Source organism: Clostridium estertheticum (assembly GCF_011065935.2).
In the GTDB taxonomy this organism is placed as follows: Bacteria; Bacillota; Clostridia; order Clostridiales; family Clostridiaceae; genus Clostridium_AD; species Clostridium_AD estertheticum_A.
In genome coordinates, this window is record NZ_JAAMNH020000001.1 from 1 (window position 1) to 57671 (window position 57671).

The 57671-nt window shown below is 32.4% G+C and carries 47 protein-coding genes, 9 tRNA genes, 3 rRNA genes, 1 other RNA gene, 2 pseudogenes and 1 riboswitch (1 of these 63 running past the window's edge); of the genes and pseudogenes, 52 read left to right on the forward strand and 10 right to left on the reverse strand.

The genetic code is table 11. The features are described 5' to 3' along the window. The 26 genes and pseudogenes from dnaA to G9F72_RS00130 form a co-directional block, all read left to right on the forward strand. Positions 1 to 1029, forward strand: a 1029-nt coding sequence (dnaA, locus tag G9F72_RS00005; protein ID WP_224617358.1) for a chromosomal replication initiator protein DnaA, incomplete at its 5' end; no start/stop codon positions are given. 270 nt (positions 1030 to 1299) lie between these two features. Beyond that, positions 1300 to 2409 carry a DNA polymerase III subunit beta gene (gene dnaN / locus G9F72_RS00010; RefSeq protein ID WP_164957319.1) on the forward strand — a complete coding sequence of 370 codons (1110 nt, stop codon included), beginning with the start codon at positions 1300 to 1302 and terminating at the stop codon, positions 2407 to 2409. A gap of 44 nt (positions 2410 to 2453) precedes the next feature. Next, positions 2454 to 2660 carry an RNA-binding S4 domain-containing protein gene (locus G9F72_RS00015; protein WP_164957320.1) on the forward strand — a complete coding sequence of 69 codons (207 nt, stop codon included), beginning with the start codon at positions 2454 to 2456 and terminating at the stop codon, positions 2658 to 2660. A gap of 198 nt (positions 2661 to 2858) precedes the next feature. Beyond that, complete coding sequence (gene recF, locus G9F72_RS00020; protein WP_164957321.1) at positions 2859 to 3950, forward strand: DNA replication/repair protein RecF; 1092 nt, start codon at positions 2859 to 2861, stop codon at positions 3948 to 3950. A 31-nt stretch (positions 3951 to 3981) separates the two neighbouring features. After that, positions 3982 to 4245, forward strand: coding sequence for an extracellular matrix regulator RemB (gene remB, locus G9F72_RS00025; protein ID WP_164957322.1), 264 nt, complete (start codon positions 3982 to 3984; stop codon positions 4243 to 4245). 20 nt (positions 4246 to 4265) lie between these two features. After that, a complete protein-coding gene (gene gyrB / locus G9F72_RS00030; RefSeq protein ID WP_164957323.1) occupies positions 4266 to 6170 on the forward strand; it encodes a DNA topoisomerase (ATP-hydrolyzing) subunit B in 1905 nt (634 codons plus the stop codon). An 89-nt stretch (positions 6171 to 6259) separates the two neighbouring features. Further along, complete coding sequence (gene gyrA, locus G9F72_RS00035; protein WP_164957324.1) at positions 6260 to 8854, forward strand: DNA gyrase subunit A; 2595 nt, start codon at positions 6260 to 6262, stop codon at positions 8852 to 8854. Positions 8855 to 9376: 522 nt separating this feature from the next. Next, positions 9377 to 10892, forward strand: a 16S ribosomal RNA gene (locus G9F72_RS00040). A gap of 287 nt (positions 10893 to 11179) precedes the next feature. Then, positions 11180 to 14104, forward strand: a 23S ribosomal RNA gene (locus G9F72_RS00045). Between the two features lie 118 nt (positions 14105 to 14222). Next, positions 14223 to 14339: ribosomal RNA gene (gene rrf, locus G9F72_RS00050) — 5S ribosomal RNA — on the forward strand. Together the 16S, 23S and 5S rRNA genes with 2 tRNA genes alongside form the textbook arrangement of a ribosomal RNA operon. A gap of 8 nt (positions 14340 to 14347) precedes the next feature. After that, positions 14348 to 14424, forward strand: a tRNA-Ile gene (locus tag G9F72_RS00055). Between the two features lie 3 nt (positions 14425 to 14427). Further along, positions 14428 to 14503, forward strand: a tRNA-Ala gene (locus G9F72_RS00060). 141 nt (positions 14504 to 14644) lie between these two features. Next, positions 14645 to 15139: an HDIG domain-containing metalloprotein gene (locus G9F72_RS00065; protein WP_164959916.1), complete on the forward strand. Its 495-nt coding sequence runs from the start codon at positions 14645 to 14647 to the stop codon at positions 15137 to 15139. 115 nt (positions 15140 to 15254) lie between these two features. After that, entirely contained in the window at positions 15255 to 15770 is a 516-nt protein-coding gene (locus G9F72_RS00070; RefSeq protein WP_164959917.1) for a transcription repressor NadR, read from the forward strand. A gap of 65 nt (positions 15771 to 15835) precedes the next feature. After that, entirely contained in the window at positions 15836 to 16999 is a 1164-nt protein-coding gene (locus G9F72_RS00075) for a DUF362 domain-containing protein (protein WP_164959918.1), read from the forward strand. A gap of 5 nt (positions 17000 to 17004) precedes the next feature. Next, the gene (locus tag G9F72_RS00080; protein ID WP_164959951.1) at positions 17005 to 19716 is read left to right on the forward strand and encodes a UPF0182 family protein; all 2712 of its coding nucleotides are present in this window, start codon (positions 17005 to 17007) and stop codon (positions 19714 to 19716) included. A gap of 271 nt (positions 19717 to 19987) precedes the next feature. Beyond that, positions 19988 to 22207, forward strand: a complete 2220-nt coding sequence (locus G9F72_RS00085) for a hybrid sensor histidine kinase/response regulator (RefSeq protein WP_164959919.1) — start codon at positions 19988 to 19990, stop codon at positions 22205 to 22207. 91 nt (positions 22208 to 22298) lie between these two features. Continuing rightward, a complete protein-coding gene (locus tag G9F72_RS00090; protein WP_164959920.1) occupies positions 22299 to 23696 on the forward strand; it encodes an NAD(P)/FAD-dependent oxidoreductase in 1398 nt (465 codons plus the stop codon). A 22-nt stretch (positions 23697 to 23718) separates the two neighbouring features. Further along, positions 23719 to 23988 (forward strand): annotated as a pseudogene (locus G9F72_RS00095) (DUF1667 domain-containing protein); the annotation flags it as partial. Between the two features lie 139 nt (positions 23989 to 24127). Continuing rightward, complete coding sequence (gene serS, locus G9F72_RS00100) at positions 24128 to 25411, forward strand: serine--tRNA ligase (RefSeq protein ID WP_164959922.1); 1284 nt, start codon at positions 24128 to 24130, stop codon at positions 25409 to 25411. Between the two features lie 258 nt (positions 25412 to 25669). Continuing rightward, a tRNA-Ser gene (locus G9F72_RS00105) sits at positions 25670 to 25760 on the forward strand. A gap of 43 nt (positions 25761 to 25803) precedes the next feature. Beyond that, positions 25804 to 25894: transfer RNA gene (locus G9F72_RS00110), tRNA-Ser, on the forward strand. Positions 25895 to 26037: 143 nt separating this feature from the next. Continuing rightward, positions 26038 to 26128: transfer RNA gene (locus tag G9F72_RS00115), tRNA-Ser, on the forward strand. 47 nt (positions 26129 to 26175) lie between these two features. Further along, positions 26176 to 26266, forward strand: a tRNA-Ser gene (locus G9F72_RS00120). A 164-nt stretch (positions 26267 to 26430) separates the two neighbouring features. Beyond that, entirely contained in the window at positions 26431 to 26961 is a 531-nt protein-coding gene (locus G9F72_RS00125) for a GNAT family N-acetyltransferase (protein ID WP_164959923.1), read from the forward strand. Positions 26962 to 27013: 52 nt separating this feature from the next. Beyond that, positions 27014 to 27090 (forward strand) — tRNA-Arg (locus G9F72_RS00130). A gap of 141 nt (positions 27091 to 27231) precedes the next feature. On the opposite strand, the gene G9F72_RS00135 is transcribed toward G9F72_RS00130, so the two are convergent. Beyond that, positions 27232 to 28278 (reverse strand): tyrosine-type recombinase/integrase, encoded by a 1047-nt coding sequence (locus G9F72_RS00135; RefSeq protein WP_224675904.1) that lies wholly within the window; start codon positions 28276 to 28278, stop codon positions 27232 to 27234. A 270-nt stretch (positions 28279 to 28548) separates the two neighbouring features. On the opposite strand from G9F72_RS00135, the gene G9F72_RS26860 reads away from it, so the two are divergent. Then, positions 28549 to 28674, forward strand: a complete 126-nt coding sequence (locus tag G9F72_RS26860) for a hypothetical protein (RefSeq protein WP_263486628.1) — start codon at positions 28549 to 28551, stop codon at positions 28672 to 28674. Positions 28675 to 28847: 173 nt separating this feature from the next. On the opposite strand, the gene G9F72_RS00140 is transcribed toward G9F72_RS26860, so the two are convergent. Further along, positions 28848 to 29360: a ferritin family protein gene (locus G9F72_RS00140; protein WP_164959924.1), complete on the reverse strand. Its 513-nt coding sequence runs from the start codon at positions 29358 to 29360 to the stop codon at positions 28848 to 28850. Positions 29361 to 29482: 122 nt separating this feature from the next. Between G9F72_RS00140 and G9F72_RS00145 the strand changes: the two genes are divergently transcribed. The 5 genes from G9F72_RS00145 (at position 29483) to rfbD (ending at position 33659) form a co-directional block, all read left to right on the forward strand. Continuing rightward, positions 29483 to 29794 carry a hypothetical protein gene (locus G9F72_RS00145; protein ID WP_164959925.1) on the forward strand — a complete coding sequence of 104 codons (312 nt, stop codon included), beginning with the start codon at positions 29483 to 29485 and terminating at the stop codon, positions 29792 to 29794. Positions 29795 to 30257: 463 nt separating this feature from the next. Further along, positions 30258 to 31715, forward strand: a complete 1458-nt coding sequence (locus G9F72_RS00150; protein WP_224675905.1) for an ATP-binding protein — start codon at positions 30258 to 30260, stop codon at positions 31713 to 31715. A gap of 296 nt (positions 31716 to 32011) precedes the next feature. Beyond that, positions 32012 to 32347 carry a recombinase family protein gene (locus tag G9F72_RS00155; RefSeq protein ID WP_224675906.1) on the forward strand — a complete coding sequence of 112 codons (336 nt, stop codon included), beginning with the start codon at positions 32012 to 32014 and terminating at the stop codon, positions 32345 to 32347. 19 nt (positions 32348 to 32366) lie between these two features. Further along, entirely contained in the window at positions 32367 to 32627 is a 261-nt protein-coding gene (locus G9F72_RS00160; protein ID WP_224675907.1) for a DUF4428 domain-containing protein, read from the forward strand. 198 nt (positions 32628 to 32825) lie between these two features. Next, positions 32826 to 33659: a dTDP-4-dehydrorhamnose reductase gene (gene rfbD / locus G9F72_RS00165; RefSeq protein WP_164959926.1), complete on the forward strand. Its 834-nt coding sequence runs from the start codon at positions 32826 to 32828 to the stop codon at positions 33657 to 33659. 152 nt (positions 33660 to 33811) lie between these two features. On the opposite strand, the gene G9F72_RS00170 is transcribed toward rfbD, so the two are convergent. Continuing rightward, positions 33812 to 34093, reverse strand: coding sequence for a hypothetical protein (locus tag G9F72_RS00170; RefSeq protein WP_164959927.1), 282 nt, complete (start codon positions 34091 to 34093; stop codon positions 33812 to 33814). Between the two features lie 214 nt (positions 34094 to 34307). Here G9F72_RS00170 and G9F72_RS00175 point away from each other — a divergent pair, with 214 nt between their 5' ends. Next, positions 34308 to 34454 (forward strand): hypothetical protein, encoded by a 147-nt coding sequence (locus tag G9F72_RS00175; RefSeq protein ID WP_224675908.1) that lies wholly within the window; start codon positions 34308 to 34310, stop codon positions 34452 to 34454. 213 nt (positions 34455 to 34667) lie between these two features. Here G9F72_RS00175 and G9F72_RS00180 read toward each other — a convergent pair whose 3' ends face one another. Continuing rightward, positions 34668 to 35945 (reverse strand): FAD-dependent oxidoreductase, encoded by a 1278-nt coding sequence (locus G9F72_RS00180; protein WP_164959928.1) that lies wholly within the window; start codon positions 35943 to 35945, stop codon positions 34668 to 34670. Between the two features lie 268 nt (positions 35946 to 36213). After that, a complete protein-coding gene (locus tag G9F72_RS00185) occupies positions 36214 to 36387 on the reverse strand; it encodes a hypothetical protein (protein WP_164959929.1) in 174 nt (57 codons plus the stop codon). 160 nt (positions 36388 to 36547) lie between these two features. On the opposite strand from G9F72_RS00185, the gene G9F72_RS00190 reads away from it, so the two are divergent. Further along, positions 36548 to 36961 carry a phosphatase PAP2 family protein gene (locus G9F72_RS00190; RefSeq protein WP_164959930.1) on the forward strand — a complete coding sequence of 138 codons (414 nt, stop codon included), beginning with the start codon at positions 36548 to 36550 and terminating at the stop codon, positions 36959 to 36961. 141 nt (positions 36962 to 37102) lie between these two features. On the opposite strand, the gene thiC is transcribed toward G9F72_RS00190, so the two are convergent. Further along, positions 37103 to 38416, reverse strand: a complete 1314-nt coding sequence (gene thiC / locus G9F72_RS00195; protein ID WP_164959931.1) for a phosphomethylpyrimidine synthase ThiC — start codon at positions 38414 to 38416, stop codon at positions 37103 to 37105. Positions 38417 to 38486: 70 nt separating this feature from the next. Then, positions 38487 to 38595: riboswitch (TPP riboswitch) on the reverse strand. A gap of 156 nt (positions 38596 to 38751) precedes the next feature. Between thiC and pdxS the strand changes: the two genes are divergently transcribed. From pdxS to G9F72_RS00210, 3 genes are all read left to right on the forward strand, one after another. After that, complete coding sequence (pdxS, locus tag G9F72_RS00200) at positions 38752 to 39621, forward strand: pyridoxal 5'-phosphate synthase lyase subunit PdxS (RefSeq protein WP_164959932.1); 870 nt, start codon at positions 38752 to 38754, stop codon at positions 39619 to 39621. A 4-nt stretch (positions 39622 to 39625) separates the two neighbouring features. After that, a complete protein-coding gene (gene pdxT / locus G9F72_RS00205; RefSeq protein ID WP_164959933.1) occupies positions 39626 to 40192 on the forward strand; it encodes a pyridoxal 5'-phosphate synthase glutaminase subunit PdxT in 567 nt (188 codons plus the stop codon). A gap of 235 nt (positions 40193 to 40427) precedes the next feature. Beyond that, positions 40428 to 42695 carry a methyl-accepting chemotaxis protein gene (locus G9F72_RS00210; protein ID WP_164959934.1) on the forward strand — a complete coding sequence of 756 codons (2268 nt, stop codon included), beginning with the start codon at positions 40428 to 40430 and terminating at the stop codon, positions 42693 to 42695. A 20-nt stretch (positions 42696 to 42715) separates the two neighbouring features. Here G9F72_RS00210 and G9F72_RS00215 read toward each other — a convergent pair whose 3' ends face one another. The 4 genes from G9F72_RS00215 to G9F72_RS00230 form a co-directional block, all read right to left on the reverse strand. Continuing rightward, on the reverse strand, positions 42716 to 43600 hold the full coding sequence (locus G9F72_RS00215) for a phosphatidylserine decarboxylase (RefSeq protein ID WP_164959935.1): 885 nt from the start codon (positions 43598 to 43600) through the stop codon (positions 42716 to 42718). A gap of 21 nt (positions 43601 to 43621) precedes the next feature. Beyond that, the gene (locus tag G9F72_RS00220) at positions 43622 to 45223 is read right to left on the reverse strand and encodes an ABC1 kinase family protein (protein ID WP_164959936.1); all 1602 of its coding nucleotides are present in this window, start codon (positions 45221 to 45223) and stop codon (positions 43622 to 43624) included. A 101-nt stretch (positions 45224 to 45324) separates the two neighbouring features. Further along, positions 45325 to 45639, reverse strand: a complete 315-nt coding sequence (locus tag G9F72_RS00225) for a phasin family protein (RefSeq protein ID WP_164959937.1) — start codon at positions 45637 to 45639, stop codon at positions 45325 to 45327. Positions 45640 to 45754: 115 nt separating this feature from the next. Further along, positions 45755 to 47143, reverse strand: coding sequence for a pyruvate carboxylase subunit B (locus tag G9F72_RS00230; RefSeq protein WP_164959938.1), 1389 nt, complete (start codon positions 47141 to 47143; stop codon positions 45755 to 45757). Positions 47144 to 47352: 209 nt separating this feature from the next. Between G9F72_RS00230 and G9F72_RS00235 the strand changes: the two genes are divergently transcribed. The 15 genes and pseudogenes from G9F72_RS00235 to G9F72_RS00305 form a co-directional block, all read left to right on the forward strand. Beyond that, positions 47353 to 47429 (forward strand) — tRNA-Arg (locus tag G9F72_RS00235). Between the two features lie 215 nt (positions 47430 to 47644). Continuing rightward, positions 47645 to 48085: a nucleoside deaminase gene (locus tag G9F72_RS00240; RefSeq protein WP_164959939.1), complete on the forward strand. Its 441-nt coding sequence runs from the start codon at positions 47645 to 47647 to the stop codon at positions 48083 to 48085. 20 nt (positions 48086 to 48105) lie between these two features. Beyond that, positions 48106 to 48321, forward strand: coding sequence for a (2Fe-2S)-binding protein (locus G9F72_RS00245; protein ID WP_164959940.1), 216 nt, complete (start codon positions 48106 to 48108; stop codon positions 48319 to 48321). 280 nt (positions 48322 to 48601) lie between these two features. Then, positions 48602 to 49363: a DeoR/GlpR family DNA-binding transcription regulator gene (locus G9F72_RS00250; protein ID WP_164959941.1), complete on the forward strand. Its 762-nt coding sequence runs from the start codon at positions 48602 to 48604 to the stop codon at positions 49361 to 49363. A 14-nt stretch (positions 49364 to 49377) separates the two neighbouring features. After that, complete coding sequence (gene pfkB / locus G9F72_RS00255; RefSeq protein ID WP_164959942.1) at positions 49378 to 50316, forward strand: 1-phosphofructokinase; 939 nt, start codon at positions 49378 to 49380, stop codon at positions 50314 to 50316. A gap of 176 nt (positions 50317 to 50492) precedes the next feature. Then, a complete protein-coding gene (locus tag G9F72_RS00260) occupies positions 50493 to 50759 on the forward strand; it encodes an HPr family phosphocarrier protein (protein ID WP_164959943.1) in 267 nt (88 codons plus the stop codon). A gap of 104 nt (positions 50760 to 50863) precedes the next feature. Then, positions 50864 to 52576, forward strand: a complete 1713-nt coding sequence (gene ptsP, locus G9F72_RS00265; protein ID WP_164959944.1) for a phosphoenolpyruvate--protein phosphotransferase — start codon at positions 50864 to 50866, stop codon at positions 52574 to 52576. Positions 52577 to 52762: 186 nt separating this feature from the next. Then, positions 52763 to 52888: pseudogene (locus tag G9F72_RS00270) on the forward strand (iron hydrogenase small subunit); the annotation flags it as partial. A gap of 154 nt (positions 52889 to 53042) precedes the next feature. Beyond that, a complete protein-coding gene (lgt, locus tag G9F72_RS00275; RefSeq protein ID WP_164959945.1) occupies positions 53043 to 53807 on the forward strand; it encodes a prolipoprotein diacylglyceryl transferase in 765 nt (254 codons plus the stop codon). A 123-nt stretch (positions 53808 to 53930) separates the two neighbouring features. Beyond that, positions 53931 to 54020, forward strand: a tRNA-Ser gene (locus G9F72_RS00280). A 10-nt stretch (positions 54021 to 54030) separates the two neighbouring features. Continuing rightward, positions 54031 to 54296, forward strand: an RNA gene (gene ffs, locus G9F72_RS00285) — signal recognition particle sRNA large type. A gap of 313 nt (positions 54297 to 54609) precedes the next feature. Next, the gene (dnaX, locus tag G9F72_RS00290; protein ID WP_164959946.1) at positions 54610 to 56226 is read left to right on the forward strand and encodes a DNA polymerase III subunit gamma/tau; all 1617 of its coding nucleotides are present in this window, start codon (positions 54610 to 54612) and stop codon (positions 56224 to 56226) included. Between the two features lie 246 nt (positions 56227 to 56472). After that, on the forward strand, positions 56473 to 56811 hold the full coding sequence (locus tag G9F72_RS00295; RefSeq protein ID WP_164959947.1) for a YbaB/EbfC family nucleoid-associated protein: 339 nt from the start codon (positions 56473 to 56475) through the stop codon (positions 56809 to 56811). Positions 56812 to 56853: 42 nt separating this feature from the next. After that, positions 56854 to 57450 carry a recombination mediator RecR gene (gene recR, locus G9F72_RS00300; protein ID WP_164959948.1) on the forward strand — a complete coding sequence of 199 codons (597 nt, stop codon included), beginning with the start codon at positions 56854 to 56856 and terminating at the stop codon, positions 57448 to 57450. Positions 57451 to 57511: 61 nt separating this feature from the next. After that, positions 57512 to 57671: the 5' portion of a DUF2508 family protein gene (locus G9F72_RS00305; RefSeq protein WP_164959949.1), read on the forward strand. 119 nt of this gene lie beyond the right edge of the window; only the first 160 of its 279 coding nucleotides appear in the window; the start codon lies at positions 57512 to 57514; the stop codon falls past the right edge of the window.

The window sequence follows — 57671 nt, forward strand, 5'->3', positions numbered from 1 at the left end:
ATGTCTGCAACCCTAAACCCAAAGTATACATTTGATTCTTTTGTAATTGGTAATAGTAATAGGTTTGCTCATGCTGCGTCACTTGCTGTAGCTGAATCACCTGCGAAAGCCTATAACCCCCTATTTATTTATGGTGGAGTTGGTCTTGGAAAAACACATTTAATGCATGCTATTGGTCATTATATATTATCAAACAACCCAAAATCTAAGGTTGTTTACGTTTCTTCGGAAAAATTTACAAATGAACTTATTAATTCTATTAAGGATGACAAAAACGTAGAATTTAGAAACAAGTATAGAAATGTAGATGTACTTCTAATTGATGATATTCAATTTATTGCAGGTAAAGAACGTACACAGGAAGAATTTTTCCATACATTTAATGATCTTCATGAAGCAAATAAACAAATTATTTTATCTAGTGATAGACCTCCAAAGGAGATCCCAACTCTAGAAGATAGATTGCGTTCTAGATTTGAATGGGGACTTATAGCTGATATACAGCCACCAGATTTTGAAACCAGAATTGCTATTTTAAAGAAGAAAGCAGATGTAGAAAATTTAAATATTCCAAATGAAGTAATGGTTTATATTGCCACTAAAATAAAATCTAACATACGAGAATTAGAAGGTGCTCTTATTAGAATAGTAGCTTTTTCCTCTCTAACTAATAAAGAGATTGGAATAGATTTGGCGTCAGAAGCACTTAAAGATATTATTTCTAGTAGAAATTCAAAACAGGTAACTATCGAACTAATACAAGATATAGTTTCTAGCTATTTTAATTTAAAAGTTGAGGATTTCAAATCTTCAAGGCGTACAAGAAACATAACCTTCCCAAGACAAATCGCAATGTATTTGTGCAGAAAGCTTACAGATATGTCACTGCCTAAAATAGGTGAAGAATTTGGCGGTCGCGACCATACAACTGTAATTCACGCCTGTGAGAAAATATCCAAAGGCCTTAAAGAAGATGAAAATCTGCAAGATAACGTAGCAGAATTAACTAAAAAGATAAGTCAAAAATAGTATAATACTTTACTAACAGGTGTTAATACTATTTATATATAATGCTGTGTATAAAATAATACATAAAACACAGCTGTGGGTATTGTGGATAACTATGATTTTTTTTTGCATACTTATCCACAAACAGTTTTACCTAGCTTTGTTCAGGTCAGAAGGCTAAGATAGGTTTCTAACATATCAACAGCCCCTACTACTATTACTACTATTTTTAGATTATTATCTTACCTATCTTTAATAAATTTCCCATGTGGATAAGGAGGTCTTTTTTTTATGAAATTTATATGTGAAAAAAATATATTACAAGAAGCAATATCAAATGTTCAAAAGGCTATTACTGGAAAATCAACTATGCCTGTACTACAAGGTATATTAATAGTTGCCAGTAATAGACAAGTCACTCTTATAGGATCTGATATTGACTTAAGCATTGAAGCTAGAATTACTGCAGACGTTATAGAGGACGGAACTGTAGTTTTAGATTCAAAGCTCTTTGGTGAAATAATAAGAAAGCTGCCTAATAGTACAATTGAGATAACAACAGACGATAATAATGCTATTAAAATAGTTTGCCAAAAATCCTATGCCACTATAATACATATGAACGGTGGGGACTATCCGAGTTTACCTAACATAATCGAAAATATGATTTTCTCAATATCTCAAAGGGTTCTTAAAAACATGATGAGGGGCACTATTTTCGCAGTTGCTCAGGATGAAACTAGACCAATACTTACTGGCGTCCTATTTGAAATAAAAGATAAAAAGCTTAATCTTGTAGCTCTAGACGGTTATAGAGTTGCATTTAGAAGTGAACCAGTAGATAACGATTCGAACATTACTGCAGTAATCCCAGGTAAAACCCTAAGTGAAGTATCAAAAATATTAGAGGAAACAGATGAGCCGGTTAATATAACCTTCACACCAAACCATATACTATTTAATATTGGTAAAACAAAGGTTATATCAAGATTACTAGAAGGTGAATTCATAAAATATAGTTCAATAATACCAGAAGAATATAACTTGAAAATAACAGCTAAAAGATCTGAATTATTAAACTGTATAGAAAGAGCTTCTCTTATGGCAAAAGAGGGAAATACCAATTTAGTTAAATTTAACATTGAAGAAGATAACATGATAATTACCTCCAATTCTCAATTGGGAAAGTCTAGAGAGGAAATTAATATAATTTTGCAAGGTGAGCCTCTTCAAATTGCATTTAACTCAAAATATCTAATAGAACTCCTTAAAATAATGGAAGAGGAAGAAATTCTTATGGAATTTTCTAGTGGTGTTAATCCTTGTGTGGTAAGAAACAAAGAAAAAAATAATTGTACCTACATGGTATTGCCAGTAAGAATAAGAGCGACAAATAATTAACAAAGACATATTTATAATAATATTTGAGAAAAGAAGGTTTTAAAATGAATGAAATAAAAATTGAAACAGATATAATAAAATTAGATTCTTTTCTTAAATGGGCTGGAATAGCTTGTTTAGGAACAGAAGCAAAATATTATATTAAAAACCAAGATATTAAAGTAAATGGTGAAATAGAAACTCAGAGAGGTAAAAAATTAACTAAGGGTGATTTGGTCGAGTTTAACAATGAGGTTTATAAAATAGTTTAAAAATTTATAAAATAGTTTAGATGTTTATAAAAAAATGAAGTTTATAAAATAATATTAAATTATATTAATGCACCGGAAAATTTTTTAATATATCCGGTGCACAATTTATGTCTATAATATAAAAAATTATGTAAATTTATTTATACATAATAAATAATATAATTATATATATATGTTATAATTGTATTAGGTGATTGTATGCATATAAAATATTTACAACTTCTAAATTTTAGAAATTTCGATAGATTAGTTATAGAATTAAATAAAGGCACTAACGTATTTGTAGGAGATAATGCCCAAGGGAAAACAAATATTTTAGAAGCAATTTATTATTGTAGTTTGGCTAAATCTCACAGAACTAATAGAGATAAAGAATTAATAAACTGGAATGGCACAGAAGCATATATAAAACTTTATGTGTGCAAAACGAGACTGGATAAAAAGATAGAAATAAAAATTTTTAAAGAAGGTAAAAAAGGCGTTAATATAAATTCTATAAAAGTTCAAAAGATGTCAGAGCTCATAGGAAGCTTCAATGTGATTATGTTTTCTCCTGAAGATTTAAATATTGTTAAAGATTCTCCATCATATAGGCGGAAATTTTTAGATATAGAACTATGTAAGTTAAGCCGTCGTTACTACCATAGCTTAACGCAATATAAAAAAGTTTTAAATGAGAGAAACCTGGCCATAAAAAAATGGAATACAAATATTGATATTATAGATGTATATGACAAACAACTTAGTGAATTTGGTGCAATTATAATAAAAGATAGAATTAACTATATAGATAAATTGAACCAAAAGGGAAAAATAATACATAGTGATATAACATCTAAAAGTGAAGTAATTGATATTAAATATCTAACACCTATTAAGGAGCTAGATAATATACAAGAAAACTTGTATATGCTTTTATGTAAAAATAGAAAAAGAGATATAGAAACTAAAACTACATCAATAGGTCCCCATAGAGATGATTTTTCCATAGAAATTAATGGTGTGGATGCTAGAATATTTGGATCTCAAGGACAACAGAGAACTTCTGTTTTAACCATTAAATTTGGGGCACTGGCAATAATAAAAGAACTAACTGGAGAATATCCAGTATTATTACTTGATGACGTTTTGTCTGAACTAGATACAAAAAGGCAAGAATATATATTAAACTCTATAAGTGAAGTTCAAACATTAATTACCTGTACTGGAATCAATGATATAAAAAAATATTTAAATCCTGATAATAAGATATTTGAGGTTATATCAGGTAAATTAAAAGAGATTACATAGATTCACAATGGATCATTAAGGAGGATATTATATGTTTTTACATTTGGGAGAAAATGTAGTAGTGCCTATAAAGGACATTATAGGTATTTTTGACATGGAAACTACTATGTATAGCTCGGACACTATTCAATTTTTAAGAATGGCTGAAGAAGATGGTTTTGTAGAGCGGATAACAAAAAATATCGCTAAATCTTTTGTTATTGCTGAGGTAGATAAAAAAAGTAAAATATACCTATCGCCAATATCATCGCAAACACTATGCAAAAGAACAGAAACTGTATATTATGCGCTGTAGATTAGATTAGGAGGATATACATGGAAATAAATAATGGTTATGACGAGAGTCAAATACAAGTACTTGAAGGATTAGAAGCAGTAAGAAAAAGACCTGGTATGTATATAGGTAGCACTAGTATTCGTGGGCTACATCATCTGGTTTATGAAATTGTAGATAATAGTATAGATGAGGCAATGGCAGGGTTTTGTAAAAACATTGATGTATTTATACACCCAGACAATTCTGTAACTGTTATAGATGATGGACGTGGTATGCCCGTAGGAATACATCATAAAATGAAAATACCTACTGTAGAGGTTATAATGACTGTACTCCATGCAGGTGGGAAATTTGGTGGTGGAGCTTATAAAGTATCAGGTGGTCTTCATGGTGTTGGAGCATCTGTAGTTAATGCACTGTCTGAAATTTGTGAAGTTGAAGTTAAAGTTGATGGTGAAATATGGAAACAAACATTTTCAAAGGGGAAAACTACTAGTACACTAGTGAATATAGGAAAAACAGAGGAACATGGAACAAAAATTTTCTTCATTCCTGATGCAACAATTTTTGAGGAAATTGATTTTGATTATGAAACAGTATCTCAGAGACTTCGCGAACTTGCTTTTTTAAATAAAGGTATAAGAATAACACTTACAGACGAGAGAGAAGATAAAAAACAAGAATTTTTATACGAAGGTGGAATAAAATCCTTTGTAGATTATCTAAACAGAAATAAAGGGAAAATCCACGATACTATATACATTGAAGGACGTAAAGATGAATATATTGTTGAGATAGCATTGCAATACAACGATACATACACAGAAAATTTATTTTCTTTTGCTAATAATATAGATACAGTAGAAGGTGGAACTCACCTAGTTGGTTTTAAGACCGCTTTAACAAGAATAGTAAATGATTATGCTAAAAAATTTGGTTTCTTAAAAGAAAATGATAAAAATCTATCTGGTGAAGACGTACGAGAAGGTCTTACAGCAGTAATATCTATAAAACTTACGGATCCTCAATTTGAAGGTCAAACAAAAACTAAACTTGGAAATAGTGAAGTAAGAGGCATAGTTGATGGCATAGTTGGTGAGGCTATTAGCAATGTTCTAGAGGAAAATCCAGAGCTTGGTAAAAAAATAATAGACAAATCATTGAACGCCGCTAGAGCCCGCGATGCAGCAAAAAAAGCAAGAGAACTTACAAGAAGAAAATCAATACTTGAAAGTACTACTCTTCCTGGGAAATTATCCGATTGTGCTTCAAAAGATCCTATGGAATGTGAAATATACCTTGTCGAGGGAGACTCAGCTGGTGGCTCTGCAAAGCAAGGCAGAGATAGAAAATTTCAAGCTATACTTCCTCTTAAAGGAAAAATAATGAATGTTGAAAAGCAAAGAATTGATAAGATGCTGGCATCACTCGAAATTAGAGCTATGATAACCGCATTTGGTGCTGGTATAGGAAAAGATTTTGATGTAAAAAAAATAAGGTACGATCGTGTTATTATTATGACAGATGCGGACGTAGATGGAGCGCATATTAGAACACTACTACTAACGTTCTTCTATAGATACATGAAAGAATTAGTAGAAGGAGGGCACGTATATGTAGCTCAACCTCCACTATATAAGGTTTCTAAGGGTAAGAAAGATCATTATGTATATTCTGATCCAGAGTTAAAAAATTATCTCCTTGAAATCGGTGGAAAAGATAATAACACTGATATCCAAAGATACAAAGGTCTTGGAGAAATGGATGCACATCAACTTTGGGATACAACAATGAATCCAGAGGAGCGAGTTCTGCTTCAGGTCCATGTAGAGGATGCAATGGCAGCAGATGAGATATTTACTATTCTTATGGGCGATAAAGTAGAACCTCGTAGAGAGTTTATACAAGAAAATGCTAAGAAAGTTCTTAACTTAGATATATAGTAGGTTAGTGTAATTACCCAAACACATGCAAAAATCTTTTATTGTTTTTCATGCGTTGTTAAAATATATTGTTTGAAGAGGTGTAACAGATGAATAATCAGGGAAAAATTAAACCTATTGATATACGGTCCGAAATGAAAAAATCCTATATAGATTATGCTATGAGTGTTATTGTAAGTCGTGCTCTTCCAGATGTACGGGATGGTCTTAAACCTGTTCATAGAAGAATATTATTCTCTATGCATGAACTAGGATTAACACCAGAAAAGGGATATAGAAAGTGTGCAAGAATTGTTGGAGACGTTTTAGGTAAGTATCACCCACATGGCGATACTGCAGTATATGGCGCATTAGTTAGAATGGCTCAAGATTTCTCTCAAAGATGTATTTTGGTTGATGGTCATGGTAATTTCGGTTCTGTAGATGGTGATGGGGCAGCTGCCATGAGATATACAGAAGCTAAAATGAGTAAAATTACAACACAGATGCTCCGTGATATTAATAAAGAGACAGTAGATTTTATTCCTAACTTCGATGGAGAAGAAAAAGAGCCCTCAGTGCTACCATCAAGATTTCCTAATCTTTTAGTTAATGGATCAACAGGTATCGCCGTAGGTATGGCAACAAATATACCTCCACATAATTTAATAGAAATTGTAGATGGAGTACTCATGGTTATTGATGACTCAGAAGTTACTATAAGTGATTTGATGACAAAAATAAAAGGACCAGATTTTCCTACAGCAGGAATTATTCTAGGAAGAGCAGGAATAAAAAGTGCTTATGAAACAGGAAGAGGAAGAATCCTAGTAAGGGCTAAAACAGATATTGAAGAGAATAAAGGCAGAAATTCAATAATAGTAACAGAATTACCTTATCAAGTTAATAAAGCAAAACTTATAGAAGGTATTGCAGATTTAGTAAAAGACAAGAAAATAGATGGAATATCAGACCTTAGAGATGAGTCTGATAGAGAAGGTATGAGAATTGTTATAGAACTAAAAAGAGATGCAAACCCTAATATAGTATTAAATAGGCTATTTAAACATACCAGGATGCAAGATACTTTTGGAGTTATAATGATAGCTCTTGTAAATGGAGAACCACAAACATTAAATTTAAAACAGTGTTTAGTTCATTATTTAGAACATCAAAAAGAGGTAGTAAGAAGAAGAACTCAATTTGATTTAGATAAGGCACTAGCTAGAGCTCATATCTTAGAAGGTATGAAAATTGCACTAGACCACATTGATGAGGTAATTCGTTTAATAAGAGCATCTAAAAGCATCAGTGAAGCTAAAGAAAGTTTAATGAATGCGTTTGAACTATCAGAAAAACAAGCTGTTGCTATTGTTGAAATGAGACTTGGAAGGTTAACAGGTCTTGAAAGAGATAAGATTGAAGATGAGTATAACGAAATAATGAAAACTGTTAATTATTTAAAAGGAATATTAGCAGATGAAATGGTATTACTTAACATAATTAAAGATGAGCTTATAGAAATTAGAAATAAATATGGTGATACTAGAAGAACAGCAATAGAAAAAAATCCATATAGCATAGATGAGGAAGATTTAATTCAAGAGACAGATGTTGTAATAACTCTAACTCATGCAGGTTATATAAAGAGACTTCCAGCTGACACTTATAGTGCTCAAAAAAGAGGGGGTAGAGGTATACAAGGTGTTACTACAAAAGAAGATGACTTTGTAGAACATATATTTATAACCTCCACTCATAATAATCTACTGCTATTTACAAACAAAGGAAAAGCATTTAGATTAAAGGCATATGAAATTCCAGAAGGTGGAAGAACAGCTAAGGGAACAAACTTAGTAAATATTATACCACTGGCCAATGACGATAAAATTCAAGCTGTTATATCTCTTAAAGAATTTACAGAGGATAATTATCTTATAATGGGAACCAAGCATGGTTTAATTAAGAAAACATCCCTTGATAAATATTCTTCTATAAGGAAGAATGGCTTAAATGCAATAAATTTAAGAGAAGATGATGAATTAATCGGAGCTGCAATAACTACAGGAGATAGCGAAATGCTATTTGCTACAAGAAATGGTTATTCCATAAGATTTAGTGAAAAAGATGTAAGAGGTATGGGAAGAACCGCAACTGGAGTTAAGGCCTTAACACTTCGACAAGATGACATTGTAGTGGCTATGAATATTGCTAAACCTGAAGAAGAACTTTTAGTTATAAGTGAAAATGGTTTTGGAAAAAGAACCGTAGTTTCACAATACTCACTTCAGCACAGAGGTGGTAAAGGAGTAATAACTTATAAGGTATCAGAGAAAACAGGAAAGCTTGTAGGTGCTAGAATAGTAAAAGACGGAGACGAAATGATACTTATAAACAGTAATGGTATTGTTATAAGATTAAATGTATCCGGAATATCGACTACAAGTAGAAATACTATGGGAGTTACTTTAATGAAGAATGGCGAAGGTGATAATATCGTTGCTATTGCTAAAATAAATTGTAGTGATGAAAGTATTTCAGATGAAGATTCTTGTAAATTGCAGAATTCATTACTAGAAGAATTCGAAGAAAATCCACTTAATGAAGAGAATGAATTAGATACAACTGATGAAACAAATGATTATACAGATTATGAAACGGAAGACGATACAGAAAACAAAACAGAAGATAATACAGAAGATTAACTTGTAATATTAAAGTACTTATCCCAAATTATTTGGGATAAGTACTTTTTTTAGTATATAATGAACCTAGTGTATCTCAAGCAGTAAACTAGAGAAAAATAAAGGTATATATAGAAAAATGATTATAATCTACTAAGGAATAGAGCTACTTAAAATACAGGATGGAATAGATTTGATACAATACTCCTTGTCGTCACGAGCGAGAAACAATAACAGTTTAATTTTAAAAGTTAGGTAATTTTCTAAGCTTAAAATAATGTTTTAAAAATAGAAAAATATATTGACAATTTGTGAATTAGATAGTAAAATTGTAGAAGTCGTCACATGATGATAAATAAAGTTGGTCTTTGAAAATTAAACAGAGAAATAGGTAAAATAGCGAAATAATATTTCGTTAGACCAGTTAATTACTTTAGATAAAAAAGTAATTTTAGTCGTAAGACTAAAAAGTATGTAATGAGCTTGCTAACCAGCTTAACAGTTGGCGCAGATTATTCATTTCAAATAAAAAGTGTAAACTTTTAAATTGAGAGTTTGATCCTGGCTCAGGACGAACGCTGGCGGCGTGCCTAACACATGCAAGTCGAGCGATGAAACCCTTCGGGGTGGATTAGCGGCGGACGGGTGAGTAACACGTGGGTAACCTGCCTCAAAGAGGGGAATAGCCTCCCGAAAGGGAGATTAATACCGCATAATATGTTTTGGTCGCATGATTGAGACATCAAAGGATTCTCTTTAGAGTTTCCACTTTGAGATGGACCCGCGGCGCATTAGCTAGTTGGTGAGGTAACGGCCCACCAAGGCAACGATGCGTAGCCGACCTGAGAGGGTGATCGGCCACATTGGAACTGAGACACGGTCCAGACTCCTACGGGAGGCAGCAGTGGGGAATATTGCGCAATGGGGGAAACCCTGACGCAGCAACGCCGCGTGAATGATGAAGGCCTTCGGGTTGTAAAGTTCTGTCTTCTGGGACGATAATGACGGTACCAGAGGAGGAAGCCACGGCTAACTACGTGCCAGCAGCCGCGGTAATACGTAGGTGGCAAGCGTTGTCCGGATTTACTGGGCGTAAAGGATGCGTAGGCGGACATTTAAGTCAGATGTGAAATACCCGAGCTTAACTTGGGTGCTGCATTTGAAACTGGGTGTCTAGAGTGCAGGAGAGGTAAGTGGAATTCCTAGTGTAGCGGTGAAATGCGTAGAGATTAGGAAGAACACCAGTGGCGAAGGCGACTTACTGGACTGTAACTGACGCTGAGGCATGAAAGCGTGGGGAGCAAACAGGATTAGATACCCTGGTAGTCCACGCCGTAAACGATGAATACTAGGTGTCGGGGGTCGAACCTCGGTGCCGCAGTTAACACAATAAGTATTCCGCCTGGGGAGTACGATCGCAAGATTAAAACTCAAAGGAATTGACGGGGGCCCGCACAAGCAGCGGAGCATGTGGTTTAATTCGAAGCAACGCGAAGAACCTTACCTAGACTTGACATCCCCTGCATAACCCAGAGATGGGCGAAGTCCTTCGGGACAGGGTGACAGGTGGTGCATGGTTGTCGTCAGCTCGTGTCGTGAGATGTTGGGTTAAGTCCCGCAACGAGCGCAACCCTTATCATTAGTTGCTACCATTAAGTTGAGCACTCTAGTGAGACTGCCCGGGTTAACCGGGAGGAAGGTGGGGATGACGTCAAATCATCATGCCCCTTATGTCTAGGGCTACACACGTGCTACAATGGTGAGTACAAAGAGATGCAAGACCGCAAGGTGGAGCCAAACTCAAAAACTCATCCCAGTTCGGATTGTAGGCTGCAACTCGCCTACATGAAGCCGGAGTTGCTAGTAATCGCGAATCAGCATGTCGCGGTGAATACGTTCCCGGGCCTTGTACACACCGCCCGTCACACCATGAGAGTTGGTAACACCCGAAGTCCGTGAGGTAACCGTAAGGAGCCAGCGGCCGAAGGTGGGATTGATGATTGGGGTGAAGTCGTAACAAGGTAGCCGTAGGAGAACCTGCGGCTGGATCACCTCCTTTCTAGGGAGTAGATGCAAAGACTTCGGTCAATGCAAAACATCTACTGTAATTACTCGTAACCTATTCTCTGTTTAATTTTGAGAGACTAATTTTAGTTAACTCTTTGGAGTTAACTAAAAATTTAATCTTTCTAAAAATGTTCTTTGAAAATTGCACAGTGAAATTAAAGTTGTTTTAATAAGTTAAAACTACGTAAGTAGTTAGATGGATTTAATACAATTTCGCAAAATTAATTAAACGTCTATGTAAATAGATAAGATTGTTTATGCAAATAGACAATAGATAAAGGTTAAGCTACAAAGGGCGCATGGCGAATGCCTTGGCACTAGGAGCCGAAGAAGGACGCGTTAAGCTGCGATAAGCTTTGGGTAGGCGCAAATAGCCTGTGATCCAAAGATTTCCGAATGGGGGAACCCACATAGTAACAACTATGTACTGCATACTGAATAAATAGGTATGCAGAGGTAGACCCGGGGAACTGAAACATCTAAGTACCCGGAGGAAGAGAAAGAAACATCGATTTCCTAAGTAGCGGCGAGCGAAAGGGAAAGAGCCCAAACCTAGGTCTTTGACCTAGGGGTTGAGGATAGATCATAAATACTGCAATTCCTTAATTGAAGATAGCTGGAAAGCTGCTCCGCAGAAGGTAATAGGCCTGTAAATGAAAAGGAAAAACAGTCAGATCTAATCCAGAGTACCACGAGACACGTGAAACCTTGTGGGAAGCAGGGAGGACCACCTCCCAAGGCTAAATACTACCTAGTGACCGATAGTGAAGAAGTACCGTGAGGGAAAGGTGAAAAGAACCCCGGAAGGGGAGTGAAATAGAACCTGAAACCGTGTGCCTACAACCGGTCGGAGCACTTTATATGTGTGACGGCGTGCTTTTTGTAGAACGAGCCAACGAGTTACGATATGTAGCGAGGTTAAGTACTTAAGGTACGGAGCCGAAGGGAAACCAAGTCTGAATAGGGCGTATAGTTGCATGTCGTAGACCCGAAACCGGGTGACCTATCCATGGCCAGGATGAAGCGGAAGTAAAATTCCGTGGAGGTCCGAACCACGTTGGTGTTGAAAAACCATGGGATGAGCTGTGGATAGCGGAGAAATTCCAATCGAACTCGGAGATAGCTGGTTCTCCTCGAAATAGCTTTAGGGCTAGCGTCGATTAATTGAGTAATGGAGGTAGAGCACTGAATGAGCTAGGGGCTGACAACAGTTACTGAACTCTATCAAACTCCGAATGCCATATACTTTTATTTCGGCAGTCAGACTGCGAATGATAAGATCCGTAGTCAAAAGGGAAACAGCCCAGACCATCAGCTAAGGTCCCAAAGTGTAAGTTAAGTGGAAAAGGATGTGGGATTTCTAAGACAACTAGGATGTTGGCTCAGAAGCAGCCACTCATTCAAAGAGTGCGTAATAGCTCACTAGTCAAGAGATCCTGCGCCGAAGATGTCCGGGGCTAAAACTTACCACCGAAGCTATGGGTGTACACTATGTGTACGCGGTAGAGGAGCTTTCTGTACTGGCTGAAGTCATACCGTAAGGAGTGGTGGACGGTACAGAAGTGAGAATGTTGGCATAAGTAGCGAGAGTTAAGTGAGAATCTTAACGGTCGAAAACCTAAGGTTTCCTGAGGAAGGCTCGTCCTCTCAGGGTTAGTCGGGACCTAAGCCGAGGCCGAAAGGCGTAGGTGATGGACAATCGGTTGATATTCCGATACCACCAATGGACGTTATTAGAAATGGGATGACGCAGGAGGATAAGATGTGCACACTATTGGATGTGTGTCTAAGCATTTAGGCGGAGCAAGCAGGCAAATCCGTTTGCTCTTAACGCTGAGATGTGATGGGGAAGGGAATTTATTCCTGAAGTATCTGATTCCACGCTGCCAAGAAAAGTCTCTATCGAGGATATTGGTGCCCGTACCGCAAACCGACACAGGTAGGTGAGGAGAGAATCCTAAGACCATCGGAAGAATTGCTGTTAAGGAACTCGGCAAATTGACCCCGTAACTTCGGGAGAAGGGGTGCCTACGAAAGTAGGTCGCAGAGAATAGGCCCAAGCAACTGTTTAGCAAAAACACAGGTCTCTGCTAAAGCGAAAGCTGATGTATAGGGGCTGACGCCTGCCCGGTGCTGGAAGGTTAAGGGGATTACTTAGCGCAAGCGAAGGTATGAACTTAAGCCCCAGTAAACGGCGGCCGTAACTATAACGGTCCTAAGGTAGCGAAATTCCTTGTCGGGTAAGTTCCGACCCGCACGAATGGCGTAATGATTTGGGCACTGTCTCAACAGCACATCCGGCGAAATTGTAGTGCCAGTGAAGATGCTGGCTACCCGCGATTGGACGGAAAGACCCCGTAGAGCTTTACTGTAGCTTAGCATTGAATTTCGGTATTGTCTGTACAGGATAGGTGGGAGACTGAGAAACATGGGCGTCAGCCTGTGTGGAGTCATCCTTGGGATACCACCCTGACAGTACTGAGGTTCTAACTGGAGGCCATGAATCTGGTCACAGGACATTGTTAGGTGGGCAGTTTGACTGGGGCGGTCGCCTCCAAAAAAGTAACGGAGGCGCTCAAAGGTTCCCTCAGCGCGGTTGGAAATCGCGCGAAGAGTGCAAAGGCAGAAGGGAGCCTGACTGCGACACCTACAAGTGGAGCAGGGACGAAAGTCGGACTTAGTGATCCGGTGGTACCTCGTGGGAGGGCCATCGCTCAACGGATAAAAGCTACCTCGGGGATAACAGGCTGATCTCCCCCAAGAGTCCACATCGACGGGGAGGTTTGGCACCTCGATGTCGGCTCGTCGCATCCTGGGGCTGAAGTAGGTCCCAAGGGTTGGGCTGTTCGCCCATTAAAGCGGCACGCGAGCTGGGTTCAGAACGTCGTGAGACAGTTCGGTCCCTATCCGTCGCGGGCGTAGGAAATTTGAAGGGAGCTGTCCTTAGTACGAGAGGACCGGGATGGACAAACCTCTGGTGCACCAGTTGTCACGCCAGTGGCATCGCTGGGTAGCTATGTTTGGAAGGGATAAACGCTGAAAGCATCTAAGCGTGAAGCCCACCCTGAGATGAGATTTCCCATAACTCGTGCGTAAGCACGGTGTTAGTAAGACTCCTGGAAGAACACCAGGTTGATAGGTTAGAGGTGTAAGCATGGTAACATGTTCAGCTGACTAATACTAATAAGTCGAGGGCTTGACCTTAATATATATATGAAGCGAAAAATTTCACTGTGCAATTTTGAGAGAATATCTCATAAAGTGTATTGACAAGTTAGCTATAGCTTGATATACTCTTATAGTAAGGTTAATACCTTATAAATCTGGTGATTATGGCATGAAGGTAACACCCGTTCCCATACCGAACACGAAGGTTAAGCTTCAATGCGCTAATGGTACTGCAGGGGCAACCTTGTGGGAGAGTAGGTCGTCGCCAGGTAAATGTATGGATCTTTAGCTCAGTTGGTTAGAGCTACCGGCTCATAACCGGTCGGTCCGGGGTTCGAATCCCTGAAGGTCCACCATACGGGGATATAGCTCAGCTGGGAGAGCACCTGCCTTGCACGCAGGGGGTCAAGGGTTCGATTCCCTTTATCTCCACCAAAAAACAGTCCAATACGGACTGTTTTTTATTTTGTCAGAAATTAATTTGAAATTAAATTTTTTATGGATTTATTACATAAAAAGTATTACAATATAACAGTAATAATATATAAGTAATATAAATATGAAAGGGGTTTGATGATGTCACTTTATAGAGTAAAACAGTTTTACAGGTCAATGGTTTCTAAAATTAATGATGAGGATATAGATTTTCTTAGAATGTATTTAGAGGTTTATGAATTGCAGTTATTCCATCAATTACCTACTTATGAGCAAAAACACTGTATAAATGTAGCTAGGGATGTAAAATCCACTTGTAATCAAAGAGTGTTACAATCAAAATATTTGATAAAAGTTGCACTGTTACATGATATAGGTAAAATATATAGTAATATGAATCCAATAGATAAATCTATAATGGTTATAATGCATAATATAACAAATGGAAGAATTGAATCACATAAAAAGAACAAAAATGTTAATATGTACTATAATCATGGAGATATAGGATATAATTTATTAAGAAAGTATGGTTATGATGATAGGTTTTTGTTTTTAGTGAAAAATCATCATAACAATAACATAACTGAGGATACAGAATTAGACTTATTAAAAGAATGTGATAATAGAAATTAAGAAGCTAGCATATAGTTTCTTTTTTTATTGCCATAATTTATTACTGTAATAAAGTATTTCTAATAATATATAAAAAGTGTTAGAATATAATTAATACAAAAATCTGGAGGATAAAATGAATTCAAAGCAAAGAAGAGAATATATTAAAAATTTACTAATTAACAATAACGCTACATATAAAGGTCAGTTCTTAGCAGAGGAATTAGGAGTTACAAGACAAGTTATAGTAAAGGATATTGCAATTACAAGAGCAGAGGGATTAAATATAATTGCAACGCCTGAAGGCTATTTAATACCTAATGAAGAAAGTAATTATGTGAGAAGAGTAATAGCGGTAGCACATGGCAAGGAAGATATATATAATGAGCTAGAATGTATTGTTAAATTTGGTGGAATAGTAGAGGATGTAACAGTAGAACACTCTTTATACGGCGAAATAAGAGCAATGCTCATGATAAAAACTCTAATGGATATTGAAAAATTTACAAATAAATTTAAAGAATTTAATGCGCAGCCACTATCTGCACTAACTAATGGAGTACATTTGCATACTATAAAAGCAGATAATGAGGAAATTATAGAGTGTATTATAAAAGAATTAAAAGATAAAAATTATTTGATTTCTGATTAACACACCTGTAGATAATATTATTTAAATTAACCATCAAATAAAATAAAAAACCAAGGAGTAGAATTATGGAAAACGTTGCACTTTTAAAATGTATGGAATATGATGTTGATTTAATAGAAGAAAAGTTACGACAGGGTTTTGAATTACTTGGTGGACATGATTTTTTAATGGAATTAATACCAAAGGATAGTGTGGTACTTTTAAAGCCTAATATGTTAAGCATTGAAAATAAAGAATCACCGGTAGTAACTCATTATGCTGTTTTTGAAGCAGTTATTAGAATTATAAGAGAATATTCTAATGATATCAGCTTTGGAGATTCACCTGGTTTTGGAGATTCAAGAAAGGCAGCAGAACGATCTGGTCTTATGGAAGTGGCTGATAGATATGGAGTTAAATTTGAAGATTTTAAAGAATCTGTTCATGTTAAATTGGATAATTCTATTTTATGTAAATCTTGGAACATAGCAAAAGCTGCTTATGATGCAGATGTTGTAATATCATTGCCAAAACTTAAAACGCATGCTATGGCTTATTATACAGGGGCTGTAAAAAATCAGTTTGGTTGTATACCAGGAACGCAAAAGGCGACTTGGCATACAAGAATGCCTGATGCAAATAATTTTTGTAAAATGCTACTAGATTTAAATACAGCCGTTGGAACTAATTTTGCTATTTTAGACGGTATAATTGCCATGGAAGGTAATGGACCTAAAAGTGGGGATCCACATAAAATGAATACACTAATTATGGGAAAGTGTTTAACAGCGGTGGATTCTGTTGCAGTTAGGCTTATAGGATATGATAACCCTTTGGATACACCTGTTTTAAAAGAGGCATATGATAGTAAATGGGGAGCAGTACTTCCAGGTGATATAAATATACTTGGTGAAGAATTAGAAGTTATGAAAGCTAAAAATTTTGTGCTTTGTAGAAAGGGCGGTAATTTCTATTTTATAAATCCAAGAGTAACTAATTTTCTAAGAGGAATGATAGCACCAACTCCTACACTTATTAAAGATAGATGTATAGGGTGTGGTAGGTGTGCAGAGGTATGTCCAGAAAATCCACCAGTAATTGAGATGGTGAAAAAAGGAGGTATATTAAATCCTAAATGGAATATGCATGAATGTATAAGATGTTTTTGTTGTCAGGAATTATGCCCAGTTGGTGCAATTGAAACAAAATATTCGAATTTAGGTAAATTACTAAAACTTGATAAGAGGTGATTCTTATAAAAAAGAATAAGGCCATAGCTATTATATTGGGAATAATATTAGTGGTTGTAGCTTTCTTAGGTAATATAGTTAACTTACTTATAAATATACAATGGTTTAATGAAGTTAAGTATTTATCAGTATATTTTACTAAATTAACATGGATATTAAAATTAATGGTGCCCACATTTGTAGTGAGTTATATTGCAATATGGACATATTACAAATATTTTAAAAGTAGTATTGTAAGATGGAAAAATGTGATTGAAGTGAATAAAAACAAACAAAAGTTGGAACATAAAATTAGTATTTTAATAAATATTATAATTTCTTTTATAATATCCATAAGTTTTGCCTCAAATTATTGGTATAAAATACTCCAATTTGTAAATGCTACAAGATTCAATGAAGTGGACCCATTATTTAAAAAAGACATTTCCTTTTATATTTTCAAACTTCCATTAATTGAATCATTATATCGAACATTTATAACATTTCTAGTATTGCTTGTAATTATTACGGTAATAACATATCTTATCCTAATTACAAAGGATCATTTATTAAATTCAAATAAAGGAGATAAGTTCTCCAAGTTTAAAAGTTTTAAAAGTGGAATAACTAAATTTGAAGGAAGACAATTGGCCATAGTATCCTCACTAATACTACTTCTAGTATCTTTGGGATATTTAATAAAATCCTGGAATTTAGTATACTCATCAAGAGGAATAGTTTTTGGAGCAAGCTATACAGATGTACATGTAACATTAAGGTTTTATCAAATAATAGCAGTATCATCTTTTATTGCAGCAATAATTACTTTTATAAGCATTATAACATATAAATCAAAACCAATGATTATATCTATTATTATAATTGTTGTACTAATTTTCGGAGAAAATATAGCATCAACTTCAGTTCAAAAATTTGAAGTTCAGTCAAATGAAAAAACCGTAGAAAAACCATATATTCAATATAATATAGATAGTACAAGAAAAGCTTTTAATCTTGCTAATATACAAGAAATTCCCTTTGAAATAAATAATGATATAACTAAAGAGGATATTGATTTAAATAAAGATACCATAGATAATATAAAAATAAACTCTTTTAAACCAGCATTAGAATTTTATAATCAATTTCAATATATGAGATTTTACTATGGCTTTAATGATTTAGATATTGACAGATATAATATCAATGGAAAGTACACTCAGGTCTTTATTGCACCAAGAGAAATTGAGTTAGAGTCATTAAAAGACAACTCAAATACCTGGCAAAATAGACATCTAGTTTACACTCATGGTTATGGTGTAGTTATGAGTAAAGTAAATTCCGTAACAAGTGAAGGTCAACCAGATTTCATAATTAATAATATACCACTAGAGAACAAAACAAGTGTAAAATTAGATGATCCTAGAATATATTATGGTGAAAGCACCAATGATTATAGTATAGTTAATACAAAAATTGGAGAATTAGATTACCCTAAGGGCGAAGAAAACCAGATGAATAGCTACGGAGGAAATGCTGGTATAAAGATGAGCCTAGCAAATAGAATTTTATTTGCAATAAATAAAAAAAGCACTAAGTTTTTATTATCTAATGATATAACTTCTAATAGTAAGATATTAATCAATAGAAATATAGTTGAAAGAGTAAGTAAAATTGCTCCATTTTTAACATTTGATAGTGATCCATACATTGTAATAAATGATGGGAAATTATTCTGGATTATTGATGCATATACAACTTCAAATAAGTATCCGTTTTCACAGCCAGTGAAGGGTGTGAATTATATTAGAAACTCAATTAAAGTTGTTATTGATGCAGTAGATGGAACCCCTAAATTTTATATAGTTGATAAAAATGATCCTATAGCAAATAGTTATTTAAAGATATACCCAGAACTATTTATGAATTCAGAGTCAATTCCCAGTGGCATAAAAGGACATTTTAGGTATCCAGAAGACATATATAATTTACAATGTAATGTACTTGAAAAATACCACGTAACAGATCCAGGAGTATTTTATAGTGGGGATGATGCTTGGTCTATATCAACGAATCAAGAAAAAATTGAAGGAAAAAAAGAGGTAAGTGAAGCTTCTTACTTAATAATGAAATTGCCAAAGGAAATCAAGGAAGAAATGGTTTTACTTGAATACTTTAACACTAAAGGGCGAGACAATATGGTAGCCTTACTTGGAGCGAGGATGGATGCAGATAATTATGGAAAAATGGTTTTATATAAATTTCCACCAAAGCAGACAGTATATAGCCCAGTACTATTTAAACAAAAGATGAATCAAGATACAATAATATCCAAAGAATTATCACTTTGGAATACACAAGGCTCAGAAGTTCAATTTGGAGAAACCACAATTATACCAATTAAAAATTCATTGCTTTATGTAGAACCTATGTATTTAAGAGCTAAAGGGGAAAAAAGTATACCAGAGATGAAAAAGATTGTAGTGTCCTATGGTGATAAAATTATTTTAGCTGACAATATAGAGTCAGCACTCCAGCAGATATTTAACTATACAGATAAAAATAATACATCAAAATCTGAAGATAATCCAAATATAAATGCAATGACACTTGAAAATATAAGAATTGCTAAAGATTTATATAACAAGGCGTTGGAAGCACAAAAGAATGGAAATTGGGTCGAATATGGAACCTTTATAAAGCAGTTGGGTGATATATTAGATAAAATAAGTAAGTAAAATATATCAAGATTTATTTACCATAATGGAGCTATATTAAATAAATCATGAGTTTTTCACATGATTTATATTACACTATACCAGCATAAAATGATAACTTAGGGCATATATACTTATATGTCCTTATTTTTATGGTATAATTTCATTTACTTTATGTACAAATGTATATAATGCAATAAATATTGTATAAAACAAAGGAATTTGAAATAAAATGTCGAATAACATTACATATAAGAGAAAATGGTAGTATGAGGGATATGAGGGGTATATTATGAAATATATAAATAATAATTTGTATAGGGATGGTAAAAATTCATTATGTATAGGTACTGATGTTTTAAATATCAATAATTTACCTAAGATAATTAAAAAATATATTTCAGATGCTCTTCTAAATGGAGAAAAAATTATATTTTTTACAGATGACATTTTTTATAAAGATATTGAAAAAAATTTTAGTAGCCAGGAACAATTCATAAGGCATAATATAAATACGGGTAATTTTAAAATAAAAACATACAATATTACTGCCTTTGATTATGACTATAAGGAATTTTTAGACATTATCGATATTATTTCTGTTGTTAAACAAAACTTGAGAATAATATGGGATTTTAAAAATGTAATTAAAAGAGTTGGCAAATTAGAAGCTGTAATTAAGTGCGTTGAAAAAATAATAGAATGCTCAAAAGACAATGTTTCTAATATGGTTTACATTGATAATAGTGCCCATAACTTTAATAGATTAAATAGATTTAGTAATTTGTTTGGAAAACTAATTATCATAGATAGAAATAGAGAAATGGAATTTAGAAATAAAGATGAAATAGAAAAAGCAATATGGATGCTTCAGTCTAATTCACAATTAAAATATCAGAATAAAAATTTAGTTTTATTTAATGATGTTTTTTCAAATATTCCTAAAAGTACAGATGAGAATGAATTTAAGAAAATTATAATGAGTAAAATTAAGGATGTATGTGATGTAGATTTTTGTATTTTGCACAGTTCTCTTAAAGAACAAGAAAATATAATAGCTATGGATAGTTATTATGGCATAACGAAAAAGCATAAGTACTACTTAATTAACGATGCAGAAATAATTCAGTATCTTAATAAATTCAATGAAATTGTATTAAATAGTAATGTAGATATATTATTGAATGTAAGTGAAATAGTTGACTCAAAATTAGTAGATAAATTCAAATTAATAGGTATAGTAAGTTATATGGCTATTGCTGTAGAGTATTACGATGTAGCAAAAGGGGTAATATGGATAGGTAGATATGAAAATAATAGAGAATTATCTAAAAACAACATAGAGCACTTAAGATCAATATGTAAAACAGCATTTTATTTGATTCAGGAGCAAAAAAGATTTTCCGATATGCAGAATAGACTAATACAAAACGAAAAACTGAAAGCTATGGGTGAAATGGCTGCAGGAATAACTCATGATATTAATAACATACTTACACCAATTTTAGGTTCTGTTCAACTTTTAAAGGATACAATTCAGGAAAAGGAAAATTTCAAGCTACTTAGTGTTATTGAAATTTGTGCCTATGATGGAATGAATATAACTAACAAGGTTAAAAGATTAACTAAAAAATACAATGATGACGATATTCAAACCTTTAGTATAGATGGCGCAATCTCGGACGCCATAGATTTGACTAAAAGCAAGTGGTTAACAGAAAGTGTTTTTAAAGGGATAAAAATAAACATAATTAAATCATTAAAATCTAATGAAAAAGTACAAGGAAATATAACAGAAATAAGAGAGGTATTTATAAACATAATAGCAAATGCCATAGATGCTATGCCTAGTGGTGGTAAAATAGAGGTTATTACAAAGAATAAAGCAAGTAAGGTTATAGTGGAAATAAGAGATAATGGAATTGGAATGAGTAGTGATATTCAAAAGAGAATATTTGAACCTTTCTTCACAACCAAAGGTAATAATGGTTCAGGGCTTGGACTGAGTATTTCTTATAATATAATACTTTCACATAAAGGTAGCATGAAAATTGAAAGTGAAGAAAATGTAGGAACCTCTTTTTTTGTTAAATTACCTATATGTGAAAATATAGTTAAAAGTTATGAGGAAGTTTCAAAGAATGTAATTGATTTTAAAGGAAATGTTCTTGTTATTGATGATCAAGAGCAAATAAGAAATGTTGTTTCTAGTATGATAAAGTCAATAGCAAAATGTAAAATAAAAACCTGTGGATGTGACAATTTAGATTCAGAGTTAAAAAGGAGAAAATATGATATAATTGTTTGTGATTTCACTATGCCGAGTATTAATGGATTACAAGTTGCACAAAAAGTTAAAGAAATAAGTAAGAGTACATATTTTTGCCTTATGACAGGTTGGGTGGGATCTTTTGAGGGTCAAGAAATGAATAATGTGGATTTTGTTTTAAATAAACCTATAAATAAAGATAGTTTAAAGCAAATGTTTTTCGATTATAATACAAACTATTAATGTTTTTTACACATATAGTGCCTCTTGTTATAAAAAAGGGTATAATAATAATGTAAAGAAATAAAGTTTTGTTTTATGTTGGAGGATTACGATGGATTATGATGTACTTATTTTGGGTGGAGGTATAATAGGCTGCGCTGTGGCTTATGAAATCTCAAAATACAATCTTAACATAGCAGTAATTGAAAAAGACTATGATATTGCTGATGATGTAGCATTAATAAACACTGCTATGATATATGATGGCGTTGAAAGTGAAGATACTATAACTTCAAAGCTTGAGCGAATGGGAAATAAAATGATGGATACTATAACCGCAAAATTTAATGTTCCTTTTAAAAGATGTGGTTCCCTAATAATTGCTCAAACTGATGAAGAGGTTTCAATGATTGAAAAAACATATAAAAGGGCAATAGACAGGGGTACCAAAGATGTATTAATTTTAGAATCTAAATATATATATGAAATGGAACCAAATTTAAACGTTCATATAAAAAAAGGACTATATTCTAAAAATACAGGTGTGGTTTGCCCATTTGACTTAGCGCTGGCTTATGGTGAGGTAGCATTTGATAATGGTGTTAAATTTAAATTAGAAGAAGAAGTAATAGACATTCAAGAGATATCAAAAGGATTTAGAGTTGTTACTAATAAAAATAAATTTACTTGCAAAATGGTAATAAATACAACTTCTTCAGAGAATTATAGTATAGTAAATGAAAAAAAACCCGATGTAAATGATAATAAAGGAATATTAAAATATATACTTTTAGATAACAATGAAAAACAAAGATTTTCGCATGCTTTATTTATGTTTAATGCTAAGGGTGAGCGTATCTACACACTTCCAACTATGGAGGGAGATACTGTTGCTGCTATTAGCACAAAAGAGGATGTTAGTTATACTGAAGTAGTAGATAGGGTATCTAAAATAACTAGTGGTGTAGATAACATGGATGTTAAAATGTTTTTGGATTGGCCTTTTTATGATGAACCCATGGTAATCGATGATAGTGGTATCGATAATGGACTTATTCAAATTAAGGGAAAACACTATGGTCAAATTACAATGACACCTGCTATAGCAAATATTGTATGTGAGAGTGTAGTGAGTAAGATGCAATGTAAGCTTAAAAAGGATTTTAATGATAAAAGAAGAGAATCCTATAAATTTAGGGAAATGGCTGATGAAGAAAGAGAAAGTATTATCAAGGTAGATAAAAAATATGGTAAAATAATATGTGCTTGCGAAAAAGTAACTGAAGGGGAAATAGTAGATGCTATACGGAGACCTCTTGGTGCAAGAACAGTAGAAGGAGTTAAGAGAAGAACTGGTGCTGCCTTTGGTAATTGTCAAGGAGCGCATTGTCTAAATAAAATTGTTTCTATTTTAGCAAGAGAAACCAATAAAAAAATGACGGAAATAGTTAAGGACTCAAAAAATTCTAATATTGTACTATGTAGAATAAAAGAATTTGATAGTATGTAGGAGATGAGTTTGTTTGATAGATGAAAATGCTTCCGATTTAAATGAAAATTATGCAGTATTAACAACCTTGGTTAGAGTAAAAGGTTCTGATTTATGTAATGTAGCTCCAGTAAAAAGTAGCAAGCCTATTGATAAGAAGTTATGGATTGAATGTTCGAAAGCTTTAAGCAGAATACACGTAGGTCCACCTTTGAAAATAGGAGATGTAGTATGTAAGAATATACTTAATACTGGGGTTGATATTATCTGCACAAAAAATATTGAATTAAATAATATTGAAGTAGATAACTAATAAAGATAATTTCACAATGGAGTGGGAGTCTTTCGTCCCTTTTTCATAGGGATGATGACTCTCTTTTTATATTCAAAAACAATTAAAAATCACAATTAAGATGTGAATATCAAATAAACAATAATAAGGAGGAATATTTATGTTAGATTTAAAAAGAATAAGAAATAATCCAGAAGAGATAAAAGCATTAATGGCAGATAGAGGGGAAAATTTTGATATATCAATAATTGATGAGGTTGTAGCTCTTGATAAAAGAAGAAGAGATATATTAATGGAGGTTGAAGAATTAAAAAACAGAAGAAATACTCAATCTGCACTCATACCAAAGCTTAAAAAAGATGGGCAAAATGTAGATGAAATCATGATTGAAATGAAAAAACTTTCAGATGAAATTAAAAATTTCGATGTTGAGCTATCTTTAGTGGATGAAAAAATTAAAAATATTATGCTACGAATTCCAAATATTCCAAATGAAAATGTACCAGAAGGTGATACAGAGGAAGATAATGTTGAAGTAAGAAGATGGGGACAGCCAAAAAACTTCGATTTTGAAACTAAAGCTCATTGGGATTTAGGAATAGACAATGATATTTTAGATTTCGAAAGAGGTGGAAAGATTACAGGTTCAAGATTCACAGTATATAAAGGCCAGGGAGCAAGACTTGAAAGAGCGCTAATAACTTACTTTTTAGATTGTCATGTAGATAAAAATGGATATACTGAAATATTACCTCCATATATGGTCAACAGACAAAGTATGATAGGAACGGGTCAATTACCTAAATTCGAAGAAGATGCCTTTAAAGTGGCTAATACGGACTATTTTTTAATACCTACAGCTGAGGTACCCGTTACAAACATCTATAGAGACGAAATATTAAATGGTCAAGATTTGCCTATAATGCATGTTGCTTATAGCGCATGTTTTAGGTCAGAAGCAGGCTCTGCAGGAAGAGATACTAGAGGACTTATAAGGCAACATCAATTTAATAAAGTAGAACTTCTTAAATTTACAAAGCCTGAGGATTCTTATGCAGAACTTGAAAAATTACTTGTAGATGCAGAGTCAGTATTACAAGGACTTGAGCTACCATATAGAATAGTTAAGATATGTAAAGGCGATTTAGGATTTACAGCCTCATTTAAATATGATATTGAAGTTTGGATGCCAAGTTATAACAAGTATGTTGAAATATCAAGCTGTAGTAACTTTGAGGACTACCAAGCTAGACGTGCAAATATAAGGTTCAAAGAGGATAAAAAAGATAAACCTAAGTATATACATACACTAAATGGATCAGGAGTAGCAATAGGAAGGGCCTTAGCTGCAGTACTTGAAAATTATCAAAATGCAGATGGATCAGTAACTATCCCAGAATCATTAGTTAAATATATGGGTGGAAAAACTATTATTTCAAAATAAATAATTAAGTAAATATATAGATTATTGTAAGTATAATTAAATAACTTCAATATTTAAAACTTAATCATCTTTCAAGAAATAACCAGTTTATTGTTTGGAAGATGATTAAGTTTTTTATTAATTATAAAACAAAAAACTTAATCATTTTATATTTTAATCTGAAATTGTATAAAACAAAGCAGAATTGCATAAAACAAACCACAATTATGTTGACAGAGAATATTTATGCTGATATAATAAAACTTGTCGCAAAGGTATGGAGGAATGGTCGAGTTGGTTTAAGGCACCAGTCTTGAAAACTGGCGTACGTGTGAGCGTACCGTGGGTTCGAACCCCACTTCCTCCTCCATTTTTTTATAATCACATGGTATAATCATATAAAATAAGGCCATGGAGAAATACTCAAGTGGCTGAAGAGGCGCCCCTGCTAAGGGTGTAGACCGGGTAACCGGTGCGAGGGTTCAAATCCCTCTTTCTCCGCCAGAGACATCTAACATTTGTTAGGTGTTTTTTTATTTTTTTAGTTATAAAATCAATAAAAATTAACAAATAAAAAAACAATAAAAATTAACAAATACATTGACAGGATATGTTTATGCTGATATAATAAAACTTGTCGTGGACATGGAGGAATGGTCGAGTTGGTTTAAGGCACCAGTCTTGAAAACTGGCGTACGTGTGAGCGTACCGTGGGTTCGAACCCCACTTCCTCCTCCACTTTTTTTTTTATAATCACATAATATAATCACATAAAATAAGGACATGGAGAAATACTCAAGTGGCTGAAGAGGCGCCCCTGCTAAGGGTGTAGACCGGGTAACCGGTGCGAGGGTTCAAATCCCTCTTTCTCCGCCAGAAACATCTAACATTTGTTAGGTGTTTTTTTTTACTTTTAAATAATTATCCTATTAAATTACAAAACGAATTCACAAATTATTGAATTAATGCTAAAAAAAAGGTATAATTATAGTATTAAAACTATATTATAATAATATTAACGTAATAGATAAGGAGAATATATGCTAAAAGGTAATAAAGTGTTACTCAGAAGTGTTGAAAGGCGAGATTTAAATATATTTTATGATATTTGGTGTGATGAAGAGGTTAGAAAGCTTGACGGTAATTTTGTATTACCTCCATCTAAAGAGGATATATTAAATAATTTTAATAAGTTTGTTAATATTGATAAAAAGTATATCAGCATTGTGAATGAAAAAGGAGTAGTTGTAGGTTATATAACTTATAAAGAAATTAGTGGATGCAAGAATGTGTATGTATTAGGTATAGTTATAGGTCAAAACTTTTGGAATAGAGGATATGGACAAGACTCAATAAAGGTATTGCTTAAATATTTATTCATGGATATGGCTGCACATAGAATAGAATTAGAAGTATTAGATTTTAATTTAAGAGCAATTCAGTGTTATAAAAAATGTGGTTTTATTGAAGAAGGAAAGAAAAGAAAGACTTGCTTTTCCTATGGAGATTATAGGGATATAATTATTATGGGAATTCTTAGAGATGAATTTATAAGTGGTAGCTTAAAATAAATCTTTACTCTTAATGTATAATGTGTTAGTATTGTAATGATGTTTATCCTATGCGTTGGTAGCTCAGTTGGATAGAGTAGCTGGCTACGAACCAGTTGGTCGCAGGTTCGACTCCTGTCCGACGCACCAAATAGTAAGGTTCTCATAGTAATATGAGGACTTTTTTTATTGGAAATAACACAACCGTAACACAACCCAGAGGGGAAACTATAAATTAATACAACAAATAACATGATAAAAAGTGAAGAAAAAGAAAATAGCCCTTTCAGGCTATAATGCAAATAAATCATTTAATTTGTCTACCGCTTTTATTTTTTCACTAGGCATTACATGAGTATAAATATCGGCAGTTATTTTAATATCAGAATGACCCAGTAAAATGGATACAGTTTTCAGTGGTACTTCCCTTTCAAATAGCCTTGTAGCAAAGGTATGCCTAAGACAGTGAAATTTTTTATGTTCTATTCCAGCACGTTTAAGAATCCTTTCATAACTTCTTTTTAAACTTCTTTCATCAGTAGGCTCTCCAATTTCATTTGGAAATACTAGATCATTATTCACATACAAGTCTTTAGCTTCTAACCTCTCTTTATAATGCATCATCATATGCTTTTTAAGTTCCTTGATTAAATTTGAGGGGATAGGTACTGTTCTAGCACTGTATTCTGTTTTAGGAAGCTGTTCAATAATTTTAGTTTTAGAACCTTCAACCTTTGTGCCTGATTTTAAATCTATTATAGCAACTTTTTTTAATGTTCTTCTTACTGTAAGCTCCATTCTTACCAAGTCAATATTAGCCCATTTAAGCCCCAGTAACTCTCCCAATCTTAAACCAGTACCAAGACCAAGTAAAAATACTACTCTTTGCCTATGCCCTTGTATAGCTTCTATGAATTTCAATTGTTCATCAAGTGTAAGTATTTGAATCTCACTTTTAGGTGCTATCTTTGGTAGAATTACATGGTTACAAGGATTTAAGAAAATATATTGTTCAGTAGTTGCCTGTGTTAAGGCAGCTTTAATTACTTTGTTCAAAGTTTTAATTGTATCTGGTGTTTTATTATTATCTCTTGTAAGTAAATTATAATATGACTGTAAATTATAAGCCTTTAAATCTTTTAGTTTAACCATTCCTATTTGAGTATTTTTAATATAGTTCCTGTATAATCCCTCATATTTACTTAGCGTAGAAGGTCTGATTTCATTAACCTTATATTCAAATAACCATGTTTTAAACCACTGCTGGAGAGTTAATTTCTCATCTGTACACAATGTGCCAATATTTAATTTTTGTTGGTACTCATCAGCCTTTTTCAATGTTTCTAGTTTAGTTTTTCCATAAAACTGTTTTCTTATAAGTTTCCCAGCATCATCTCGGCCTAGAGTGAATGTGCTAGAATGTGTGACATATCTAGGTCATATTTGTATAAATACATTAAACTTATAGAAGAAAGTCTTAAGTAATGGATAGACACGAACTGTTATCTAAGAAGTATATGGAGCTACAGAGCAATGAATGTAAATCAGCCTTCTCTTTTCTTATGTGGTGATCTTGGTCAATAGAGATAGTAGCAGTTGGTGGTGTTTTTGGTTTATATCGTTCAATATATTGTTTCAACGTATTTTATAGGAGTAATTTTTAGAATGAAAGGCTTTAAAAGAAAAAAACCTGCAGTAGAAGGGGTAAAGGTGAATTCTGTAGAAATAAAGTAAAGAGTAAGGGGTGAAAAACCTATCTCCAAAAAAATATTTATATTAAATGTCACAAGCATTAGAATTTGTGGCGTTTTCATTTACTACAAGCTAGGAAAAAAATGTGCAAGACCTACATCCTTGAATATAGGTTTTGCATATGAAATTAATAATTATTATAAATTTTTATAATTTTATACAAGACCATTATATTTATCTGAATCATATTTTAATAATAACTGTGTCAAATGCTCAGCATGGCCCTTCTCTTCATTAATTATCGAATATATTGCATACCTGACATCAGGATATGGAATGATAGCTAACATTTGTTCATAGAGAATTACAGCTTCAAATTCGCCTTTTATATCTTCTCTTATATTATTTAGTATAACCTGTTTATTGTAGTTAGGTGTAAATACTTGCATTGGTGATTTCGGACCTGATTTATCGGCTATATGTTCTTTATAACTTTTATATTGATTAGGGTCATATTTACGAAGCAATGTAAGCATCATGCCGTAGTGTTTTTTTTCATCTCCCATAATACTGTTCCAAGCTGCATTTATGTCTTCCATGTTTGAATTTGCAATGTGTTCGGCGTAACCATTTATGGCAATAATTTCAGCTATTAATATTTCCCTTAATTTATTTGTATCAAGTTTGGCAAAACCCTGTGGCTGGCCGTATCTGTTCGTGTAGCTCATTCTTATACCTCCAATATTTAATATTTTCGGCGTACTCAAATTAGTAGCCATAATATATTATTCCTCAAGGTTTAAATTGGTTCATTTTAATTAGAGAAACTAGAAAGTGTGCTCATTTAAGTGTGTATTCTGCACATAAAAGAAAATCTAATGAAATTTCTGATGAATTGATTAAAGAAGTGGATGAATTGCTTAATAATAGGAATAATAATAGGCGTGATGATAGGTTAGAAGATGATAGATTTAATAATAGGTGTAATAGGTGCCATAATGTTGACCCTAATAATGATTGGTGTCCTGGTTGTTCTAATCAAAGCTTTTGCAATAGCTTTAATGATGATGATGATGATGATGATGATGATTTTGACGGTCGTAATAGGTGTAATAGTTGCTCTAGACGTAATAGATGTGACCGTTGTAATAGATTTAGGTAGACAAGCAATTAATTTTCGATGAAAAAAAATAATTCGAAGTAATATAAAATTAAATAATACAAAACTCAACTATATAATTGAAAATTTCTTTTTTCATATTTAACACCTACCATTATAAGTATATTATTTTTCCTCAATTTAAGTAGCAAGCTCAATAATATAGTCCCCATCCTTATTCTAAGCTCGACTACTTTCAGTATACTGCAAATTTTAGCATTTTATATTTATTTCGCTTATAATATATATTTTATTTTTATTCACGATTTAACTGAGACCCCTTCACTTTTTTTATTTCAGCAAGGCATTCATGATAATTATAATAATTTAAAACTTACGCTATCATTAGCAAAAATAAAGTAATAATGTAATGTTATACCAAAATGTAAAATAATATGGTAATATATAATTGGAAATAATAATTTGCAATAGTAGTACAAATTTTTTGGAAGAGAGGATAAGTAGTATGGATAAGAGTAAAGGTAGACGAGCTATAATAATGGTATATTTTTCAATTGCTTTTTTATCGTTATTTATAATAGTGTTTAGTATTTATAGTTTGAATAAAGTATATAAAGAGTCTCGTTTTATAATTGAAAAAATACTTCCAATAAAGACACTTTCAACGGGTATTTTAACATCACTAATTTACCAGGAAACGGGAATTAGAGGTTATATTATCACAGAAAACAAAAGAAATTTAAGATCCTATTATTTGGGAATTAAACAAATAAAAGAATACCACAATTCTCTGGATAATTTACATGATACATCATTAGACGTTGTAGCTAGTGATAAACTTAGTAATCAGATGGGAGAAATTGAAAATTTTTTTGAGCAACAAATATTATTAGTCAATAATGGCAAATCACAAGAGGCAAAATTGAACATTAATAAAGGTGAAAATTTAATGGAAGAATTTAGTATAGCTGATAATAATTTAGTTTCTATAATTGACTTAGAGATAAATGATATACATAAAAAAGCGGTAAATACTCAAATAATTCACAAATACCTGTTGATTTTTATAGGTACTTTACTTGTTTTGGTTAATTTTATATTTATTAAATATATATCATATTATATGAATGAAGAAATTAATAAAAAAAATGAGTTGAATAAAGAATTACAAAAATTACTTGTTTCAGAAGACGAGTTTATTGCAAATATTTCACATGAACTTAAAACTCCATTAAATGTAATTTTCTCATCTGCACAGTTGTTTGAAATGTATTGCTATAATGGTTCATTGGACGACCGAAGGGAAAAAATTATCAAATACATTGATTCAATGAAACTAAATTCCTATAGGTTATCCAAACTTATAAATAATATAGTTGATTCATCAAAAATTAAAGCAGGTTTCTTTGAATTGCACTTGTCAAATAATAACATAACGGAGATTATAGAGGGAATAGTAATGTCAGTTATTGACTATAGTGATAGTAAAGGTTTAAATATTATTTTTGATACTGATATAGAAGAGAAAATAATTGGTTGTGACCCAGAAAAGATAGAGAGAATAGTATTAAATCTTATATCCAATGCAATTAAATTTTCAGATAAAGGTACAGAAATATGTGTTAATATTCAAGATAAAAATGAATTTGTTGAAATATCAGTTAGAGATAATGGAGTAGGCATTGATAGTAATCATAAAGATATGATTTTTGATAGATTTAAGCAGGTAAATAAATCTTTATCAAGAAATGCGGAAGGTACAGGTATAGGTTTAAGTTTAGTTAAGTCGATAGTAGAATTACATGGTGGAAAGATATTTGTTGAAAGTGAACTTGGTAAAGGGAGTAAATTTACTTTTACTCTTCCTTCCATAAAAGTAATGGAGGAAAGTACGTTACTTAATAGTAATTTGAAAAATAAAAACGAACGTATACAGTTGGAATTCTCTGATATTTATTCGTAATATTCGTAAATTACTATTGAAAACTTATACTATTATAAATTAACAGAATATTCTATAAGTGATAGTGAATTATATATTGATTTCTATTGTTATGATACATCCATCCCGAATTTTGGTATTTCCTAGTGGCTTTCTGATTTGTTTGATTTTAGGTATTCGAGGTGTTTTTTATTAAAAGGGAACATTTATGTGTTTATATAGAATTGTTTTATAAATTAATAAACATATGTTTGTGAAAGTGACTTCAAACAAACATATTGGTATTATAAAGAAAAGAAGTTGAGGGAGCATATAACATGAATATAGCTTATGTTAGAATATCAACCGTAGAGCAGAATGAAAGCATACAACTAGAAGGACTAAAAAAGTATGATATAGATAATTGGTTTAGTGAAAAGGTCAGTGCTAAAGATACAAACAGACCAGAGTTAAAAAGAATGATAGAGTTTGCTAGAAAAGACGATACAATATATATTCATAGCCTTGATAGGTTAGCCACGAGTACAAAGGACTTATCGGGTATAGTTGAGCAGCTACAAACAAAAGGTATACACCTAGTAAGCGGTAAAGAGAATATAGATACTAATACTGAAGCAGGTAAGTCAATGTTAACTATGATAGGGGTTTATTAATACATTTGAACGTGAGAACATGTTAGAAAGGCAACGTGAGGGTATTGCAATAGCAAAGAAATGTGCTATTTGTGGAGAGAAAATTGGTTTTTCATCAGGAAAGTTTATTTCAGAAAAATATGTGTGTAATACCTGTTATGAGTTAAATGAGAAAAAGAAGTTGAGCGAGCCACAAGAAGAGTATAATGATAGTGAATTAGTTATGGGTAAAGGGTTAAGTTACATGGCTGACGCATTTAAAAATGATAAGATCTTCAATTCGTCAATAAACAAAAAATAACAAAGTCTGAATATTTGGAGAAGTTTTCTTATGATATTTATAGATAAAGGAAACTAAAAAAAACTTGTAGAATATAACTATATAAATATAAAGTTTTTCTAAAGGATGTAGTTTTACAGGTAAAGAATTATATGACAGCATGAATTACTTTTATACTTCACAAACATATGAGTTAATTAGTGAGGGGGAGAATTATTTATGATCATATTAATTACAGGAGCTAATGGTCAGCTAGGTAGAGAATTAGCTAAGCAATATCATAAGAAAAAAGGCATTGATTTAATACTTACGGACGTATCAGATTTAGATATAACAAATGTAAATAGAGTAAATAGTTTTGTAAATGAAAACAAACCAGATGTAATTATCAACTGTGCTGCACTGACAGATGTGGAAAAGTGTGAGACAGAAATAGAAATGGCATATAAGATAAATACAATAGGACCTAAAAACCTAGCATCAGCTGCAAATCAAATCGGAGCTGAAATTATTCAAGTATCAACAGACTATGTTTTTGCAGGTAATGTTAATAAACCACTGACAGAGTTTGATGAAGTAAATCCACAATCCATTTATGGAAAAACAAAGCTTCAGGGAGAAATATTTGTTAAGAACCTTAATCCTAAGCATTATATAGTTAGAACTGCATGGCTTTACGGAGATGGAGATAATTTTGTAAAAAACATGTTAAATCTAAGCAAAACTAATAAAATATTAAAAGTAGTTAATGACCAAAAGGGCACACCTACAAGTACAGTTGATTTAAGTAAAGTTATAATAAAACTGGTAGAAGATAAGAATTATGGACTTTTTCATTGTACTTGCAAGGGAGAATGCACATGGTATGAATTCACTAAAGAAATATTTAGGCTTAAAGGTATTACTACAGAAGTTTCTCGTTGCAACACCAATGAATTTCCAAGGCCAGCAAAAAGACCTGAGTATTCAGTGCTTAGGAATTATATGTTAGAATTAACCACTGGGGATATAACTAGGAACTGGAAGGAAGCAATTGGCGAATATTTAAAATAAATTATTTTATGCACTAACTGTTGGTGTAACTACCGAGGTGTAGAAGAATTAAGGTGTACAAGAATAAATGCAAGTACCTCAATGTTTTGGGTACTTGCTATTTTTTTGATCTTAATTTCCACTATCTATTGAAGCGGCATACCTTCTGATAATTACATCTCTAATTCTAATCCATATGCTGGAATCGGTGAAAAGGAGTGATTGTATCCTTCATCAACTAACATCGTCCAATATAGGTCCTCGCGAAGGGCGCGTATTATTGAGTTATTTGCTGGGTAACAATATGATGGTGGGATTTCGTTTTCTCTAATCTTTATCCATTCACCTGTTACTATGTAGCGGTTTATCTTTGCGGCACAACTCTCATGATTTAACATTTTCGAATCAGTATCATATGCTATATTTACAATACAGAAAGCGACTCCGTTGTCCATAAATTTATCCCCGATTTTTAATTCATGCCCAGGTACCTCGACTGTTTTTCTTGTGTTATTATTAACCTTCGGATTATTTATATTTGCTTTCATGTTATTTTTCCGCCTTCCGATTAAATGTTTTTTTTTATTATTATGCTCTTACAGTTATATACTTGTCAATGTAAATTTCTGATATATAGATAAAATATATACTTAATTAAGAGATGTGTATATGGAATTGCATTCTATTTGTGAAAAGTGGGTTATGATTGCACTAAACAAGAACCTTGAAAACACTAAGTTTTCAAGGTTCTTGTTTGGTAATTTTAAGTACCTGATAGCTATTACAAATAAAGGCTTTACTGTTCAATATAGATAATTAAAAATAAAATATATAATTCTATTATAAAATGTGGAATTTTTTAGATACCACAAGCATATGATATCTTATAGCGTACGATTGGAGTATGCGATAGTTAATAGTCATTTTCCTTAAGAAAGTGGCTATTTTTTTAGTTTTTTGTAAAGATATATTATAGTATCTTTTAATTAAGAAGGTCAGACCCTGAAGCTGACCTTTTCATTTCTTACTCTATATAAGTTTTTGATTAAATATATTAGTTAAATTTAAATTTTCTACTTTTTGCTTAATCTCATCTGTATCCAAAATATAAAGTCCCAGTTCCTGCATTCTTTTAAAATACTCTGCTCCTGCAAAGGTATATCTGTTTCTTCTTCCTTCTGTAGTTTTAATTTTCTCATTCCCATAGGCAATTATGTCTCCAGCGGCTAGTGACCTTGGTAAAATCAAAAGAGGTAATCCTAGATAGTGTTTTACTGCATTGTGTCCTGCCAAAGACCCTGTTATCATAGCTTCTGTATGGCCTATAAATAGACCGGATTTCTCACCACCGCAGAACAAATTATCGAGTCCTATAACCTTCATACTATCTTCTCTTGGAGCTATGGATACATATCTTATGGAGTTTCCAATTCCACCAGCATATGGGTCTACATATTTTGCGATTTCAAAGCCTTTAATTCTTCTTAATTTTTCTAATGGATAATATGGAGACATTAACTTAACATCACCTGTATCTATTAAAATTATATTTTCGGCGAACTCTTTTATGGCATACTGCTGACATACCTTTTGTTTAAGCTTATCTAAATTAACATCCTCTTCTGGAACTTTTATAAGAGCAACCCCTGCTTCATCCAGTTGTTTAATGAGATCACTAGCTAAAGAACCTTTGGCTAATTTACAAGAACCGCTAAAGGCCCCATACACGCCTTCTTCTCGTTCTCCTTTTAAGTCTTCAATACCTGCTTTGCTACTAATGCTTACTCTTCCCCCAAAAGCTGGGCATCTCAAAACACACATTGCGCACCCATTTCCATATTTTACGCAGTTATTCATTGGTCCCGCTGAACCTGTAGTTTCTATAAATACATCCGCTTCAACATACTGCTTATCTGATAGGTATATTCCTTTTATTTTATTGCCTTCTTTTTTAACATCTACTACTCGCGTTATCATATTTACTTCTATATCCATAGCTTTTAAATATTTTCCAACTGCTGGTTCAATCTTGTTTACATCGCAAAGCCAGGCATTTTTATGACCGGGAAAATTTATATTTTTATGTTTACTATTCTCATCAGTCAAATGTATAAAATCTCCTGACCCTAGCGCTATCAGCTCTTCTGACGCAGTGTACCTACCATTATTTCTCATTATACCACCTACATTACCAAGCCCCAAAAGCATATCTGTCTTTTCATATAAGGATACCTCAGCACCAGCTTTTTTTGCTGTGATTGCTGCGCTACAACCAGACCATCCGCCACCAATTACTATAACCTTCAAAATATTAGCCCCCTTAACTTAGAATCATTATTTGTTCTTGTGCAACATTTGCATACCATTTATAAGCACAGGTATGATAGTTATACAGCCTATACTTATTGTTAAAATTGTAAGTTTGATATTATTAATTTTATGTATGCTTTTTAATTCTATTGCAAAAGTTATAGTATTATTCCTCTTATCATCATCCGTTATTGGTATAGACCTCAGCACACAGATTCTACTGATTTTAAGGTGTACTATATAAGAAACCCAGTAACTATAATGGTTACTGGGTTTCTTTATTTTCTTTCCTGTCTATTGCCACATTAGCAACATCACTAGTCATATTGGATAACTTATACATAATAGACATCTCGGTGTTTGAAACCCCACTACTGCTTTTATTAGCATCTAATTCATTTATTGAATTTTTTGCTTTCCCTAACTTATTTTTATCCATAGTATTCTCCCTTCAAATACGAAAATTACACTACATATATGGAGTGCATTATATAGTTTACCCATTTTTTCAGAAAGTACAATTGGATAACTTACCTAATAATATAGGGAGATACCACATATAAAATTGGACAATTCTTGTTCCTTATTAATAATAGCAAGTGTTACCATATGGAATAAAGCCCACTGCGTTAACCAACTGGAGCTCATTTCCAAGTGACCATGCAGTGCTATTCTTTACTCTAGCTACTGGGCTTTTATTCGTTTCAAAAAAACTTGGCCTATTAGCATTTATTTATACAACTATATTTATTGCTTTTCCAAGGATATATTTAGGTTTTCATTACCCTACTGATATTATTTGTGGTGCTTTAATTGGAATAGCTATTGGTTTAATAGCAAACCAAAGTTTTGTATGTAATAAAATCTCTAAGCCGATTTTAAAATGGTCAGAAAAAGCGCCAAGTCTTTTTTATGCACTATTTTTTCTGATAACTTATCAAATTTCAGATTTATTTAATAGTACAAGACTATTCCTTCATTTTTGTATGGAAGTGTTAGAACATATTATATAAACTATAAGTAGTAATAATAGTTAAATCCTGAAGTTAGAGCAATCTAGCTTCAGGACTTATTTTTAAATGATTTACACATCAAAATGTAAATATATAGAGTGGTAAATTACTTAGAAATAAATTACTTAGAAGTAAATTAATTTATGAATCTGCTCTTAATATATTAAGATCCTTGCCCTGCATTATTTTATTCATAGTTCTCATGGAGCACATTTTACCACACATGGTGCAGCTATGTTCATGCTCTGGCGTGGATTCTTTTCTATAGCGCCTAGCTTTTTCAGGATCAATAGCAAGCTCAAACATTCTGTCCCAATTAAGGTTTTGCCTTGCAGTGCTCATTTCATTATCCCAATCGCGGCTACCGGTCACATTTTTACCTATATCCCCAGCATGAGCTGCAATCTTTGCAGCAATAATGCCTTCACGAACATCATCAAGATTTGGAAGCCTTATATGTTCTGCTGGCGTTACATAGCAAAGGAAATCAGCTCCATAGCTAGCAGCCAAGGCGCCTCCTATAGCACTGGTAATATGGTCATAACCTGGAGCAATATCCGTAACTAGGGGTCCTAAAATATAAAAAGGTGCACCATGACATAATTTCTTTGCAAGTAACACATTTGCCTGGATTTCATTTATTGCCATGTGACCGGGTCCTTCTATAATTATTTGTACATTTCTTTCCCAGGCCCTTGTGGTTAATTCACCAAGCACCATTAGTTCATGAATTTGACAAGCGTCCGTGGCATCATTAATGCAACCAGGTCTACAGGCATCCCCAAGGCTTATAGTTAAGTCATATTTTTCACATATATCTAATATGTCATCGAAGTATTCATAAAATGGATTTTCCTTTTGGTTTAATTCCATCCAAGCGTATAGAAGGGATCCTCCTCTTGATACTATATGAGTTATTCTCTTATTTCTTTTAAATACATTTGCAGTGTTAATATTTAAACCTGCATGAATTGTTACAAAGTCTACACCATCTTTTGCATGTTTCTCTACTACATCTATGAATTCTTTAGCCGTAATGTCCTGTAATTCTTTATCGTAAAAACCTAGGGCATCATATATTGGTACAGTACCTATCATAGCAGTAGAATCTGCAATAAGTCTTTGTCTAAACTCTTCTGTTTTCCCAAAGGAGCTTAAATCCATGATTGCTTCAGCTTTCATATCTATGGCTAACTGTACTTTTTTCATTTCCTCATCAATATCATAGCAATCCTTTGAAATACCTAGATTCACATTGATTTTTGTTTTTAAACCTTCTCCAACCCCTTCTGGATTTAATGCTTTATGATTTTTATTAGCGGGTAGTGCCACTACACCTCTTGCTATTTTTTCTCTTAAAACCTCTTCATCCATATTCTCTTTTTTTGCTACTATTTTCATCTCTTTTGTTATAATGCCTTTTTTAGCAGCATCCATTTGAGTTGTATACATCATTTAATAATCTCCTTTTCAGTTATATTTTTTCAAATAAAAAAAAGCAAGCTCATAAGGAGCTTGCAACAAAAAAACGTTGTAAAAAAACTCCCTACGTTGGAATTATCCAAATCAGGTAATGAGGGTCAGAGATAAAGTCTCTTTCTCAGCTCATAATACGAGCTCCCCTTGTTTAATTTATTTAATTATTATTTCGCCTTCATTATAGTTGTAAAACAATGTTATGTAAAGCTTTTTAAATTCTCACTTGTTTTTAAAGTGTATGGGTACATTATGAAAATTTAGAAACTTGTACTATACTTTGCCTTATAAATAATATTTAGGGAGGTTTTTTTATGGAAAGGTATGAACTTAATAAAAATTTGGCTCAAATGTTAAAAGGCGGAGTAATTATGGATGTGGTGAATGTGCAGCAGGCAATAATTGCAGAAAAAGCTGGGGCCTGTGCGGTAATGGCACTAGAAAGAGTGCCCTCAGATATTAGAAAGCAAGGCGGCGTAGCTAGGATGTCTGATCCTAGAATGATTAAAGAAATAAAGGCAGCAGTAAGTATTCCGGTAATGGCTAAAGGCAGGATAGGTCATTTTGTTGAAGCCCAAATTCTGCAGGAGATAGGGGTAGATTTTATAGATGAAAGCGAAGTTTTGACTCCAGCAGATGAGCAGTATCATATAAATAAATGGGAGTTTAAGGTTCCCTATGTTTGTGGAGCGAGAAATTTAGGTGAGGCACTAAGGAGAATTGGAGAAGGTGCCGCAATGATAAGAACAAAGGGTGAAGCAGGCACAGGAAATGTAGTAGAAGCTGTTAGGCACATGAGATGTATTATGGACGATATTAGAAAAGTAAAAAATGCTCCAAACGAAGAGCTAATGACCCTGGCTAAAGATATGGGAGCCCCAATTCATTTAATTGAATATGTATGGAAAAATGGTAAACTTCCTGTAGTGAATTTTGCTGCCGGTGGAATAGCAACGCCAGCCGATGCTGCCTTAATGATGCAACTTGGAGCAGAGGGAGTTTTTGTAGGATCTGGAATATTTAAAGCAGAAAACCCTGAAGTAAGAGCAAAAGCTATAGTCCTTGCAACTACCTATTACAATGACCCTAAGGTTATAGCAGAAGTTTCAGAAAACCTGGGCGAAGCAATGAGTGGCCTAGAATTAAGTGAAATTAAAGAGAGATATGCAGAAAGAGGATGGTAAGAAAATGAGAATTGGAGTTTTATCACTTCAGGGTGGCGTAATAGAGCATATAAATCATATACATCAGCTTGGTCACGAGGGAGTAGAGATTAAGAAACTTGAAGATATGAAAGATTTACAGGGAATCATTTTACCAGGTGGTGAGAGTACAACAATAGGGAAACTTTTAAGTGAAAGAAAAATGCTTATGCCTTTAAGAGAGAAAATCATTTCAGGACTTCCTGTGTGGGGAACCTGTGCTGGTATGATACTGCTTGCTAAATATATTGAGGAATCCTCAGTTGAATATCTTAAAGTTATGGACATAAAAGTAAAGAGAAATGCATATGGAAGCCAAATACATAGCTTTAAAAGGAATGTTGTAATCAATGAGATTTCGAGTGAGCCAATACCATTAGTTTTTATTCGTGGCCCCTTAATCACAGAAGGTTTTAACGATGTTAAAATAATATGTACTGTTGATGGCAAAATTGTAGCAGTAAAACAAAAAAATATGTTAGCCACATCATTCCATCCTGAAATTACTGATAATTTAGAAGTTCATAAATATTTTGTAAATATGTGTAAATAAAACCTATGTGCTAGCACTTATTTGACATTATGAGCATATCAATTCACAGAGCTCACCCTAATTCTAAGAAAAACAATGCATTTTATAATATATTATACTCACAATAACAAAATATATATAATTACAAATTACAGGTTATATGTTAATATATATAAAGAAATAATTTTTTTGATTATTCAAAAAGTTTATAAAATATTATAAAATTTCTGATTGAAAATGAATTAGGGGGGGCTTTATGGATTTTAAACATTGGAATTTTAGGAAAAAACATGAAAGTAATGATATTTTACAAAAGGAAAAGAAAATTTCCAAACTGTTAAAAACAATTAAAAGTAAAAGTCAGCAGATGAGATCTTCTAAATTATCAAAAAATGCTAAAGATGAAAACAAAACAATAAAATCATTTAAAAGTGGAACAGCTAAAAAATCTTTGAAAAGCAATAATGAGAAAGGTATTTCCATTAGAAAGAAAATACCAATTCTTATGGGGACCTTAATAATTATATCCATGGTGGCGACTTCTATTTTTACTTACATAAAGTCATCAACTATCATATTTAAGCAAAGTGAAGCTGAAATGATGTCTGTTAATAAGGGAGCAATAGAAACAATTTCTGTTATGATAGAAAAGCAACAAGCACAGGTACAAGCCATAAGCAATGCGAAACAAATAATGGAAATCATGAGATTAAAGGATAAACCTGATGCAATTTCAGTGGGACAATATAAGAATGTAGTAAAAGAAAATAATGACAAGTTTTCTACATATATTTCTAATAATAAAGATGCTGAAAGAGTTTTTTTAGTTGATGTAAGTGGAAATATATTATCCGATAGTAATGGGGAAACTGTAGGAAAAAGTGTAGCAGATCAAGCTTACCATTCTATTAGCTCAAGTGGCGGACTAGTTATAAGTGAAACTATGAAATCTGAAATAACAGGAAATGCGATTATGGTGTTTACAAGTCCCGTATTATCCGAAGATAAATATGCCCAAACCTTAGGGTACGTAGCAGTAGCTGTATCCGCAGAAAGCTTTTCAAAGTATATGAAAAATGTAAGTGTATCTAATAGTAAATCCAGCTATGCTTATCTAATTGATGAAAAAGGCAAAATTATATATGATAAAAATAAAGATAAAATAGGAAAAGTTGTTGCAATTGCATCTATAAAGGATGTAGTGGACAGAGTTACAAAGGGACAAAAGGTTGCAGCTGGAACCTCCCAGTATACTTTCGAGGGAGTTAAAAATTTCTCGTCATATGGAATAATTCCAGTTACAAACTGGACGTTGGTTATTACTGGAGATATTAATGAGATTAGACAACCAGTGAGTCAAATGACATGGGGAATTTTAATAATAGCAGCGCTTATAGGTATATTTTCTATATTAATCGGTATATTTGCATCAAGAATAATAGTAAATCCATTAACGAAGGTAACACTACTCGTTGATAAAACTTCTAAATTGGATTTAAGCGAGGACAAGGATATAGAAGATTTAATTAAAACTAATGATGAAATCGGAACTATATCTAGAGCCATAGTTAATATGAGAAGGACATTAAAAGAGGTTGTACTTGATTTAATTGAGACCTCAGAAAATATAACGAGTAATGCGAATGCCGTTGAAGACCTTACAGATATATTAAAAGTAAAAGCAGAAGAAAGCTCTTTTGAAACTGAAAATTTATCAGCTGGAATGGAAGAAACAGCAGCCACAGCCCAGGAGATTTCTGCTTCTTCAGGAGAAATGAAAAATATGGTAAATACAATAGTGGAGAAGGCATCAGAAGGAATTAATATAGCCCAAAGCATTGTTAAAAAGGCAATGGGTATTACTGTTTCAACTACTGGATCTAAGAAAGAAACTGATAAGGTCTATAATGATGTTAAGAAGCAGTTAGAAGTTGCAATAGAGGGTTCAAGAGCCGTTGATGAAATACATGGTCTGGCATCCTCAATATTGCATATAACTAGCCAAACTAATTTGCTTGCACTAAATGCTGCTATCGAAGCTGCAAGAGCTGGAGACGCAGGAAGAGGTTTTGCAGTAGTAGCAGATGAGGTTAGAAAGCTGGCAGAGCAATCTGGAGCTACAGCAGCTAACATTCAAAATGTAGTTAAAGTAGTAAATACTTCTGTAAAAAATTTATCTGATAGTTCTACTAAAATGTTAGGTTTCGTGGATGATGAAATTTCTTTAAATTATGAGATTATCATGGATACAGGAAAAGAATATATTGATGATGCAGAGAATTTCAATAAATTCATGAAAGAATTTGATGAAACCGCACAACATTTAAATTCATCAATAAATGGAATTACTATAGCAATAGATCAAGTAGCAGGTACTGTTAATGAAGGCTCAGAAGGCATATTTAAAATATCGGACAAGAGCATTGATATAGTAAATAAAATGGAAGAAATAAAAAGCACTACTAGCGGAAACAAAATTAGTGCAGAAAAATTAAAAGATATAACCTCAAAATTTAAAATATAATAAAAAATAGGACTGAAAGATCATTTCAGTCCTATTTTTTCGCCTAAGGTTACAGAAGTTTCAAAACCTAATTGTGTTTGGGCGAGTATTTCCTTGCTAATTTTTACAACATCTTTTTTTAAGAATAGGATAACGGTGGAACCACCAAATTTGAAATATCCCTTTTCCTCTCCCTTTGTAACTTTAGAATCTGGAATATAATTTTGAATAATTGATCCTACGCAAGTAGCACCAACCTCCATATAAATAACATCTGAAAAATTATCTGAGTGAAATATACTCCATTCCCTTTTATTCTGACAAAATAGTTTTTTTACACTTTTTAAGGCTATTGGATTTACAGAATAATAATGACCACTAATTTTTGTTGTGTTGCCACATATGCCACTATCAATAAAATGAAACCTATGATAATCAGTGGGACATAATCTAAAAATTAAGCAAGTACCACCATTATACAAATTGTATACTTCATTATCTGCCATAAGTTCTTTAAGAGAATAAGTAAAGCCTTTTATTTGAACTAAATTATTTAGGTCAATATTTGAGTATGCGGAAAGCTTGCCGTCACAAGGTGAAATTAAAACATTATCATCACTTGGGATTATTCTGGCATCTGGATTTAATGCTCTTATAAAAAATTCGTTAAAAGAGGAATACTTCTCAGGCATCTTTTGGTATATAGACATATCAATATGAAAATCCTCAATAAAACCATCAATTTTTTTACAACTAAATCTTGTGTCACAGTAATAGCCATATAATTTTGAAAAAAGCTTTTTCTTAAGGAATAATTCAATTAGTCCTTTTCCTGCAGGAGAACTGTAAGACCAATTTAAATACTTTTCACCAGCTACCTTTTCAATTTCATATTTATTTTCTTTTCTATTGTAATATTTAATCATAAAATACCTCGTCTTTATAATTTATAGTTTTCCAGATTTTATTATAGAAATTAATAACCAAAAGCCCATAAATGCAGCAGTTACAAAACCAGTTATACCAATAATTGATATACTATATATTTTAGGGCCAATATTGGAGTTTAAAATTGTAGAGGAACCTATAATCATAGAGGAAATAATAAGTCCAAAAACTAATCTGTTTATACCCTTATTTATTTCATTTATAGGGGTACCTAAATTTTTATGCTCAAGTTGCAATTTCGCTCTTCCACTTATTAGACTATCAGATAATTCCATGATTTTCGAGGGAAGTTTAAAGGAGTCTTTTATAAATGCATAGGAACGGATAAGCAATGTATTAAGGTCTAAATTGGCTAATAGTGAAAATTTATTATTGGATTTAACGTAAGGAATAGCAATATCTATTATTTTTATATCCGGAGCAATACTGGCAATTACTCCTTCTAAAATTACAAGACCTCTTATTAGAAGTGTTAAATCACGAGGTAGCCGGATATTGTTTTGTTTTGCTATATCAAAAATTTCTGAGAGCATAACTGAAATCTGAATATTGTTTAGTGAAACTGAAAGGTAATTAACAAGAAGATAATCTAAATCCTCGTATAGTTTATTTCTATCTACATATCCTTTTTTTATTCCTATAGATAAGAGAGCTGAAATCATTTTGTTTATGTCATTAAAAGCCACCGCCGATATCATATCGTTTAGTGTGGCTTTTATAGAATTTGAGAGGCTTCCCATAATTCCAAAATCTATAAAGCAAATTTTACCTTCACATATGAATATATTTCCAGGATGTGGATCACCGTGAAAAAAACCATCTTCTAGCACTTGTTTTAGATAAGACAGTGCTAATTTTTTACCTAAATCATCAAGATCATATGAGCCAATCAGAAGTTTTTCCATATCGTCTACTTTAAAACCATAAACTCGTTCCATAGTTAAAACCCTGGTACTACACAATTCTTCAACCACATAAGGCGTATATAAAAATACAACATCCTTGTTGAAAACTTTAAAATTATTTATATTTTTAGCTTCATTGTTAAAATCAAGTTCAAGCTGCGTGATTAAAAGGATTTCATGTAAGGCTTCTTCTGGATCGATAAGTGCTTCAGAAAATCTTGCCTTTGTAAGCTTTACTAGGCGAACAAGTATAGAGATATCCAGTTTCATCTTTTCTGCAATATCTGGTCTTTGTATTTTTACTACAACCTCTCTACCGTCTTTTAATATAGCTTTATGTACTTGAGAAATAGATGCTGAGGCTAGTGGTTTTTCATTAAACTTTTCAAAACACTCAGTTGTTGATATTGCAAATTCATCAAAAAATACTTTGTTTATGGTTTCAATATTTTCTGGAGCCACATTATCTTGGAGCTTTGAAAGCTCTGCTATATAATCTGGGGATAATAAATCTGGCCTTGTACTAAGTATTTGGCCGATTTTTATAAAAGTAGGACCAAGCTCTTCAAAGGCTTTCCTTAAATTTTCAGGGCGTTTATTTTGTTTGTTAAACCTAGAGTCTACAAAATATCCAAAGCCATAGGAGCCAAGAACTTTAATAATTTCTCTAAATCGATTAACAGATTTTCGTCGCATTTTATACCTCACTTAAATCATCACCTGCGGTGCTGAAATGTCGTTAAAGTGAAAAGTCCTAGAGCTAATAGTAGGACTTTCATTTTACGTGCAATATTTATTTATGGAAGAGTTATCTCTAAATGTGCTAACCTTTTATCTAGTTTTTCAATATCTTCTTTAGTTGCAAAGTTCATCTCTTTTAGGAGTAAAATCATATCTTCTTTTGTAAGAGGGGTGTGTTCTTTTTTGAAAGTAGGACCTCCATCTTTTTTTTCTCTTATGTTTCTTTTTAGTTCTTCAGACAGATCTTTGCCCTCCTCTAAGGTTATCTTACCCTTTTTTACAAAATCATCTATTAGATTTGTAGCTTTTTCATAAGTGTAAGCTGCAGATCCAAGTCCAGCTAGGAAAAAATTTTTGATATCGTTATTCAATCAAAACACCTCCAATTAATAGTATATAATCTACATTATATACTATTTTATGTATTAAAATACGAATAATAAAATAACACCCTCAATTTTTAATATTAAGGGTGTTAATTGACTATTATATAGGCTCACTATCAGTTTCATTTCTCACCTGATTTACAGAGGGATTTTGTTTTTTGTTTTTAATAAATTCTTCAGCAATTTGAGGAAAAGCCAGGTAGGATAATATGTCCTCCTCACTAGTAGTTAAATCCTTTAGATACTCTTTTGCATTTTCAAAGGCTGGTTCTAGTGTATCCGCATATCTTCCAACTATAGGCTTTTCGTTGCCTAGTGCTTTTTCTAAAAGCTCTGTATTGATTGGTCCAGGTGCTAGGCCGTATTCGCCCCTGCAATAGGATTTAACTTCTTTTAATATCATTTTATATCTTTCTCCAGTTAAAATGTTCATTGTAGCTTGAGTACCAACCATTTGACTCATAGGAGTTACTAGTGGTGGGAATCCTAAATCTTCTCGGACCCTAGGTACTTCGGCTAGAACCGCATCTAGTTTATCAATAGAGTTTTGCACCTTAAGTTGTGAAATCATGTTAGAAAGCATACCACCAGGAACTTGATTAGTTAGTCCTTCTGGCTGAGGAGTTAAAACTATTGGGTCCAATAATCCAGAGGTTAAAACTTCTTTTTTTATAGGCTTAAAAAAATCATTTATGTATTTAAGTTTTGTGGCATCTAGCCCAGTATCATAACCAGCAGTAACTAGTGCTTGATGCATAGTTTCTGTAGGTGGCTGAGAAGTTCCACTAGAGAAACTTGAAATGGCACAATCAATACCAGTAGCACCAGCTTCGATTGCCTTATAGCAAGACATTTCAGCTAGTCCATTTGTACAATGAGAATGAAGGTATATAGGTATTTTTACGGTTTCCACCATTGCCTTAACCACATCATAGGCAATGCTTGGCATAATAAGGCCCGCCATATCCTTAATACATATAGAATCAGCACCCATTTCTTCAAGATTTTTAGCAAGTTTTGCATAATTACCAGCATCATGGATGGGGCTAACAGTGTAAACTATAGCACCTTGAGCATGTGCTCCTTGTTTTTTAGTTTCATCCATAGCAACTTTTATGTTTGACAAGTCATTTAGAGCATCAAATATTCTTACTATATCTATACCATGATATACAGACATTTTAACAAATCGTCTTACTACGTCATCAGGATAATGTTTGTAACCTAATATATTTTGACCGCGAAGAAGCATTTGCAGTGGAGTTTTTTTAGCTATACTTTTTATTTTTTGGAGCCTTTCCCAGGGATCTTCATTCAAATATCTTAAACAAGAATCAAAGGTAGCCCCTCCCCAACATTCTAATGAATGATAACCTGCATTATCTAAAGCAGGAAGTATAGGCGCAAAAGCTTCAAATTGTAATCTTGTAGCAATCAAGGATTGGTTGGCATCCCTAAGGACCGTCTCTGTTATACCGATTTTTTTCATTTAGTCACCTCATAATTTAATATCTTTTATTGATAGTTTAGCATATAAACTTATAAAAATCATGCAATAAATCATTTATATTTCAGAAAACATGGATTTGTCTTGCAATTTACATTTCAATTTAATAATTATATAATTTCAGGTTTTAGACATCAGTAGGTTGACATAATTATAAAAGTGTAATAGAATATTATGGTACAATTAAATTTGCACCCGTAGCTCAGTAGGATAGAGCGTCCCCCTCCTAAGGGGAAGGCCGGAGGTTCGACTCCTCTCGTGTGCACCAAGAAACTAGCAAAGTTTAATACTTTGCTAGTTTTTTTATTTCCTTGGAAATTTTAAAAAAATAATTGTTTAATCTCATTACTTAAATTTTATAGACTATATGCCATAGCTATTAAATAAAAGTATATAATGTATTGAAAGTCTAATAGATAACAAGTATAATATAAATAATGAAAACTAATAAACAATGATTAGTTATAAGGCGAAGGGGTTTACATGAAAAACTATTTTATTCATGAATCATTAAAGGAAGCAAAACGATCATTATTATTACATGAAGTGCCAGTAGGTGCAGTTATAGTTAAAGACAACAAAATAATTGCAAGAGCTCATAATATGAGAGAGACTCTTCAAGATGCCACCGCTCATGCAGAAATTTTGGCTATAAAAAAAGCTTGTGAGGTAATAGGCAGTTGGAGATTAACTGGATGTGATATGTATGTGACTTTAGAACCATGTCCTATGTGTGCAGGGGCTATATTACAGTCTAGAATAAATAAATTATATATAGGCATGTTTGATCCTAGTGTAGGTGCCTGTGGTTCAGTTATAAATCTAATTCAAAATGATGCATTAAATCACTGGACAGAAATAAATTGGTTATACAATGAGGAATGTGGTAATTTATTGACTGATTTTTTTAAAGATAAAAGATAAGTTGAAAGGAGATAAATATTATGGATGGCAATATAAATAATGAAATAATGGATAAACTTACAAAAGTATGTTTATGTAAAGCTATACCAAGATCTACAATAAAGAAGGCTATACAAAATGGCGCAACAACTGTGGAAGAAGTTCAAAAAGCTACAGGAGCAGGGTCAGGTGGTTGCAAAGGTCATAGGTGTACTCCTAAGATAGAGGAACTTTTAAAAAGTCAATTGGGGAACTAGTAACATAGGTTGATAGTTTAAGAAATTTAGAAATTGAGTCTATAATAATAAAAGCGGAGCCAAACAGGTTTCGTTTTTTATTTTTTTGAAGATTATTTATTGTAATGTGGTTTAACCTATAAAATAAAAGTTTTTTTATTAGCATAAAAAACATTTTTTACATGTTGACAACGATATCATAATATACTAGGATGAACATAAGCGAAAGCAAATGAAACTAAAACAAATATAAACAAACATTATTCTTATTCCAAATATGGTAAAAGGAAGTTTTTAAATTATGTTTGCAGAACAAAGAAAATCAAAAATATTAGATAGTTTAAATAAAAATGGAAAAGTAAAAGTGTGTGATTTATCCAAGACTTATGAAGTATCGGAAGTTACCATTAGACGTGATCTTCAAGAATTAGAAGAGGCGGAACTTATAAAAAGAGTACATGGTGGAGCAGTGCTAAATGATAATACTAAATTTGAACCTACTTTTTCAGAAAAGATAGACAAGTTTTATGATGAGAAAGAATCTGTAGGAAAGCTTGCAGCATCCATGATAGTGGATGGGGATACAATAGTTTTAGACGCAGGTACCACTACTCTTAATATTGCTAGGCACATAACTGCAAAAAACATAACGGTGTTAACAAATTCTGTGGATATAGCCTTTGAGCTTTATAAAAAACAGAATGTGGAGGTAATTGTTACTGGTGGTACATTGCGATGGGAAACTAGAGCGCTGGTAGGACCTGTAGCAGATAATACATTTAAAAATTTCAGGGTAGATAAAGCTTTTATAGGCGCCAACGGTGTATGTATTATTAATGGACTTACCACACCAAATATTATAGAAGCCACTACTAAAAGAGAAATGATAAAAATAGCAAGGAAAATTATTGTAGTATGTGACCATACTAAGTTTGACAAAGTTTCCTTTGCTAAAATCGTTGACCTAGATAGTATTGATATAATTATTACAGATAACCAATTAGAGGATGAATTAATAGAAAAATTTGAAGAAAAAGATATAAAAGTTATCAAAGCAAAATAAATTGGGGTGATAAAATGATAATAACAATGACTCTAAACCCAGCTTTAGACAAAACTATTGAGATAGACAGATTTAAAATTGATACTGTTAATAGAATCGTGTCTACAAGAGTTGATGCTGGAGGAAAAGGTATCAATGTATCTAAAGTTATTAAGGAGTTAAAGCATAAAAGTATAGCTTTAGGTTTTTTAGGTGGAAGCAGTGGAAATCAAATAAAAAATTATTTAGATGATTTAAATATTGATAATAGTTTTTTAACTGTAAAAGGAGAAACTAGAACTAATCTAAAAATCTTTGATAAGGTTAATAATACACATACAGATATAAACGAAAATGGGCCTAGTTTAGGAGAAAAAGATATCATTAATATAAAACAGAAAATTATGGAGCATTGCAAAGGTGATTCTATAGTAGTTCTTTCAGGCAGTGTGCCAAGTGGAGTGAGTACCTCCATATATGCTGACATAATTAAAAGCATAAAAATCAAGGGTGGCAAGGTTATATTAGATGCAGAAGGCGAAATGCTAATGCAAGGAATTAAAGCTGGCCCATATATGGTAAAACCAAATATAGACGAACTTGAAAAAGCCTTTGATATAAGAATTAATAGCGAAGATGAAGTTATTGAAACTGCTAAAAAAATATTGGAGTATGGAGTAAAATATGTAGTAATTTCATTAGGGTCAGAGGGGTCCATATTCATAAGTGGCGATAAGGTAGCAAAAGTAAAGGGAATAAAGGTAGAAGTTAAGAGTACAGTGGGGGCTGGTGATTCTATGGTTGCAGCTTTGGCTGTAGCAGTTCAGGAAGGCTATAGTTTTGAACAAGCTGTAAAACTAGCCTGTGCAACAAGTACAGCGAATGTAATGACTGAAGGAACTCAAACAGGTAGATTCGTTGACATAGAGAGGCTGAAAAAGGAAATAACTATAAATTATATAACGAAAGGATGATTTTATTATTAAAAAAGGATATTATTGTTAAAGAAACATATTAATGAATACTTCAGCAGTGCATTAATGAATTTAGTCATTGTTTATACATGCACAATAGGGTAAAATATATATATGCGAACTTTAAAAAAAATAAATTGGTTTAAGCTAAACTATGAAAAAAAGGAGATGTCTTTATGTACGAAGCAGAAATCGTGTTGATGAATGAGCAAGGTTTGCATGCAAGACCAGCAAGCATTGTGGCTAAAAAAGCATCTAAGTTTACTTCTCATATAACTTTAATCAAGGACGGAAAAGAGTATAATGCAAAAAGTATAATAAACATATTAAGTATGGCAGCTTCAAAAGGTGATAAAATTAAAATTGTAGCATCTGGAGACGATGAAACAAAGGCAGTAGAAGAATTGAAAATAGTAATTGAGAAAGAAATCGTAGAACTTTAAAAAGTAATGATTTATAAACAATATAAAGTAAAATTCACTCCTAGGCCAGTAAAATACTTAAATTTGCTGCAAGGAGTGAATTTCGCTTATAAGGAGGTAATTTAGTGAAGGGTATTGGAGTTTCACCAGGAATAGTAATAGGAAAAGTTTTATTAAAAGAAGAAAAGAAAATTATTATAGAGAAAAAAGATATTATAAGTTGTGAAGAGGAAATTAAAAGATATAAGGTGGCTATGGAAAATAGCAAAAGTGAAATCCAGGATATATATAATAATGTGTTAAAAAACATAGGCGAAAATGAAGCTACAATATTTGAAGCTCATTTAATGATACTCGAGGATCCAGAAATGCTTGAGCAAATTGAGAAAAAAATTAAAGATGATAAAGTTAATGCGGAGTGGGCACTAAAAGAGATTTCAGAAATGTTCATAGCTATGTTTGATGCTATGGATAATGAATATATGAAAGAAAGAGCAGCAGACATAAAGGACGTAACATCGAGACTTATGAAAAAGCTGTTGAATATTGAAGAGGTTAACTTTGGACAGTTAGCTAATGAAGTCATAATTGTGGCCCGTGATTTAACTCCTTCCGATACATCACAGATAGACAAAAAAAAGGTCTTAGGTTTTATAACAGAAATTGGTGGAAGAACTTCACACTCTGCTATAATGGCTAGAACTTTAGAAATACCTGCAATAGTCGCAGTAAAAGATATAACCCATAACGTTAAAAATGGAGATTTAATAGTTTTTGATGGTGAAGAAGGATTAATATTTGTTAATCCAGAAGAAAAAATAGTAAATAAATATGAAGAGAAAAAGGCAGAATATAATAAATCTCAAAAAGAGTTACAGCTATTAATAGGAAAAGAAAGCATCACTACTGATGGGATAAAAGTAGAATTATCTGCAAATATTGGAACTCCAAAGGATTTGGAGAGTGTTTTAAATAATGATGCTGAAGGCATAGGCTTATATAGATCTGAATTTTTGTACATGGATAGGACATCAGCACCAACTGAAGAGGAACAGTACGAAGCCTACAAGGAAGTCGCGCAGAAGATGAAAAATAAACCTGTAGTTATTAGAACACTAGATGTTGGTGGAGATAAGGAATTAGATTATTTAAATCTACCTAAGGAAATGAATCCTTTTCTAGGATATAGAGCTATAAGAGTTTGTTTGGATAAGGTAGATATATTTAAAACTCAATTAAGGGCAATACTAAGAGCTAGTGCCTATGGAAATATTAAAATAATGTTTCCAATGATTTCTAGTATTGAAGAATTAAGAGCAGCAAAGGCGATTTTAGAAGAAGTAAAAAATGAATTGAACAGTGAAAATATAGCATTTAATGAAAAACTAGAAGTGGGAATTATGGTAGAAATACCTGCAGCTGCTATTATTTCAGATTTATTTGCTAAAGAGGTAGACTTTTTTAGTATAGGAACTAATGATCTTATTCAATACACAACTGCAGTAGATAGAATGAATGAAAAAATATCTCATTTGTATAATCCATTTCATCCTGCATTACTAAGACTAGTAAAAACGGTTATAGATAATGCTCATAGTGAAAGTAAATGGGTAGGTATGTGTGGAGAAGTAGCGGGAGATCCTAAACTAATTCCTATTTTAATTGGAATGGGCCTGGATGAATTTAGTATGAGTCCTATATCAATCTTAAGGGCAAGAGGGATTATTAGAAATATATCTCAGGAGAAAATGAGAGATTTAGCGAATCAAGTTATTAAACTACCTACAGCCGAGGAAGTTGAGAAATTCATAGAAAAAAATATAAATGTAAAACATTAAATAGTGACTTTTTAACATATAGGTAACTCCAGAATTATGGAGTTACCTATTTTTCATTGTATTAAATGGGTATTTATACAATGAAAAATAAATTTAACTTAATATAAATAAGAATATTGTTAATATTCTAACAAATTCAGAATGTGGAGGAATTGATATTAGATATGAAAGTAAGACGAAGCTCTACCTATTAGAAAATCACATAAAAATCCACATATAACCAAAATATATGAGGAGTTTTTAGTGGCACCTGGTAGTCATTTAAGTCACAAGTTATTGCATACTGAGTATAGAAAAAGAAGTAAACTTTAAATATTTGTCTTTACTTTTTTATCATAGTGGGACACAATTAATATTAGATTAATTATAGAGGATCAAGTTTAATTTAAAACTTGATTCTTTTATTTGTTTTTATTAGTATTTTTTAAGCAATGTACAAAATAGCAATATAAAGGAGGGCTTAATTATGAATCCAATAGCTTTTAATATATTTGGATTAGATATCAGATGGTATGGTATTTTTATTGCAACGGGAATGATGGTTGGAATTGTATTAGCTAATTTTACTTCTAAGTTAAAGAATCTTAATTATGATGAACTTTTAAATATTACTTTAATATCTTTTCCTATAGCTATTATCGGAGCTAGAGCTTACTATGTAATATTTGAATTTAACCAATATAAGGATAATCTAATAGAAGTATTCAATATACGCCAAGGTGGGCTTGCCATACATGGTGGAATTATATTTGGTATGATAGCAGCGTTAATATATACAAGGTATAAAAAAGAGAATCTTTTAGAATTTGCAGATGTAGCAGCACCATCTATAATTATTGGGCAGGCTATAGGAAGATGGGGAAACTTCTTTAATAGTGAGGCCCATGGTGGACCAGTTACTCAAACTTTTATAAGCAAATTTCCTGATTTTATACAAAAGGGAATGCTAATAGATGGAGTTTATTATCATCCGACCTTTCTTTATGAATCAATTTGGAATGTGATAGTATGTTTATTATTGATTTATTTATTGTCAAAAACATTTAAACGTGGAACTGTTTTTTTTAGCTATATAGGATTATATTCTTTAGGAAGATTCTTTATAGAGGGACTCCGAACTGATAGTTTAATGTTTGCAGGTATAAGGGTAGCACAACTAATAAGCTTAACAGGAATTGCACTATGGATTATATTCCTTGTAATTAATTATAAAAGGAAGACTTTAGAATAATTTCAATGCTTGGGATAACTTTCAAGAACATTTAAATAAAAAACTATTGAAATTACTACTTATTAATAGTATAATTGATTTTGTTGCACTACTTTCGTGTTAACAAAACACAATATACTTTATGGAGAGATGTCCGAGTGGCTTAAGGAGCACGCCTGGAAAGCGTGTGTAGGGGAAACTCTACCGAGGGTTCGAATCCCTCTCTTTCCGCCAGTTTATATTTCCGTACTAGCCGGGGAGTCAGCGGTGCCCTGTAACCTGCAACCCGCTACAGCAGGGGTGAATTCCTCGCTTAGGTTATAAAATGTGTGGTCTGACCTATATAAGTGGCGTTGAGAACTGGGCCCCACGCAATGGAAACTCATGAACCCCGTCAGGTCCGGAAGGAAGCAGCGGTAAGTGAACATTTCCATGTGCCGTGGGTCAACCTGGTTTGAGTTAACTGTATAGGTAACGCGCATAGTTTATTAATCGAAGCGAGGTGTACGGTCTACATAAGAATTATAAGATGCCTATTAGGTATCTTTTTTTTATTTACCTGAAATTACAAAGTTATAACCACATTTCGGAAGGAAAGCCTCCATATTCTATAAGAACAAATGAATTAAATTACAATTAATTGGTAAATATATTTAAAGTCATGATAATTCATGATTTTGTTTTTTTTTATAAATATAAACTAATAAATTGATTTAAATGATATAATTATTTATGGAGTAAATACAAATTTTAATATTTGTATTTACAATTAATAAAGATTTTTAATAGAAGTAAATACTATTACTTAAAAGAGGTGAAATTTGTGGCATATAAGGCTTTATATAGAGAATGGAGACCAAAAACTTTTCAAGATGTAGTAGGTCAAGAGCATGTTACTATAACCTTAAAAAATCAAATAAATAACCAAAGGATAGCTCATGCATATCTTTTATGCGGAACAAGAGGAACAGGAAAGACATCCACGGCTAAAATCCTGGCAAAAGCGGTTAACTGCACAAATTCGGATCATGGAGAGCCTTGCAATGTATGTGATATGTGTGTCAAGATAAACTCAGGAACAGCAATAGATGTTACTGAGATAGATGCAGCATCCCATAATGGAGTAGATAATATCCGGGATATAATTGAAGATGTTCAATATCCGCCTCAGGAAGCTAAGTATAAAGTTTATATAATAGATGAGGTTCATATGTTATCCATAGGAGCAGTTAATGCTTTCTTAAAGACCCTGGAGGAACCACCAAGTAATATAATATTTATATTAGCCACAACTGATCCTCAAAAACTGCCAATAACTATATTATCTAGATGTCAAAGATTTGACTTTAAAAGAATAAAAAGTGCAGATATATTTGAAAGACTTAGAAAAATTGCTACGGAGCAAGGGGTTTTTGTGGAAGATAATAGTTTGAAATTAATATCAAGGGTTTCCGATGGAGCGATGAGAGATGCCTTAAGTATTTTAGATCAAGCAATATCAATGAATGAAGACAAGGTAGAGTACGATAGTGTTATCGATATGCTAGGCCTTGTAACCTCTGAGGGTCTTACAATACTTTCAGACAGTATAATAGATAGAAATATTGAAGCTGCGATGAAGAGTATAAATGAAATAGTTTATAGTGGTAAGGATATATATGTATTTATAAAAGATATGACTACTCATATGAGAAATCTGCTCATGGCTAAAGTAAGTGAAGATGTAGAAGACATTTTAGATATGTCTAGTGAAAATATAATCATTTTAAAAAAACAAGCAGCTAAAATAAGAGTAGAAGAAATTATGAGGAATATAAAGATACTACAAGATGCAGAGGAACAAGCTAAATGGAGCAAACAAAATAGAATTTATTTAGAACTTGCAGTTATTAAAATGTGCAAAATAGAATATGATACATCAAAAGAAGTGTTATTAGCTAGAATAAACAAATTGGAAGAAGTAATAAAACAAGGAAAGATAACTGTAGCTTGTGAAAGCGTAACTCCTAGTGTTTCTGAAAAGAATGGTGGAAAAAAAGAAAATAAGCCAAATAAAAAAGCACAAATAAGACCAGTGCAAACTCATAATCCTAATTCTACGTTAACCGTAGAAACTGTTAAAAAGTCTTTTAAGGATATTTTAGACATGTTTAAAGCACGAAGACATATGGTTATATATGCTTCTTTACTGACAGGAGAAATTGCATCTTGCCAAGGGGGCGTAATAGAGCTAAGTTATGAAAAACAATATGCCTTTAATAAAATTAGACTAGATAAAGAAGAAAATAGAAATATAATAGAAGAAATATTTTCTGAATCACTAAAAGAACCAGTAAAAATAAAATATACTGTAGAAGCTGATGAAAAAGAGGTAAGATCACCAGAGGACATACTAATAGAAACATTTGGAGAAGATCTTGTGGAAATACTAGATGAATAGCTATGTTAATAGATAAATAGAACTAGGTTACTATAATTAATATATTTATAAAAAATATTTACTATTTTAATGGAAATTATTATAGGTATTAGTATATAATAATATAGAAAAGCTATTGTTAATTAGCAATATATATCCTTTTAGATTATAAAGATTTAAATTAATATTAATTTTTTTGTTATGAATCTAGAGGATATAAATATAATAATATTAAGGTGAATAACTAATAAATAGGAGGTAACTATTATGGCAAAAGGTGGATTTCCAGGTATGGGTGGAAATATGAATAGTCTAATGAAACAAGCACAAAAATTTCAACAACAAATGGAAGAAATGCAAAAGGATTTAGGAGATAAAAGATTTGAGGCATCCGTTGGTGGTGGAGCAGTAACTGCAATAGCTAATGGAAAGAGGCAACTTGTTGATGTAAAGATAAAACCAGAAGTAATAGATCCAGATGATGTTGAAATGCTACAAGATTTAATTATGAGTGCTTGCAATGAAGCACTGAAAAAAGCAGAAGATGAAACAAGTAGTGAAATGGGTAAATTAACAGGTGGATTTAACATGCCAGGAATGTTTTAGTAAACAGTAGAGTAAAAGCTACATTATTATGAGGTGAATAGATTGGATTTTTATCCAGTGGCAATAGAAAAACTTATAGAAGAATTTGCAAAGCTCCCTGGTATAGGGCGAAAAACAGCTCAGAGGCTTGCATTATTTGTGCTAAATCTTCCAAGGGAAGAAGTGGAAGAATTTGCGGGCGCACTGGTTAAAGCTAGAGGAACATTGAAATACTGCTCTATATGTGGATGTTTTACAGATACAGACCCCTGCGCAATTTGTTCTAACCCCAATAGGGATAAGAGTATGGTATGCGTAGTTGAAAATCCAAAAGATATTATTACCATGGAAAGGGTAAGAGAGTTTAATGGAGTTTACCATGTTCTTCATGGAACAATATCCCCAATGTCTGGGAGAGGTCCTGAAGATATAAAATTAAGAGAACTTATAAGAAGGATTAATGGAGAAGTACATGAGGTAATAGTAGCAACTAATCCAAACATAGAGGGAGAAGCTACGGCTATGTATATATCTAAAATATTGAAACCACTAGGTGCAAAAGTTACAAGGATAGCACATGGAATTCCAGTTGGTGGAGATTTAGAATATACAGATGAAGTAACTCTTTCTAAAGCTATGGAAGGAAGAAAAGAAATATAGAATAATACTCCTATTTTATGTCAAGAATTTAGAAAAGATATAAAATAGGAGGTTTTTTATTATGGACAGAAAAAAGATAATTGAAATATTATTTTCAAATCTAAAATATACCCAGGAGCAAAAGGATATTATTACGCAATTAGAAGAAGCCAAGCTTCAATGGGAAGTTGCAAAAAAATGCTTTGCGATGGTAGATGACCTAAAGCTTGTAGATTATGCAA

Bases quoted from the DNA above. Each gene is read 5' to 3' on its own strand.
- G9F72_RS00230 (WP_164959938.1), bottom strand. From the start codon at position 47,143: ATGAAAAAAATCGGTATAACAGAGACGGTCCTTAGGGATGCCAACCAA.
- G9F72_RS00220 (WP_164959936.1), bottom strand. From the start codon at position 45,223: ATGCGACGAAAATCTGTTAATCGATTTAGAGAAATTATTAAAGTTCTT.
- G9F72_RS00015 (WP_164957320.1), top strand. From the start codon at position 2,454: ATGAATGAAATAAAAATTGAAACAGATATAATAAAATTAGATTCTTTT.
- G9F72_RS00260 (WP_164959943.1), top strand. From the start codon at position 50,493: ATGTACGAAGCAGAAATCGTGTTGATGAATGAGCAAGGTTTGCATGCA.
- gyrB (WP_164957323.1), top strand. From the start codon at position 4,266: ATGGAAATAAATAATGGTTATGACGAGAGTCAAATACAAGTACTTGAA.
- gyrA (WP_164957324.1), top strand. From the start codon at position 6,260: ATGAATAATCAGGGAAAAATTAAACCTATTGATATACGGTCCGAAATG.
- G9F72_RS00295 (WP_164959947.1), top strand. From the start codon at position 56,473: ATGGCAAAAGGTGGATTTCCAGGTATGGGTGGAAATATGAATAGTCTA.
- lgt (WP_164959945.1), top strand. From the start codon at position 53,043: ATGAATCCAATAGCTTTTAATATATTTGGATTAGATATCAGATGGTAT.
- G9F72_RS00070 (WP_164959917.1), top strand. From the start codon at position 15,255: ATGAATTCAAAGCAAAGAAGAGAATATATTAAAAATTTACTAATTAAC.
- pfkB (WP_164959942.1), top strand. From the start codon at position 49,378: ATGATAATAACAATGACTCTAAACCCAGCTTTAGACAAAACTATTGAG.
- G9F72_RS00150 (WP_224675905.1), top strand. From the start codon at position 30,258: ATGGATAAGAGTAAAGGTAGACGAGCTATAATAATGGTATATTTTTCA.
- remB (WP_164957322.1), top strand. From the start codon at position 3,982: ATGTTTTTACATTTGGGAGAAAATGTAGTAGTGCCTATAAAGGACATT.
- dnaN (WP_164957319.1), top strand. From the start codon at position 1,300: ATGAAATTTATATGTGAAAAAAATATATTACAAGAAGCAATATCAAAT.
- G9F72_RS00140 (WP_164959924.1), bottom strand. From the start codon at position 29,360: ATGAGCTACACGAACAGATACGGCCAGCCACAGGGTTTTGCCAAACTT.
- G9F72_RS00125 (WP_164959923.1), top strand. From the start codon at position 26,431: ATGCTAAAAGGTAATAAAGTGTTACTCAGAAGTGTTGAAAGGCGAGAT.
- G9F72_RS00085 (WP_164959919.1), top strand. From the start codon at position 19,988: ATGAAATATATAAATAATAATTTGTATAGGGATGGTAAAAATTCATTA.
- G9F72_RS00160 (WP_224675907.1), top strand. From the start codon at position 32,367: ATGTTAGAAAGGCAACGTGAGGGTATTGCAATAGCAAAGAAATGTGCT.
- rfbD (WP_164959926.1), top strand. From the start codon at position 32,826: ATGATCATATTAATTACAGGAGCTAATGGTCAGCTAGGTAGAGAATTA.
- G9F72_RS00155 (WP_224675906.1), top strand. From the start codon at position 32,012: ATGAATATAGCTTATGTTAGAATATCAACCGTAGAGCAGAATGAAAGC.
- G9F72_RS00075 (WP_164959918.1), top strand. From the start codon at position 15,836: ATGGAAAACGTTGCACTTTTAAAATGTATGGAATATGATGTTGATTTA.
- G9F72_RS00240 (WP_164959939.1), top strand. From the start codon at position 47,645: ATGAAAAACTATTTTATTCATGAATCATTAAAGGAAGCAAAACGATCA.
- G9F72_RS00170 (WP_164959927.1), bottom strand. From the start codon at position 34,093: ATGGACAACGGAGTCGCTTTCTGTATTGTAAATATAGCATATGATACT.
- serS (WP_164959922.1), top strand. From the start codon at position 24,128: ATGTTAGATTTAAAAAGAATAAGAAATAATCCAGAAGAGATAAAAGCA.
- G9F72_RS00065 (WP_164959916.1), top strand. From the start codon at position 14,645: ATGTCACTTTATAGAGTAAAACAGTTTTACAGGTCAATGGTTTCTAAA.
- thiC (WP_164959931.1), bottom strand. From the start codon at position 38,416: ATGATGTATACAACTCAAATGGATGCTGCTAAAAAAGGCATTATAACA.
- G9F72_RS00250 (WP_164959941.1), top strand. From the start codon at position 48,602: ATGTTTGCAGAACAAAGAAAATCAAAAATATTAGATAGTTTAAATAAA.
- G9F72_RS00210 (WP_164959934.1), top strand. From the start codon at position 40,428: ATGGATTTTAAACATTGGAATTTTAGGAAAAAACATGAAAGTAATGAT.
- recF (WP_164957321.1), top strand. From the start codon at position 2,859: ATGCATATAAAATATTTACAACTTCTAAATTTTAGAAATTTCGATAGA.
- G9F72_RS00090 (WP_164959920.1), top strand. From the start codon at position 22,299: ATGGATTATGATGTACTTATTTTGGGTGGAGGTATAATAGGCTGCGCT.
- G9F72_RS00215 (WP_164959935.1), bottom strand. From the start codon at position 43,600: ATGATTAAATATTACAATAGAAAAGAAAATAAATATGAAATTGAAAAG.
- pdxS (WP_164959932.1), top strand. From the start codon at position 38,752: ATGGAAAGGTATGAACTTAATAAAAATTTGGCTCAAATGTTAAAAGGC.
- G9F72_RS00185 (WP_164959929.1), bottom strand. From the start codon at position 36,387: ATGGATAAAAATAAGTTAGGGAAAGCAAAAAATTCAATAAATGAATTA.
- pdxT (WP_164959933.1), top strand. From the start codon at position 39,626: ATGAGAATTGGAGTTTTATCACTTCAGGGTGGCGTAATAGAGCATATA.
- G9F72_RS00245 (WP_164959940.1), top strand. From the start codon at position 48,106: ATGGATGGCAATATAAATAATGAAATAATGGATAAACTTACAAAAGTA.
- G9F72_RS00175 (WP_224675908.1), top strand. From the start codon at position 34,308: ATGGAATTGCATTCTATTTGTGAAAAGTGGGTTATGATTGCACTAAAC.